General features: G+C 63.8%; 54 protein-coding genes and 1 other RNA gene (2 of these 55 only partly in view). 33 read left to right on the forward strand and 22 right to left on the reverse strand.

The genetic code is table 11. From position 1 onward, the window contains the following. Positions 1-373, forward strand: the end of a protein-coding gene (locus LSQ66_RS01370; RefSeq protein ID WP_231768031.1) for an AI-2E family transporter. 692 nt of this gene lie to the left of the window's left edge; only the last 373 of its 1,065 coding nucleotides appear in the window; its start codon lies beyond the left edge, outside the window; the stop codon is at positions 371-373. A gap of 8 nt (positions 374-381) precedes the next feature. Further along, positions 382-939: a hypothetical protein gene (locus LSQ66_RS01375; protein WP_231768032.1), complete on the forward strand. Its 558-nt coding sequence runs from the start codon at positions 382-384 to the stop codon at positions 937-939. Here the strand turns inward: LSQ66_RS01375 and LSQ66_RS01380 are convergent. From LSQ66_RS01380 to LSQ66_RS01410, 7 genes are all read right to left on the reverse strand, one after another. Next, a complete protein-coding gene (locus LSQ66_RS01380) occupies positions 936-1,685 on the reverse strand; it encodes a DUF3108 domain-containing protein (RefSeq protein WP_231768033.1) in 750 nt (249 codons plus the stop codon). The genes LSQ66_RS01375 and LSQ66_RS01380 overlap by 4 nt on opposite strands. 44 nt (positions 1,686-1,729) lie before the next feature. Beyond that, the gene (locus LSQ66_RS01385) at positions 1,730-3,070 is read right to left on the reverse strand and encodes a hemolysin family protein (RefSeq protein WP_231768034.1); all 1,341 of its coding nucleotides are present in this window, start codon (positions 3,068-3,070) and stop codon (positions 1,730-1,732) included. A 62-nt stretch (positions 3,071-3,132) separates the two neighbouring features. Next, complete coding sequence (locus LSQ66_RS01390; protein WP_231768035.1) at positions 3,133-4,596, reverse strand: efflux transporter outer membrane subunit; 1,464 nt, start codon at positions 4,594-4,596, stop codon at positions 3,133-3,135. A 10-nt stretch (positions 4,597-4,606) separates the two neighbouring features. Next, entirely contained in the window at positions 4,607-5,734 is a 1,128-nt protein-coding gene (locus LSQ66_RS01395; protein ID WP_231768036.1) for an ABC transporter permease, read from the reverse strand. A 7-nt stretch (positions 5,735-5,741) separates the two neighbouring features. Then, a complete protein-coding gene (locus tag LSQ66_RS01400) occupies positions 5,742-6,836 on the reverse strand; it encodes an ABC transporter permease (protein WP_231768037.1) in 1,095 nt (364 codons plus the stop codon). Beyond that, a complete protein-coding gene (locus tag LSQ66_RS01405; RefSeq protein ID WP_231768038.1) occupies positions 6,833-8,551 on the reverse strand; it encodes an ATP-binding cassette domain-containing protein in 1,719 nt (572 codons plus the stop codon). The genes LSQ66_RS01400 and LSQ66_RS01405 overlap by 4 nt, the downstream gene beginning before the upstream one ends. 3 nt (positions 8,552-8,554) lie before the next feature. After that, positions 8,555-9,553, reverse strand: a complete 999-nt coding sequence (locus LSQ66_RS01410; RefSeq protein ID WP_231768039.1) for an HlyD family efflux transporter periplasmic adaptor subunit — start codon at positions 9,551-9,553, stop codon at positions 8,555-8,557. Between the two features lie 116 nt (positions 9,554-9,669). Here LSQ66_RS01410 and LSQ66_RS01415 point away from each other — a divergent pair, with 116 nt between their 5' ends. Then, positions 9,670-10,341, forward strand: a complete 672-nt coding sequence (locus tag LSQ66_RS01415) for a TetR/AcrR family transcriptional regulator (protein WP_231768040.1) — start codon at positions 9,670-9,672, stop codon at positions 10,339-10,341. Here LSQ66_RS01415 and nhaR read toward each other — a convergent pair. Next, positions 10,338-11,237: a transcriptional activator NhaR gene (gene nhaR, locus LSQ66_RS01420; protein ID WP_231768041.1), complete on the reverse strand. Its 900-nt coding sequence runs from the start codon at positions 11,235-11,237 to the stop codon at positions 10,338-10,340. The two genes, LSQ66_RS01415 and nhaR, sit on opposite strands and share 4 nt — an antisense overlap. Positions 11,238-11,338: 101 nt before the next feature. Between nhaR and LSQ66_RS01425 the strand changes: the two genes are divergently transcribed. The 4 genes from LSQ66_RS01425 to LSQ66_RS01440 all read left to right on the forward strand — a co-directional run bounded on the left by LSQ66_RS01425 (position 11,339) and on the right by LSQ66_RS01440 (position 14,343). Continuing rightward, a complete protein-coding gene (locus tag LSQ66_RS01425; protein WP_231768042.1) occupies positions 11,339-12,388 on the forward strand; it encodes a DUF475 domain-containing protein in 1,050 nt (349 codons plus the stop codon). 85 nt (positions 12,389-12,473) lie between these two features. Next, entirely contained in the window at positions 12,474-13,049 is a 576-nt protein-coding gene (locus tag LSQ66_RS01430; protein WP_231768043.1) for a TerD family protein, read from the forward strand. A gap of 3 nt (positions 13,050-13,052) precedes the next feature. Beyond that, a complete protein-coding gene (locus LSQ66_RS01435) occupies positions 13,053-13,748 on the forward strand; it encodes a TIGR00266 family protein (protein WP_231768044.1) in 696 nt (231 codons plus the stop codon). A 13-nt stretch (positions 13,749-13,761) separates the two neighbouring features. Further along, positions 13,762-14,343, forward strand: a complete 582-nt coding sequence (locus LSQ66_RS01440) for a TerD family protein (RefSeq protein ID WP_231768045.1) — start codon at positions 13,762-13,764, stop codon at positions 14,341-14,343. Positions 14,344-14,443: 100 nt separating this feature from the next. On the opposite strand, the gene LSQ66_RS01445 is transcribed toward LSQ66_RS01440, so the two are convergent. Next, entirely contained in the window at positions 14,444-14,974 is a 531-nt protein-coding gene (locus tag LSQ66_RS01445; RefSeq protein WP_231768046.1) for a GNAT family N-acetyltransferase, read from the reverse strand. Positions 14,975-15,018: 44 nt separating this feature from the next. Next, entirely contained in the window at positions 15,019-15,408 is a 390-nt protein-coding gene (locus tag LSQ66_RS01450) for a RidA family protein (RefSeq protein ID WP_231768047.1), read from the reverse strand. Positions 15,409-15,504: 96 nt separating this feature from the next. Here LSQ66_RS01450 and LSQ66_RS01455 point away from each other — a divergent pair, with 96 nt between their 5' ends. Next, positions 15,505-16,389, forward strand: a complete 885-nt coding sequence (locus tag LSQ66_RS01455; RefSeq protein ID WP_231768048.1) for a LysR substrate-binding domain-containing protein — start codon at positions 15,505-15,507, stop codon at positions 16,387-16,389. Positions 16,390-16,393: 4 nt separating this feature from the next. Here the strand turns inward: LSQ66_RS01455 and lepB are convergent, their stop codons facing one another. Then, positions 16,394-17,068 carry a signal peptidase I gene (gene lepB, locus LSQ66_RS01460; protein ID WP_231768049.1) on the reverse strand — a complete coding sequence of 225 codons (675 nt, stop codon included), beginning with the start codon at positions 17,066-17,068 and terminating at the stop codon, positions 16,394-16,396. A 56-nt stretch (positions 17,069-17,124) separates the two neighbouring features. Then, positions 17,125-17,820 (reverse strand): ArsR/SmtB family transcription factor, encoded by a 696-nt coding sequence (locus LSQ66_RS01465; protein WP_231768050.1) that lies wholly within the window; start codon positions 17,818-17,820, stop codon positions 17,125-17,127. Between the two features lie 76 nt (positions 17,821-17,896). Here LSQ66_RS01465 and LSQ66_RS01470 point away from each other — a divergent pair, with 76 nt between their 5' ends. Together LSQ66_RS01470 and LSQ66_RS01475 are read left to right on the forward strand one after the other, a co-directional pair. Further along, complete coding sequence (locus LSQ66_RS01470) at positions 17,897-18,898, forward strand: cytochrome P450 family protein (protein WP_231768051.1); 1,002 nt, start codon at positions 17,897-17,899, stop codon at positions 18,896-18,898. Then, positions 18,895-19,239, forward strand: a complete 345-nt coding sequence (locus tag LSQ66_RS01475; RefSeq protein WP_231768052.1) for an antibiotic biosynthesis monooxygenase family protein — start codon at positions 18,895-18,897, stop codon at positions 19,237-19,239. Before LSQ66_RS01470 ends, LSQ66_RS01475 begins: the two co-directional genes overlap by 4 nt. 51 nt (positions 19,240-19,290) lie before the next feature. On the opposite strand, the gene LSQ66_RS01480 is transcribed toward LSQ66_RS01475, so the two are convergent. From LSQ66_RS01480 to LSQ66_RS01515, 8 genes are all read right to left on the reverse strand, one after another. Next, positions 19,291-20,238, reverse strand: a complete 948-nt coding sequence (locus tag LSQ66_RS01480) for an IS110 family RNA-guided transposase (protein WP_231765801.1) — start codon at positions 20,236-20,238, stop codon at positions 19,291-19,293. Positions 20,239-20,432: 194 nt separating this feature from the next. After that, the gene (ggt, locus tag LSQ66_RS01485) at positions 20,433-22,199 is read right to left on the reverse strand and encodes a gamma-glutamyltransferase (protein WP_231768053.1); all 1,767 of its coding nucleotides are present in this window, start codon (positions 22,197-22,199) and stop codon (positions 20,433-20,435) included. A 4-nt stretch (positions 22,200-22,203) separates the two neighbouring features. Next, positions 22,204-22,647: a hypothetical protein gene (locus LSQ66_RS01490; protein ID WP_231768054.1), complete on the reverse strand. Its 444-nt coding sequence runs from the start codon at positions 22,645-22,647 to the stop codon at positions 22,204-22,206. A gap of 124 nt (positions 22,648-22,771) precedes the next feature. Next, positions 22,772-23,665, reverse strand: coding sequence for an RNA polymerase sigma factor RpoH (gene rpoH / locus LSQ66_RS01495; RefSeq protein WP_407659618.1), 894 nt, complete (start codon positions 23,663-23,665; stop codon positions 22,772-22,774). A 300-nt stretch (positions 23,666-23,965) separates the two neighbouring features. After that, complete coding sequence (gene ftsX, locus LSQ66_RS01500; protein ID WP_231768056.1) at positions 23,966-24,880, reverse strand: permease-like cell division protein FtsX; 915 nt, start codon at positions 24,878-24,880, stop codon at positions 23,966-23,968. Beyond that, on the reverse strand, positions 24,877-25,542 hold the full coding sequence (locus LSQ66_RS01505) for a cell division ATP-binding protein FtsE (protein WP_231768057.1): 666 nt from the start codon (positions 25,540-25,542) through the stop codon (positions 24,877-24,879). The genes ftsX and LSQ66_RS01505 overlap by 4 nt, the downstream gene beginning before the upstream one ends. 5 nt (positions 25,543-25,547) lie before the next feature. Further along, a complete protein-coding gene (gene ftsY, locus LSQ66_RS01510) occupies positions 25,548-26,582 on the reverse strand; it encodes a signal recognition particle-docking protein FtsY (protein WP_231768058.1) in 1,035 nt (344 codons plus the stop codon). Between the two features lie 103 nt (positions 26,583-26,685). Beyond that, positions 26,686-27,660 carry a MerR family transcriptional regulator gene (locus LSQ66_RS01515; RefSeq protein ID WP_231768059.1) on the reverse strand — a complete coding sequence of 325 codons (975 nt, stop codon included), beginning with the start codon at positions 27,658-27,660 and terminating at the stop codon, positions 26,686-26,688. 622 nt (positions 27,661-28,282) lie between these two features. On the opposite strand from LSQ66_RS01515, the gene LSQ66_RS01520 reads away from it, so the two are divergent. Then, positions 28,283-29,362: a porin gene (locus tag LSQ66_RS01520; protein WP_231768060.1), complete on the forward strand. Its 1,080-nt coding sequence runs from the start codon at positions 28,283-28,285 to the stop codon at positions 29,360-29,362. Between the two features lie 73 nt (positions 29,363-29,435). Beyond that, positions 29,436-30,017 carry a hypothetical protein gene (locus tag LSQ66_RS01525; RefSeq protein WP_231768061.1) on the forward strand — a complete coding sequence of 194 codons (582 nt, stop codon included), beginning with the start codon at positions 29,436-29,438 and terminating at the stop codon, positions 30,015-30,017. On the opposite strand, the gene LSQ66_RS01530 is transcribed toward LSQ66_RS01525, so the two are convergent. Beyond that, entirely contained in the window at positions 30,014-31,711 is a 1,698-nt protein-coding gene (locus tag LSQ66_RS01530; protein WP_231768062.1) for a thiamine pyrophosphate-binding protein, read from the reverse strand. The genes LSQ66_RS01525 and LSQ66_RS01530 overlap by 4 nt on opposite strands. Before the next feature lie 132 nt (positions 31,712-31,843). Here LSQ66_RS01530 and rnpB point away from each other — a divergent pair. From rnpB to LSQ66_RS01620, 18 genes are all read left to right on the forward strand, one after another. Then, an RNA gene (rnpB, locus tag LSQ66_RS01535) (RNase P RNA component class A) lies at positions 31,844-32,181 on the forward strand. A gap of 23 nt (positions 32,182-32,204) precedes the next feature. After that, a complete protein-coding gene (gene glpK / locus LSQ66_RS01540) occupies positions 32,205-33,698 on the forward strand; it encodes a glycerol kinase GlpK (RefSeq protein ID WP_231768063.1) in 1,494 nt (497 codons plus the stop codon). 540 nt (positions 33,699-34,238) lie between these two features. Further along, positions 34,239-34,667: a division/cell wall cluster transcriptional repressor MraZ gene (gene mraZ / locus LSQ66_RS01545; protein ID WP_231768064.1), complete on the forward strand. Its 429-nt coding sequence runs from the start codon at positions 34,239-34,241 to the stop codon at positions 34,665-34,667. Positions 34,668-34,676: 9 nt separating this feature from the next. Next, positions 34,677-35,642: a 16S rRNA (cytosine(1402)-N(4))-methyltransferase RsmH gene (gene rsmH / locus LSQ66_RS01550; protein WP_231768065.1), complete on the forward strand. Its 966-nt coding sequence runs from the start codon at positions 34,677-34,679 to the stop codon at positions 35,640-35,642. Next, a complete protein-coding gene (ftsL, locus tag LSQ66_RS01555) occupies positions 35,639-35,911 on the forward strand; it encodes a cell division protein FtsL (protein WP_231768066.1) in 273 nt (90 codons plus the stop codon). Before rsmH ends, ftsL begins: the two co-directional genes overlap by 4 nt. Further along, the gene (locus LSQ66_RS01560) at positions 35,911-37,692 is read left to right on the forward strand and encodes a peptidoglycan D,D-transpeptidase FtsI family protein (RefSeq protein WP_231768067.1); all 1,782 of its coding nucleotides are present in this window, start codon (positions 35,911-35,913) and stop codon (positions 37,690-37,692) included. Before ftsL ends, LSQ66_RS01560 begins: the two co-directional genes overlap by 1 nt. Further along, the gene (locus tag LSQ66_RS01565) at positions 37,692-39,218 is read left to right on the forward strand and encodes a UDP-N-acetylmuramoyl-L-alanyl-D-glutamate--2,6-diaminopimelate ligase (protein ID WP_231768068.1); all 1,527 of its coding nucleotides are present in this window, start codon (positions 37,692-37,694) and stop codon (positions 39,216-39,218) included. The genes LSQ66_RS01560 and LSQ66_RS01565 overlap by 1 nt, the downstream gene beginning before the upstream one ends. Continuing rightward, positions 39,218-40,594 carry a UDP-N-acetylmuramoyl-tripeptide--D-alanyl-D-alanine ligase gene (locus LSQ66_RS01570; protein ID WP_231768069.1) on the forward strand — a complete coding sequence of 459 codons (1,377 nt, stop codon included), beginning with the start codon at positions 39,218-39,220 and terminating at the stop codon, positions 40,592-40,594. Before LSQ66_RS01565 ends, LSQ66_RS01570 begins: the two co-directional genes overlap by 1 nt. Next, complete coding sequence (mraY, locus tag LSQ66_RS01575) at positions 40,594-41,763, forward strand: phospho-N-acetylmuramoyl-pentapeptide-transferase (protein WP_231768070.1); 1,170 nt, start codon at positions 40,594-40,596, stop codon at positions 41,761-41,763. The genes LSQ66_RS01570 and mraY overlap by 1 nt, the downstream gene beginning before the upstream one ends. A 7-nt stretch (positions 41,764-41,770) precedes the next feature. Then, positions 41,771-43,273 (forward strand): UDP-N-acetylmuramoyl-L-alanine--D-glutamate ligase, encoded by a 1,503-nt coding sequence (gene murD / locus LSQ66_RS01580; RefSeq protein WP_231768071.1) that lies wholly within the window; start codon positions 41,771-41,773, stop codon positions 43,271-43,273. Beyond that, positions 43,273-44,478 (forward strand): putative lipid II flippase FtsW, encoded by a 1,206-nt coding sequence (ftsW, locus tag LSQ66_RS01585; RefSeq protein WP_231768072.1) that lies wholly within the window; start codon positions 43,273-43,275, stop codon positions 44,476-44,478. The genes murD and ftsW overlap by 1 nt, the downstream gene beginning before the upstream one ends. Further along, the gene (gene murG / locus LSQ66_RS01590) at positions 44,475-45,542 is read left to right on the forward strand and encodes an undecaprenyldiphospho-muramoylpentapeptide beta-N-acetylglucosaminyltransferase (protein WP_231768073.1); all 1,068 of its coding nucleotides are present in this window, start codon (positions 44,475-44,477) and stop codon (positions 45,540-45,542) included. The genes ftsW and murG overlap by 4 nt, the downstream gene beginning before the upstream one ends. Further along, complete coding sequence (murC, locus tag LSQ66_RS01595) at positions 45,539-46,930, forward strand: UDP-N-acetylmuramate--L-alanine ligase (RefSeq protein WP_231768074.1); 1,392 nt, start codon at positions 45,539-45,541, stop codon at positions 46,928-46,930. The genes murG and murC overlap by 4 nt, the downstream gene beginning before the upstream one ends. A 3-nt stretch (positions 46,931-46,933) precedes the next feature. After that, positions 46,934-47,893, forward strand: a complete 960-nt coding sequence (locus tag LSQ66_RS01600) for a D-alanine--D-alanine ligase (protein WP_231768075.1) — start codon at positions 46,934-46,936, stop codon at positions 47,891-47,893. Between the two features lie 9 nt (positions 47,894-47,902). Further along, entirely contained in the window at positions 47,903-48,667 is a 765-nt protein-coding gene (locus LSQ66_RS01605; protein WP_231768076.1) for a cell division protein FtsQ/DivIB, read from the forward strand. 14 nt (positions 48,668-48,681) lie between these two features. Further along, complete coding sequence (gene ftsA / locus LSQ66_RS01610; RefSeq protein ID WP_231768077.1) at positions 48,682-49,914, forward strand: cell division protein FtsA; 1,233 nt, start codon at positions 48,682-48,684, stop codon at positions 49,912-49,914. Positions 49,915-50,040: 126 nt separating this feature from the next. Beyond that, positions 50,041-51,246 carry a cell division protein FtsZ gene (gene ftsZ, locus LSQ66_RS01615; RefSeq protein WP_231768078.1) on the forward strand — a complete coding sequence of 402 codons (1,206 nt, stop codon included), beginning with the start codon at positions 50,041-50,043 and terminating at the stop codon, positions 51,244-51,246. 124 nt (positions 51,247-51,370) lie between these two features. Continuing rightward, positions 51,371-51,874 carry a peroxiredoxin gene (locus tag LSQ66_RS01620; protein ID WP_231768079.1) on the forward strand — a complete coding sequence of 168 codons (504 nt, stop codon included), beginning with the start codon at positions 51,371-51,373 and terminating at the stop codon, positions 51,872-51,874. Between the two features lie 556 nt (positions 51,875-52,430). Here the strand turns inward: LSQ66_RS01620 and LSQ66_RS01625 are convergent. After that, positions 52,431-53,581, reverse strand: a protein-coding gene (locus LSQ66_RS01625) for an IS3 family transposase (protein WP_231766978.1) whose coding sequence is annotated in 2 segments (ribosomal slippage) — positions 52,431-53,341 and positions 53,341-53,581 — 1,152 coding nt in all. Because the reading frame shifts where the segments join, the coding sequence is not laid out codon by codon here. 39 nt (positions 53,582-53,620) lie between these two features. On the opposite strand from LSQ66_RS01625, the gene LSQ66_RS01630 reads away from it, so the two are divergent. From LSQ66_RS01630 to LSQ66_RS01640, 3 genes are all read left to right on the forward strand, one after another. Then, positions 53,621-54,229 carry a DUF2971 domain-containing protein gene (locus tag LSQ66_RS01630; RefSeq protein WP_231768080.1) on the forward strand — a complete coding sequence of 203 codons (609 nt, stop codon included), beginning with the start codon at positions 53,621-53,623 and terminating at the stop codon, positions 54,227-54,229. 281 nt (positions 54,230-54,510) lie between these two features. Beyond that, positions 54,511-55,002, forward strand: coding sequence for an Hcp family type VI secretion system effector (locus LSQ66_RS01635; protein WP_231768081.1), 492 nt, complete (start codon positions 54,511-54,513; stop codon positions 55,000-55,002). 9 nt (positions 55,003-55,011) lie between these two features. Further along, on the forward strand, positions 55,012-55,382 hold the 5' portion of the coding sequence (locus tag LSQ66_RS01640; RefSeq protein ID WP_231768082.1) for a penicillin-insensitive murein endopeptidase. 118 nt of this gene lie beyond the right edge of the window; the window shows 371 of its 489 coding nt (coding positions 1-371); the start codon lies at positions 55,012-55,014; its stop codon lies beyond the right edge, outside the window.

Here is a 55,382-nt window from a genome sequence, read left to right on the forward strand (position 1 = left end):
GGGCGTGCCTGCCGTGGCCCTGCTCTCGGTGGGCACCTTCCTGTTCTCCCTTATTCCCGTTGGTCCCCCACTGATCTGGGGCGGCGCCGCGATCTGGCTGTTCAACCAGGGTGATACCGCCTGGGGCATTTTCATGATCGTCTGGGGCCTGTTCCTGATCAGCGGCGTCGACAACGTGGTCAAGCCCATGCTGATCAGCCGCGGCTCAAGCCTGCCCTTCCTGCTCGTGCTGCTCGGCGTGATGGGCGGCGTGATCGCCTTCGGCTTCGTCGGCCTGTTCATCGGACCCACGCTGCTTGCCGTTGCACTGGGCCTGCTGCGCAACTGGACCGATATCAATCCCGTCGTGCCCGGCCCCGGCGAGAACTCCTGAAAGAAACCATGACTGTAAAATTTGCCGCCGCCCTATTGTTCTCCCTCGCAGCCTGCGGAGCTGCATACGCTCAGCGCGTCGAAGTCGATCCCGGCTTGATGATTGCGCCGCAGACGAACGTCGTCGTACAGGGCAAGGGCCAGAACGGCCGTCTCAGCGCCCAGATCCTCGTTACGGACGATGCGGAGCAGCTGCGTAAATTGTGGAACAGCCCCGATCCCTCCGTGAAGCTGAACGTGACGAGCGCGGCGACCGCTGGAAAGCCTGTCCATGTCTTCATCATGCTCACGGGATGCTCGACCGACAGCCAGGGCAAGTGCAATGTGCGCGTGGTCTACAAATCGCTCACGCCGGGGCAGAAGACCCACTCGCAATCGGCTCCGGAATATCTCGTGAAAGCGCAGCCCTTCAACCAGGACGCCTTGCTGAGCACTGCGCACACGGTGGCCTTCGCGGCAGAGGATGCGCCCGGCGCCTATACCGTGGTGGCGCAACTGGTGGATGTGAACGACTGGACCGGCCTGGAAATCCAGCAGCCGGTCCATCTCATGCCAGCGAAACGTTAATCGATCAGGGTCTTCACGAGCACCTTCCCATCCAGCATGGGACTGATCTGCCGCACCATCTGCTGTGTGGCCTTGGCGAACCAGAACTTCGATTCATAGCCTGCGCGGTTGTAGTCGGTGGTCACCACCCAGCAATCGACCGCGCCCGACGGACCGCTGATGGTTTCCGAACCCATCACCTTGAAGGTGTAGCGCGCGGGCGCCGACAGCCCGCCGGGGTGATAGAAGTTGATCGCCGCCTCATAACCCGCTTCGAGCGGCAGGGTTTGCAGCATTTCGATATCGGTCTCGAAATTGAAGGTCCCTTCGGGCGAGGCCATGTCGAGGTCCTTCTGCGCGTTGTCCGCCAGGTCCTTCTGGCCAGTGATGCGCTCCGGCGCGAAGTTGAACCCCTCCACCGTGCGCTTGCCGTCGCGCTCCGTGATCCGCACGTGCTGCAGCGGGCGGAAAGTGCCCCTATCGAAAGTGGAATCGAGAATCTTGACCGGCGCGGGTTTGCCGACTCCGTCCCAGCGCTGGTGGATAGCCACGCGCTGGCCGTCGAACTTCACGGTGCGCTGCCAGATGTCCATGGGCGTATTCGTCTCGCCGTCCTTCACGTAGCGCAGGTAGCGATGGCTGCCTTCCTTCAGCAGCGAGAAGCGCGGCATGGGGCTGCCGAGGGCGACATAACTGGGTGCTGCCTGCGCGCAGGCAGCGCAGGCGATCAGGGACAGGGCAAACAGCTTGGATCGTGGTGCAGGCATCGCATTCCTCTTCGGGAGTGGGAAAGCGGCTATTATGCGCCTACTCAGTCCTGCTCATCCGTTTCCGCTTCGCCCTCGCCGCGCGGAATGACCTTCACCAGCAGGATGCGCGGGCCGTTCATTTTCTTCACCACGATGTCGAAGCTGTTGAAGCTTACGCGCTGGCCCTGTTTCGGAATGTCGCCCAGCTTGAGCATGATGAGGCCACCCACTGACTCCACTTCGTCCATGCCCAGTTCTTCGTTCTCGATATCGATGCCCAGGGTGCGTTCGAGCGAGAAGATGGGCAGGCTGGCCTTGCCGATCAGCGAGCCATCCGGCTGCTTGAGCCAGTCGTTCTCGTTGAGGCGGAACTCGTCGTGGATCTCACCCACGACGGCGCCGAGCAGGTTGTCCAGGGTGAGGAAGCCCACGGGCCGCTTGCCCTTTTCGCCAATGAGCGCGAAGTGCGGCGCACCTTCCTTGAAGCGGCGGAACAGCTCCATGGCCGGCGTACGCGCCGAGATGGTCTCCACGGGCCGCAGCAGACTCGCGAGGTTCTTGATCGGCCTGCCTGTCTGCTGGGCGAAGAACAGGTCCTTCAGGTGCACCACGCCAAGCACGTTGTTGCCGCTCTCGTCGAAATAGGGATAGCGGCTGAAGCGGTTGCGCACCACGGTCTGCAGGTTTTCCTCCAGCGGTTTCGAGGCATGCAGCGCAATCACCTCCTGGATGGGGCGCATCAGGTCCGATACCCGCAGCTGCGAGAAATCCAGCGAGTTGGCGAGGATATTGCGCTCTTCCTTGTTGAACTGCTCGCCCGGTTTGCTGGTGCGCAGGATCAGTTTCAATTCGTCCGTGGAATAGTGCGACTCATGGCCGCCTGCCTCGCCCAGGCCCGCGATGCGCAGCACCCAGTTGGCGCTCTGGTTCAGCAGCCAGATGGCGGGATACATCATCCAGTAGAAGCCGTACAGGGGCAGGGCGCTGTACAGGCCAATCACTTCCGGCATGCGGATGGCGAGGGATTTCGGTGCCAGCTCGCCCACCACGATGTGCAGGAAGGAGATGGTGACGAAGGCGAATACGAAGGAAATGCCGTGAACGATTTCCGGTGCGCTGATGCCCACGGCCGTCAGCAGCGGTTCCAGCAGCTGGGCGAAGGCAGGCTCGCCGATCCAGCCCAGTCCCAGGGAGGCCAGCGTGATGCCGAGCTGGCAGGCAGAGAGATACGCGTCCAGTTCACCGTGCACCTTGGCCAGGATGCGTCCCTTGAGACCCTGCGTCTTGGCGATGGCGCGCACGCGGGTGCGGCGCAGCGTGACGATACCGAATTCGGCGGCAACGAAGAAGCCATTCAGGGCGACGAGGAAGAATGCAGCAAGGACCAGCAGGAGGTTGCCCATAAGGAGGACGGGTAGTGGAAAACCACCATCTTATCCGACCCGGGCCACCCTTAGCGCAGTTTTCAATGTTTCAAATCGGAAACATCCGCTGCCGGGGTGACAGCAGCGGCCTTGCAGATGGCGAGCAGCCGCAGCGCCAGTGCGGCCTCGCTGCCTACCCGTTCCCGCTCCGCCTGCAGCGCGCCGCGCCGCGCTTCGAGCACGGGCTGCGCATCGCTCAGGCCCCGTTTATGGCGCACCTCCGCCAGGGCCAGGACAGAGAGCGCGCTTTCCTCGCGCTGCCGCCACTGGGCCAGGCGCTGGCGCTCGGCGGCGTAGGCGGACAGCGCCTCGTCCATCTCGTGCCAGGCCGCGAGCACGGTTTTCTGGAACTGGACTGCGGCCTCCTGCTGCTGCAGTTCGCGCAGCAGCACGGTGGCGCGGCGGCGGCCTCCGTCGAATATCGGCAGGCTGATACTGGGCCCGACCGACCACTGCCTGCTGCCCCAGTCGCCAAAACTGCCCGCCGCCACCGATTCCAGACCGGCCGAGAGTCCAAGGGTGATGCGCGGGTACAGGTCCGCCTTGGCCACGCCGATGCTGGCCGTGGCGGCATGCAGCCGGTCCTCGGCCGCCTGCACGTCGGGACGGCGCCGCAGCAGCTCGCCCGGCAGGCCCGCCGAGAGATCGGGCGCGGGAGGCAGGCTGCGCTCCCCCGGCAAGGCATTCAGGGCGCCGGGCGGCTGGGTGCCCAGCAATGTGAGGCCGTTCAGCGCTGCCGCCTCCTGTTCCAGCAGGGCGGGCAGGGCGGCGCGCTGCTGCGCGAGCTGCGCGTCGAGGCGAAGGGTGTCCGTACCGCTCGCGAGGCCCCGGCGCTGGCGGAGGGACGCCAGTTCGAGCAGTTGTTCCGCCGTTTCGATATCGGCGCGGGCGATGTCCTGCTGTTCCTGGGCCGCGCGCAGCTGGAAGTAGCGGCGGGCCACCTCGACGGCGATGGTGAGCTGCATCTGGCGCAGCTGGGCGCTCGCGGCGGAAGACTCGGCGTCTGCCGCTTCGATGACGCGGCGGGTACGGCCCCAGAGGTCAAGCTCCCAGCTGGCATCGAAGCCCGCCTGGTACACCGTGAAGGGATCGCTGAGGACGGAGATGATGGCGTCCCGGCTGCCCGGCGCAAGCGCGTCCGCCATGCGGGTGGCAGCGCCGGATTCGCTCTGGCGCTGGCGCATGGCGCCCCCGCGCGCGCCCAGCTGCGGCCCGAGCTGGCTTGAGGCCAGCCGGCTCTGCACCCGGCTCTGCGCAAAGCGGAGCAGGGCGGTTTGCAGGTCGGGGTTCGCGCTGGCCTGGGCCAGCAGTGCGGCGAGCACGGGATCGTTGAAGCGGGCAAAGGCCGGTCCTCCCGGCAGGCCCGTATCGGCCAGTTCGGCCGCGCCGCCATGCCATTGGCTCCATTGCGACGGAGCGCTGGCACGCGGCGCCTCGAAGTCCGGACCTGCGGCGGCGCAGGCCGTGAGGGCAGCACAGAGCAGGGAGAGGGGCAGGGATTTCATTGTGCGCTCCTTAAACGAGGCGGTGGCGGAACAGCCACGCCGCCAGCGGCAGCGTCAGCGCCGCAATGATCAGCAGGGGAATGAGGTTCGGCCACACTGTGCCGAGGCCCACGCCTTCGAGATAGATGCGCTGCACCATGTCGATGGCGAAGCGCAGGGGATTGGCCATGGTGAGCAGCTGCAGCAGCTCCGGCATATTGCGGACCGGCGTCGTGAGGCCGGACAGCAGCATCATCGGCATCACGAGCACGAAGGTGTAGAGCATGGCCTGCTGCATGTTCGCGGAAAGGGCGGAGATGGAGAGGCCGATGCCGACGCAGGCTACCGTGAACAGCGTCAGTCCCGCATAGATGTGCAGCACCGAACCGGCCAGCGGCACGCCAAACCAGAAGCGCGTCACCAGGAGGATGATGGTCGATTGCAGCAGACCGATACAGACTGGCGGCAGGGCCTTCCCCACCATGATTTCGGCAGGCGTCATCGGCGTGACGAGCAGCTGGTCGAAGGTGCCATGCTCCCTTTCCCGCGCCACCGAAAGAGCCGTGAGCAGCAGGGTTTGCAGCATGCTGAGCGCGGCGATCAGGCCGGGCATGAGGTTCCAGCGTGTTTCGAGGTTGGGGTTGTACCAGGCACGGCTCGCAATCTGCAGGCGCGGTTCCGGCGCACCTGTCTGCGCGCGCCACTCGCGGTTGTAGTTCATGGCGACTGCGTTCACGTGCGCGGCGGCGGAGCCTGCCGTATTCGAGTTTCGGCCATCGAGAATCAGTTGCAGCGGTGCGGGCTGGCCGGAGTACAGGCTGCGTTCGAAATCGGGCGGGAAGTGCAGTATGAGCAGCGCCTTCTGCGTGTCGATCAGATCCCTGGCCTCCTGCTCGTTCCGCGCGTTCGCCACACGGCGGAAGATGCCGTCCGCCTCCAGCCTTGCCGTGAAGCGCATGGCCGCTGCGCTGTGGCTGTAGTCAAGCACCGCGTAGGGCACCCGGTTCAGCTCATAGGTGGCCGCATAGCCGAACAGCATGCTCTGGACCAGGGCAGGCACGATCAGGATGGCACGGCTCTTCGGGTCCTTGAGCACGGCCAGGAACTCCTTGCGGCACAGGTTGGCGATACGGCGTATCAGCATCATCAGGGTATTCATGTGCGCCTCAGTCGAGTTTCTTGCGGGTGACGAAGCGCGCCAGCCCAAGCAGTACCACCGCATAGGCGGCGAGAATGGCGCAGTTGCGCAGGATGAGCGGCCACACGTTCCCGGCCAGGAAAAGCGTTTTGACCAGTTCCATGAAGTGGGTGGCCGGCAGCACATTGCCCACCACGCGCACCACCACCGGCACGTTGCGCAGGTCGAAGAGGAAACCGGACAGCATCAGCGAAGGCATGAAACTGGTGAGGAGGGCGACCTGGCTGGCGATGAACTGGTTGCGCGTGACCGAGGAAATCAGCAGTCCCATGCCCACGGCGACGAAGAGATAGAGCATAGAGCTGAACAGGAGAATGAGCAGCGACCCCTGCATCGGAACGTGGAAAAGGAAGCGCGCCGCCAGCAGGCACAGAATCAGGCCGCACATGCCAACGCAGAAGTAAGGAATGATCTTCGCCAGCAGGATTTCGGCAGGACGCACGGGCGTGACGAAGAGCGCCTCCAGCGTGCCACGCTCCCATTCACGCGCCATCACGAGCGCCGTGAGGAAGGCGCCGACGAGCGTCATGATCAGCACAATCAGTCCGGGCACCAGATACCAGGTGCTTGTGTTGGCGGCGTTGAACCACATGCGCTGTTCGACGGCGATGCCCGGCCCGGGGCCTGCCTTGCGTCCCAGCGCCGCCGTGGCATAGTTCAGGATGATGGTGGCGCGGTTGGCTTCCGAGCCGTGCACCAGGAGCTGGATTCTGGCCGTGCCCATGCCGAGGTCTCGTGCGAAGCTGGCAGGCACGCGCACGATAGCGTCCACCTTCCGCTCGCGCATCAGCGCTTCCGCGTCGTGCATCGATCCCAGCATGACCGGCGAGAATACCGGCGAGAGCCGCAGCCCGGCCACTGCTTCGAAGGCGGTGGGCGAACCGTCTTCCAGCACGATGGCGACCGGCGCGTTCTTCACGTCCAGCGACAGGCCGTAGCCAAAGATGAGGATCAGCACAATGGGCAGCACAATGCCGATGGCAAGGTTGCTGGAGTCGCGCAGCAGCTGGCGGAACTCCTTGCGCGTGAGCGCCACAAGGCGCTGCATGAAGCCGCGGCTCATGCTGCCACCCCGTTGCGGCTGCGTTCCACGATGCCGATGAAAGCGTCCTCCATGTTTCCGGCGCCGCCGGCCTGTTCGCGCACCTCCCGCGGTGTGCCGAGGGCCAGCATTTTTCCCGCATCCTGGATGGCGATGCGGTCGCAGTACTCCGCTTCCTCCATGAAGTGCGTGGTCACCACCACCGTCACGCCTGCATTGGCGAGGGTGGTGATGCGGCGCCAGAACTCGCGGCGCGCCAGCGGGTCGGCGCCGCTGGTGGGCTCGTCGAGGAAAAGGATGTCCGGTTCGTGCAGCAGTCCGGCGGCCATGGCAAGCCGCTGGCGGAAGCCGCCCGGCAGTTCGCCGCTGGCCTTGTTCTCGGCGCTCGTGAGCTGGAACTGTTCGAGCATGGTGCGGATGCGCTGTTTCAGCTTCGCGCCGTACAGGCCATAGGCCCCGCCGAAGAAGTCCAGATTCTCCGTCACGGTGAGATTACCGTACAGGGCGAACTTCTGGGCCACATAGCCGATGCGTGCGCGCGCGGCCGCGCGCGCCGTGCGCAGGTTCACGCCCGCGACCTGCAGGAAGCCGCTGCTGGCGGGCAGCAGGCCGCAAAGCATGCGGAAAGTGGTGGTCTTGCCCGCACCGTTGGGGCCGAGCAGCCCGAAGATCTCGCCGCGCTGGACGCTGAATGAGGTGCTGGCCACAGCGGTGAAATCGCCGAACTTGCGCACGAGGTCGCGCACCTCGATAACGGGCTTGCCGCCTTCCGCAGGAGATGCTTCGGCTGGCGCTGCGGAGGGTATGGCGGCGTCCTTGCGTCCACCCCGCAGCACGGTCATGAAGCCGTCTTCCAGTCTTGCTTCAACGGGACTGGCATTGGCCTCGCCGAGCAGGGCCTGCAGGGCATCCGGCGCTGCGTCAGGCCGTGCTACATAGCGCACCTGGCCGCCATGGGGCACGGCGTCGATCACGAGTTCCGGCGCGTCGATCAGCCGGGCCTGGAGGATGCGTGCCGGTTCCCCGTTCGCGGGTTCGGCCACGAAGCACAGGCCGTCGGCATTGCTGCGGATGGCGCCGGGCGTTCCGGCCGCGAGCACGCGGCCTTCGTGCATCACGAAAACCTGCGCGCAGCGCTCCGCCTCGTCCATGTAGGAAGTGCTGACGATGACGCTGAGTTCTTCCTTCTCCACGAGTTGCTGCACGATCTCCCACAGTTCGCGGCGGGACAGGGGATCGACACCCACCGTTGGCTCGTCGAGCAGCAGCAGTTCCGGCGAGCGCACCAGGGTGCAGGCAAGGCCGAGCTTCTGCTTCATGCCGCCGGACAGTTTTCCTGCGGGGCGTTCCGTGAAATTCTTCAGGTCCGTCATGTCCAGAAGGCGGGCGAAGCGCTCCGCGCGCGCATCGGCAGACACACCGTGAAGGTCCGCATAGAGATCCAGGTTCTCCTGCACGCTGAGGTCTTCGTACAGCCCGAAGCGCTGGGGCATGTAGCTGATGCGGTCCTGGATCGCCTGCGGGTGGGCGGCGGTATCCATGCCCAGCACCGTCAGCGATCCCGCGCTGGGGCCGAGCAGCCCCGCCGCGAGGCGGAGCAGGGTGGTCTTGCCCGCGCCGTCAGGGCCCACCAGCGCGGTCAGCGCGCCGCGCGGAACGGACAGCGTGACGTCGTGCAGCGCCTCGGCCTCGCCGAAGCGCTTGTGGAGTGCGCGGGCTGTCAGCACATCGGCCATGGTTCACCGCGCTGCGCTATCGATGGTGACGGTCGCGGGCATGCCCATGCGCAGGCGGTCGGCCTTGTCCTCGGCCAGCACACGTACTTCATAGACCAGCGCAGTCCTCAGTTCCTCCGTCTGCACCGTCTTGGGCGTGAACTCCGCCACGGAGGAAATGTAGCCGATGCGGCCGGGGATGGACTGGCCGGGCAGGGAGTCGATGGCGATGCGCGCCGCCATGCCGGAACGGATGCGGCCCAGATCCGGTTCGGACACATAGGCGCGCACCCACTTTGGATCGGTGATGGCGAGCGTGTAGACAGGCCGCTGCGGTGAGGCCATGTCGCCCGGCTCCATCAGGCGCGCCCGCACCGTGGCGTTGATGGGAGCCACGAGCTTCGATTCCGCCAGCTGGTGTTCCAGCAGGGCGATGTCCGCGCTGGCTGCATCGAGCTGCGCCCGGGCCTGGGCCCTGTCTTCGCTGCGCGGCCCCTGCTGCACGAGCTGCAAGGCCTTGCGCGCCTTCTCCAGCTGCGCGTTCGCCGCCTGGTGGCGGGACAGGGCGGCATCCACGTCCTGCTGGCTGACCGCGTCGGCGGCCTCGCGCTGGGTTGCGCTTGCGCGCTCCCACTGCTTGCGCGCCAGGTCGGCTTCCGCCTGCGCCGCCGCTGCCTGGGCCCGCGCCTGGGCGATTTCCTCGGGACGGCTGCCCGCATCGAGCCGCCGCAATGCTTGGCGCTGCGCCTCGGCCTGGGCGCGCGCCTGTTGCAGCCGCAGCGCCAGTGTGCGGGTATCCAGTTCTCCCAGCACCTGGCCCGCGCGCACCTGCTGGCCTTCCTCCACATCCAGGCGCGCGATGCGCTCGCTGCCGCTGAAGGCCAGCGACACTTGGCGCAGGTCCACATTCCCGTAGAGGACGAGCGGACCGCCGGCGCGGGAGGGGGCACGCAGCTGCCATGCGGCCAGCGCGGCGCCAGCGGCGAGCAGCACGCCGATAATGATGATGGGCTTCTTGTTCATGGAAGTCTCCGAACGACGGGAACGAATGGCGACAGTCTAACATCAAATTCAAATTACAATTTGAATTATTTGCGTAGCGTGCTATCTTGTAGTCTCTGGCCTTACAATGTCACGCCATGTCACGCCCACTTCGCAAGTCTACCGCTCCCTCCCGCACCAGCCGCCAGGACGGCGACGCCACCCGCCAGCAACTGCTCGACGTGGCAGGCTGCGTGTTCGCTGAACGCGGCTTTGCGGATGCGACCAGCAAGGAGATCTGCGCGCGCGCAGGCGTGAACCTCGCTGCGGTGAACTATCACTTCGGGAGCAGGGACCAGCTCTACGAGGCGGTGCTGGTGGAAGCCCACCATCACCTGATCAAGCTGGAAGACATGCAGGCGGTGGCGGCAAGCGAGGAGGCGCCGCGCGCCAAGCTGCGCACCATCCTCACCCGCATCGTGCAGCGCGCCGCCGCGCCGGATGCGCACTGGGGCGCCCGTGTGGTGATCCGCGAGCTGCTGGCGCCCACGCCGTTTGCGCCTGCCCTCGTGCACAAGGCGATTGCGCCGAAGGCGAAGGTCATGCTGGGCATCGTGAGCCAGATCCTGGGCCTGCCGCCCGACAGCCCGGGCCTGCAACGCGGGCTGTTCTTCGTGATGTCGCCCTGCCTGGCGCTGCTGATGGCGCCGCCCGCCATGCGCCAGAACGTCTTCCCCTCGCTCAGCGATGCGGATGGCGTAGTCGAGGATATGCTGCGCTACGCGGACGCGGGCCTTGCCGCGCTCGCAGCGCAGTACCGCAAAGGCTAGTCGAACAAGCCGCTCTGCGCTTCCAGAATGGCTTCCACCGCCGGGTGCTTGATGCGCCGCTCGCTCGAAATCGCGTAGAACTGTTCGCTCAGGCCGGAGGCGGCGCCCACCGGCACCGCACCGAATTGCGCCTTGATGTCGTTCTCCAGGCCTGCGGGGGCGAAGAACATGCCCAGGCCATCGCGGCCGAAGGTATTCAGCATGGCGTTGTCCTCGAACTCCCCCACCACGTCCGGCCGCACGTCCTGCTCGAGCAGCCATTTGTCGATGCGGCCGCGCAGGGCGTTGTTCCGCGTCGGCAGCAGCAGCGGCGCTCCGTTCAGGCTTTGCGGGAACTGGCGGCCATGCCTGCGCGCCAGGGCCGGTGAACCGAACAGCATCATCTCGCTCTCGCCCAGCAGGTGGCTGAACACGCGCAGGCTGGCGGAGGCGCGCACGGAGCGATCCGTGAGCACCACGTCCAGCTTGTGCAGGGCAAGGTCCGCCAGCAGTGTTTCGAACTCGCGTTCGACGCACACCAGCTTTACCTTCAGGTCCATGTGCAGGGCCGCCTGCAGCAGGCGGTAGGCAATGAGCTTGGGCAGTGAGTCCGAAATGCCCACCGTCAGCCGCGTTTTGCCCGCATCGGTTTCCGCCAGCGCCTCCTGCATGCGGTCTCCCAGCTCGAAAATCTGCTCCGCATAGGTGAGCGCCACACGGCCTGCCTCCGTCGGCACGAGCCGCCGCCCCTGCTGGGTAAGCAGGGACTTGCCGACCGACTGCTCCAGCGCCGAAAGCTGCGCGCTCACCGTCTGGATGGCGAGGCCAAGGCGCTCCGCGGCGCGTGTGACGCTGCCCTCGGCGGCCACCACGCGGAAGAAGTAAAGGTGCCTGAAATTGATGCCGCTTGTCTTCATGGTTCGGTTTTTGCGAAGTGAAGTTCTGATTATCTTCTATTTTTCCGGGATCGTGTTTTCCTTACACTGCGTGACATAGATCAACAACAAAGAGGTATCTCATGAAGCACTTCCGGATTTCATTCCTGGTGACCTTCATCTGCCTTGCAATTGCAGGCTGGTGGGGCTACGAGAAAGCAGGCGTTGCAGGCTTGCTCTCGGCACTGGGCATTGCCGCCATTCTGGGCGTGATGGAAGTGTCGCTGTCCTTCGACAACGCGGTGGTGAACGCCTCGGTGTTGAAGAACTGGGACGCCTTCTGGCAGAAGCTCTTCCTCGGCGTCGGCATCATCATCGCCGTCTTCGGTATGCGCCTGCTCTTCCCGCTGGTGATTGTGGCAGTGGCGGCGGACATCAGCCTGATGGACGTGTGGACCCTGGCGCTGAATGAGCCCGAACAGTATTCGAAGCATTTGACGGACCACCACGCTGAGGTGGCGGCCTTCGGCGGCATCTTCCTGCTGCTGGTGTTCCTGAACTTCCTGCTCGACCACGAGAAGGAAACGCACTGGCTGGGCAATGTCGAGAAGAAGCTCGGCTCCCTGGGCAAGGTGTCCTCGATCTCCGTGATGGTGGCTCTGGGCGCGCTGATGGCGAGTCTGAGCCTGGTCGAGGAAGGCCAGAAGCTGGTGGTGCTGATTTCCGGCCTGTGGGGTGTGCTGATCTACGTTGGCGTGGACGCGATCTCCAACCTGCTGGAAAAGGAAGACGCAGACGGCAGTAATGTGGGCGAGATGGTGAAGCGCGGCGGTATCGGCGGCTTCCTCTACCTGGAAGTGCTGGATGCATCGTTCAGCTTCGACGGCGTGATTGGCGCCTTCGCCATCACCACCGACGTTGTGATCATCATGCTCGGCCTGGCGATTGGCGCGATGTTCGTGCGTTCGATGACGGTCTACCTGGTGCACAAGGGCACGCTGGACGAATTCGTCTACCTCGAACACGGCGCCCACTACGCAATCGGCATTCTGGCAGTGATCATGCTGGCGAGTATGAAATTCCATATTCCCGAGATCTTCACCGGCCTGGTTGGCGTGGCCTTTATCCTCGCCTCGCTGTGGTCCTCGGTGCAGTACCGGAAAAAACAGGAAGCCCTCGCGCTGAGCGCTTGAGGGCAGTAAGGAAAACGCGGCGCGCTTTAGACACCAGCCTGCCGCGCATGCAAGGTGTCTGACCACACACAAGGAGTAACACACTATGGCAATCAGTCTGCAAAAAGGCGGCAACGTTAACCTGAGCAAGGAAGCACCCGGCCTGTCGAAACTGACGGTGGGCCTGGGCTGGGACGTGCGCGTTACCGATGGCGCGGCGTTCGACATCGACAGCTCGGCCTTCCTGCTCAAGGCGGACGGCAAGGTGCGCAAGGATCAGGACTTCATCTTCTACAACAACCTGAAGTCCGCCGACGGCTCCGTGACGCACAGCGGCGACAACCGCACCGGCGCAGGCGAGGGTGACGACGAGACCGTGAGCATCGACCTCACGAAAGTGCCGTCCGATATCGACCGCATCGCCATCTGCGTCACCATCCACGACGCCGATGCACGCCGCCAGAACTTCGGCCAGGTGCAGAAAGCCTTCGTACGCTGCGTGAACGCGGCGGGCGGCACCGAGATCGCGCGCTTCGACCTCTCGGAAGACGGTTCCACGGAAACCGCGCTGGTGTTCGGCGAGGTATACCGCAACGGCGCCGACTGGAAGTTCAAGGCCGTCGGCCAGGGATACAAGGGCGGCCTGGGCGCGCTCGCCTCGTCCTTCGGCGTGAGCGTATAAGCCATGCCCACCTTTACCGTAACCGGTGACGTGGACCCCTTCCTCCACGTGTCGATGAGGCAGGGAGAGAAGATCTACTGCGAATCGAACGCGATGGTGATGATGGAGTCCACGCTGGAACTGAAGGGGCGCATGCAGGGCGGTATCGGTGCGGCGCTCATGCGCACCTTCGCCAACGGCGAGTCCTTCTTCCAGCAGCACATCGAAGCGGCGCGCGGCGACGGCGACTGCCTGCTGTCGCCCACGCTGCCCGGTGCGATGCAGGTGATCGACGTAGGCCAGCGCCAGTACATGCTGAGCGACGGCGCCTTCGTGGCGGCGACCTTCGGCGTGGACCTGAAGGTGCGCACCCAGAACATCGGCAACGCCCTGTTCGGCCAGAGCGGCGGTTTCTTCATCACGGAGACCCAGGGTACGGGCCAGCTGGTGGTATCGGGCTTTGGTTCGATCTCCCAGCTGGAGGTGGAGCCGGGCAAGGATGTGGTCATCGACAACGCCCACGTCGTCTGCTGGGACAGCGCGCTGCGCTACGACATCTCGGTGACGACCGGCAGCGGCGGCGGCTTCCTCGGGAGCCTGGTGAACAGCGTCACGAGCGGCGAAGGCATGGTGCTGCGCTTCTCGGGCGCGGGAAAAGTTCTGGTGTGCTCGCGCAACCGCGACAACTTCGTCGCCTGGCTGACGCGCGGCCGCCAATGAAAGGAGTAATGCAATGTCAGTGAATTTGACGAAGGGTCAGAAGATCTCGCTGGAGAAGGAAGCCGGCGGCTCCCTGAACCGCGTGGTAATGGGTCTGGGCTGGGATGCGGTGAAGAGCAAAGGCTTCCTCGGCTTCGGCGCGAAGAGCGCGGACATCGACCTGGACGCATCCTGCGTGCTGTTCGACGACGCCAACAAGCCGGTGGACGTAGTCTGGTTCCGCCAGCTCAAGAGCCGCGACGGCAGCATCTTCCACAGCGGCGACAATCGCACCGGCGCGGGCGATGGCGACGATGAACAGATCAATGTGGCGCTGCAATCCGTGCCAGCGAACGTGCGCAGCATCGTATTCACGGTGAACAGCTTCACCGGCCAGAGCTTCGCGCAGGTGGAGAACGCCTACTGCCGCCTGGTGAGCGCGGAAAACGGGAAGGAAGTGGCGCGCTTCAACCTGTCCGTGCAGGGGCAGCACAACGCCCAGATCATGGCCAAGCTGTACCGCCACAACGGCGAATGGAAGATGCACGCCATCGGCGAGAACGGTGCGGGCCGCACCTTCGACGACCTGCTGCCGCAGATTGCGGCGCATCTGTAAGGAATGAGTAGTACGTAAGGAGTTTCACAGGCGCCTGCCCCATGGCGCGCTTCCCTTTGCGGTGGTCCTGGCAACAGGCCACCGCTTTTTTTTTGCAAGCTCAAGCAGGTGAGCCAACCCGCTCACGCGTATAAACTCCCACCGCCTTCCCGTATAACTCGGTTTCCGCTTCATGCGTCATGCCAAGACGCTTCGCAACGCGCAACGACGATTCATTGGCTGAAGCGATGAGAGCCCGGACTTTTGGTTCGCGCCGGGTCTCAAGCGCATAGCTCAATACTATCGCCGCTGCTTCGTTCGCGAATCCCCGTCCCCAGAAGGTACGGTAGGTATTCCAGCCAAGCTCCATCTCATTGGATCCCTCGCGGAAGAACGCGCCAACACTCCCGACGAGCCGGCCAGTCGCCTTTTCCTCGACAGACCACCATCCGGCTCCATGTATGAGCCATAGTCCTGCGTGTGAACAGAAGATCCGCCATGCGGCCTGCCGGTCGGCCGGGACCAGGTGGGCCGCGCTTACAGGGTCGGCGAGATGCGCCGCGAACGCATCAAAGTCTTCACGCCGATATTCACGAAGCGTGAGCCGTTCCGTGTGAAGGTATGGGACAGAAGCAGTGAACTTGCTATTCATGAGCTAGATTCCAGGGAAGACGTCCAGATCGATAAGGTAGCATTTTATTCGGCCACCGCGGCAATGGCTTCGATCTCGATCATCGCGTCTGGCGAATATAGGCCTGAGACTTCAACGATGGTATCGGCGGGGTAGGGGGCGCGGAACCATTTGCGGCGCAGCTCCACAATCTTGGGGAAGTGGCTCATGGAGGTCAGGAAGATCGTGACCTTGATGACGCGGGAGAGGCTGGACCCGCCCGCTTTGAGGGCGCGCTCGAGGTTCCGGAAGGCCTGGTCGGCCTGTGCGTCGAAGTCGTCTTTGCCGACAATGGCGCCGTCGTCGCCGACACCGGCTTGGCCCGAGACATAAACCAGGCCGCCTGCGCGGATGGCTTGGGACAGCAGGTAGGGGGCGTAAGGATCGGGCTGCGTATGGACCTGTTCGAGTTGCATGATGTGCTCCTTTCAAATGAGATAAGATCATTATCGGCACCGTGCGTACAGCATACAAACGGTCATTTTTCATTTGTTAGGTGAGAAAAACTAATCTTGAGAAAACTTCCTGCATTGAGCGCCCTGCGTGTCTTTGAAGCGGCGGCGCGCCGCCTCAGTTTCAAGGACGCGGCGGACGAATTGAATGTGACGCCCACCGCGGTGAGCCATCAGATCCGCCATCTGGAAGAGTCGGTGGACCTCAAGCTGTTCGAGCGTTCGGCGCGCAAGGTGACGCTCACGCCCGCCGGGCTGCAGCTCTTTCCGGTGCTGCGCGATGGCTTCGACAGCTTCGAACGCGCCCTGGAGGCCTTGCGCCATGCCCAAGGGACGAAGCGCGCGACGCTGTCGTCCACCTTCGCGTTCACGGCGCGTCAGCTTGCGCCAAGGGCTTCTTCGTTCACGGAGGGCTGGCCCGACTGGTCGCTTCGCCTCGATTCGAGCAACAAGCCTGTGGACCTGGATACGGAGGCGGACGCCGCCATCCGCTATGGCAGCGGGCGTTATCCGGGCATGCTTGTCGAGCCCCTGTTCCGCGACCGCTTTGCACCGGTGTGCAGCCCGCATCTCGGCATCAGGACTTTGGCGGACCTGAAGAAGGCAACGTTGATTCACTTTGCCTGGGGGCCGCTTCGCAACGACGACCGCGCCGTGGTCTGGCGCCAGTGGCTGGATGCCGCGAAGGCCAAGGGGGTGGACCCTGAGGCCGGGCTTTCGTTCACGGAGGAACTGGGCGCCGTGCAGGCCACCGTGGCGGGGCAGGGTGTTGGGCTGCTAAGTCTGACGCTCGTTCAGGAGGAGCTCGCGGCGGGCGTTCTTGTGCAGCCTTTTGCGCTCGAACTGGAAAGCTTCCGCTATGACTTTGTGTACAGCCCCCGCGCGGCGGAGCGGCCATCCACGCGGGTGTTGAAGGACTGGGTAATCCAGCAGTTCAGGAACTAGGCGCTTATTCCAGCCGCAGCGTGTGGCCGAAGCGGTCGACGCGCGGCATCCAGTTGCCCGTGATGTCGGCGGATACGAGGATGCGCTCGGCGCGGCCGATCAGCAGGGAGCGCGGCACGGTGCCGAAGACGCGCGAGTCGCCGCTGTTGTCGCGGTTATCGCCCAGCATGAGGTAGTTGTCCGCAGGGACGGTGACTGGGCCGAAATCGCGCATGGCCTTGATCTGCGGGAGCACCTGGATCGGATAGCTGGCCTTGCCGCGCGTTTCCTGCAGATGCAGCGCCTGGAGCTCGCCCAGCGGCGCGATGGTTTCGACAGCGTTGCCGAGAACCGTGTAGTCCGCAAGCTCGCCGTTGATCAGAAGGCGCTCGCCGCGCATTTCGACGGTGTCGCCGGGCAGCGCCGCGATGCGCTTGATGAGGCGCGTACCGTCCGTGGGCGAGGAGAAGGTGACGATGTCGCCGCGCTGCGGCTCGCCCGTGCGGCCGATGGAGATATCGGTGAGTGGAATCTTCACATCGTAAGCGAGGCGATTGACGAAGACCACGTCGCCTTCCAGCAGGTTGGGGCGCATCGAACCGGAAGGGATGGGGTTCCAGTCCGCGACGGCCGTGCGGAACAGGCCGAACATCATGAGGAAGGCGATGAAGCCCTTGTTGTTGCGGAGCCAGCTCTTCATGGTTGTATCTCCTTGAGCAATTGCCGAAATGGTCAGGCTATATTGCTCAAGCATTCTTAAGGCGGGCTTATTCCAAAGGCCTTCAGCATCTGGCGCTCGCCTTTGGGCGGCACGCTGAGGGCGCGGCTGTCCAGGTCCTGTTCCACCCAGCCGCGCTTGAGCGCCAGCTGCAGGAGCGCCGCGCCAAGCGCTCCGCCGAGATGCGGCCGGCGCTCGCTCCAGTCCAGGCAGGGACAGGCGAAGCGGCGGCGCTGCTTGCGCATTGCACCGACGTCCAGGCCCAGCTCCGCGAAGTGATCTTCGCCCTCGCCGGAGAGGGCGTAGTCGCCGCGTTCACCTTCCGGCGCGAGCCATCCTTGCGCAGCGAAGTGGTCATGCAGGCTGACGGCGACCGCGCCCGCCATGTGGTCGTAGCAGGTGCGGGCGTGGCGCAGGCGGTTCGGTGTGTTCGGCTTGAACTCGGGGCGGGGCAGGCCCGCCACCACCAGCAGGGCCTCCAGCGCCGTTGCGACATCGTGGCCCGCAAGCTGGTAGTAGCGATGCTTGCCCTGCGCCAGCTGGATTACGAGATGCTCGTCCTTCAGCCGCGCGAGATGGGCGCTGGCGGTGGAGGGGCTGACTTCGGCCACCACGGAAAGCTCGGTGCTGGTACGCGCGTGACCGTCCAGCAGGCAGCACAGCATGCGCGCCCGCGCGGGTTCGGCAATGGCGCCTGCGATGCGGGCGAGGTAGTTGTCGGCATTTGCATCCATAGTTCGATCCCGGACGAATTGTTGATGTGTCTTTTTCAGGATACTGCACAAATCCGATCAAGCAAAGGGCAGAAAAATGCAATACATCCCACCGGCAGATGCTCTCGCAGCACCGACACATCCCGATCCCTATCCCTGGTACGCAGAGCTGGCAAAGCAGGAGCGGCTTGTTCGCGACGAGCGCCTCGGGCTTTGGCTCGCCGCGGCGCCCGCATTGGTGCGCGAAGTGATGTCGCATGCCGCCTGCCGCGTGCGGCCGGTGAAGGAGCCTGTGCCCGCGGCTATCGCGGGCAGCGCGGGGGAGCTGTTCGGCAGGCTGGCGCGCATGAACGACGGAGAAAAGCATGCCTCGGCAAGGCAGGCGGTCCAGGCGCGTATCGCGGCATTGGGCGCGGACGGAGTAGCGCAGCGTGCCCGCGCCATCGCCGCACGTATGCAGCCGGGAGCTGGCGACGTGGCGGCGCTGAACCGCTATATGGATGAAGTGCCGGTGCGGGTCATTGCGTCGCTGCTGGGCTTTGGCGACGAGGAACTGGAGCAGGTGGCGGCGCAGGTACGCTCTTTCGTCGCCTGCCTTTCGCCACTGAGCTCGGCCGAACAGATCGAGGGCTCCCACGGGGCGGCGCGGATGCTGATGTCGGCCATGGAGCGGATGGAGGACGGCAGCGCGGAGATGCTGGCCAATCTCGTGGGGCTCATGTCGCAGACCTATGAGGCTACGGCGGGGCTGCTGGGGAACAGCATCATCGCTCGGTGGCGCCAGCCGGATGGCGAGCCTGCGCAGCTGGTGCGCGATACTGTTCGCCTTGATCCATCGATTCATAACACGCGGCGCTTCGTGGCTGAGGATGCGGAGCTGGGCGGCGTGCGCGTGGCTGCGGGAGAGGCGATACTTGTGGTGCTGGGAGCAGCCGGGATGACCTTCGGCCACGGCGTGCATCGATGCCCTGGCCGCGAGCTTGCGGAGACCATTACTGTGGCAGCGCTGGAGGAGCTGGGCCTTGCGCCTGCGCATCTGGCCTGGCATTACCGGCGTTCGCTGAACGCGCGTATTCCTGTTTTTACGGAGGTGGCATGATTGCGGTGATTTTTGAGGTGCTTCCACATGCGGAAGGCAAACAGCAGTATCTGGATATTGCGGCGGGGCTGCGGCCTTTGCTGGAGGAGATCGATGGATTCATTTCAATTGAGCGTTTCCAGAGCCTGAGCGACCCGTCCAAGGTGCTGTCGCTGTCGTTCTTCAGAGATGAGGAGGCGATTGCGCAGTGGCGGCAGCTTGAGGCGCATCGCGGGGCGCAGAAGGCGGGGAGGGGGGAGTTGTTCAGGGATTACCGGCTCAGGATCGCGCACGTGGTGCGGGATTATGGGATGACGGAGCGGGAGCAGGCGCCACGCGACAGCAGGGTGGTGAATGGCTGACTGTGTTCGGTGACGGACTGTGACACCGGGGACAGCAACTGTCTTGATTAATTAATCGAGGGTTGCTGCCCACCTCTCGTTGTTATGCAACATGGCGTTCATGGTGACGAGCAGCTTGCGCATGCAAGCCACGATGGCTACTTTCTTGAGTTTTCCTGCCGCGAGCAGCCGGGCGTAGGCGCTTTTGAGGACGGGATTGTGTCGGATGGCGACCAAGGTGGCCATGTAGAGGACCGCCCGTACCGATGCCCTGCCACCCCAAATTCTTCGCTTCCCCCGCATCTTGCCGCTGTCACGGCTGTATGGGCAGACGCCAACCAGCGCACCGATTTCGCGCCGATTGAGCGTGCCAAGCTCGGGTAACTGCGCCAGCAGGGTTGCGACGGTGATGGAGCCTACGCCGGGGATGGATGAGAGCAGGTCGGCTTTAGCGTGCCATAGCGGACTTTCCTTGATAGCCCGCCCCAGATCACCATTGGTGCCCTTGATACGCTGCTCGAGCCATTCAATATGCTCATTGATCTCTTTTGCAATGAGAGCGGTCGCCTGCAGCTTTCGGTTCTTCTCAGCTGTGAGCATATCGACCAACTGGCGTCTTCGAGTCAGAACGTCCTCCAGATGGCGTAGCTCACCGTCTTTAATTGGACGCAGTGCCGGTTTGACCGCTTGCCCGAAGCGGGCCAGAACAATGGCATCGACCTGGTCAGTTTTCGCAAGCACGCCAATGGCCTTGGCGAAATCCCTGGCCTGTTTGGGATTGATGACCGCCACTGGCAACCCCGCAGTTGCCAGTACGCTGACCAATTCCATTTCGAGACCGCCGCTCGCCTCCACCACGATCCATCGCGGCTGTAGCTGCAACAACCTGGCTTTCAGGTTCTGATGACCACCCGCGTCATTGGGGAACTGCGCCCGATGTGACAGCGGAAGACTATCGACGTCCAGACTCTTCTTGCTGACATCGATCCCGACGTACAACCCATCGTCTGCGTTCTGCATGATTCTTTCTCCCATTCTTACTGATCCGGGGTTCGCCCCCTGACAACTGTTCGGGCTACAAAGAATCGAGCATGCCGTCATTGGCTGTCCCACGGGATTTGCTCCCACAGACCTATCAGACTGGCATGCCCGCAGACATAATTTAGCGTATGTTGAAGATATAAGACCCCGTATGGGGTCTGTCCCCTCTGCTGTCAATGCGCCGACTTCTGCACCATGGCGCTGCCGATGCCGTGGCGCTTGCCTTCGCTGACGGCGGTTACGGTGCCGTCGGGGTTGAAGACGAGCGCATTCGCGGCGCCGATTTCCTGCTGCTCGCCCCAGCGATGGCCCATGCGTTCCAGCGTGCCGCCCTGGCCTGAACCTGCGAAGCCCGGCTCCACGTCCGTCGCGGCGCCGTTGCGCTCGGAGATGCGGGGCGCATCCACTGCCTGGTCCATGCGCATGCCAAGGTCCACGTAGTTGACGATGGTCTGCAGCACCGTGGTGATGATGGTGGAGCCGCCAGGGCTGCCGATGGTGAACGCAGGCTTGCCGTTCTTGAAGGCGATGGTCGGCGACATGCTGCTGCGCGGACGCTTGCCCGCTTCCGGCACGTTCGGATGTGGACCGCTGAAGTCGAAGTCAGTCATCTCGTTATTCAGGATGAAACCATAGCCCGGCACCGTAATGCCGCTGCCGCCCCAGGACTCGATGGTGAAGGTGTAGGACACCACATTGCCTTCCTTGTCCGATACCGTCAGGTGCGTGGTATGCGCTCCTTCAGCCAGCAGCTTCGCGGTCGCTGGACGCAGGGGATAGCTCATGTCCTTCTGGAATGGATAAGGGTCGCCGGCTGCCGCATGTGCCGCACCGGCGCGGTTCGGGTCGATGAGTTCACGGCGGCGGGCCGCATACTCCTTGCTCATCAAGCCCGCCACGGGCGCTTCCACGAATTCGGGATCGGCCAGGTAGGCGTTGCGGTCCGCGAAGGCGAGGCGGCTCGCTTCAATGTAAAGATGCTCGGCCTTCTCGCGCGGCATGGATTTGAGGTCGTAGCCTTCCAGGATGTTCAGCGCCTCGGCCACGGCCACGCCGCCGCTGCTCGGCAGCGGCATGCCGTAGATCTCGTAGCCGCGATAGGTGCTCTTCAGCGGCTGGCGCAGGCGCGCTTCATAGTTCGCCAGGTCGGCCATGCTCATGTTGCCCGCGCGGGCCTGGGCGCCGCCCGCCGTTTGCGGCTTGTTCACCGCATCCACGATGGCGCGCGCAATTTTCCCTTCATAGAAAACCTTCACGCCGCCGGACGCGATTTCGCGGTAGGCCTTCGCCATGTCCGGATTGCGCAGCAGCGTGCCTGCCGGGAGGGCTTTGCCGTCCTTCATATAGAGCGCGGCCGTGGCGGGGAAGAGCTGGAACTTGCCCGCGTTGACGTCGATCAGGTGGGAGAAGTTCGCGTTGATGCGGAAGCCGTCGCTGGCCACCTTGATGGCGGGCGCCAGCACCTGCTTGAAGTTCATGCTGCCGTAGCGGTCCAGCGCTTCATGCCAGCCGCGCACCGTGCCGGGCACGCCCACCGACATGCCGCTGGCCACCACCTTTTCGAAATCCATCTCCTTGCCGTTTTCCGTGAACACGGTGGGCGAGAAGCCCGCAGGCGCGGTCTCCCGGTGGTCGATGGTGATCACGCGCTTGTCCTTGGCCAGGTAGATCACCATGAAGCCGCCGCCGCCGATGCCGCAGCTGAACGGATCGGTCACGCCGAGTGTCGCCGCTGCCGCCACGGCCGCATCCACGGCGTTGCCGCCCTTGTTCAGGATGGTGATCGCCGACTGCGTGGCCTGCTCCGAAATGGTGGCTGCTGCGCCGCCGGTGCCTGTGGCAACCGGCGTCTTGGAAAACGCGGGCCCGCTGAGGGCCAGCGAAATGACGATGGTGGAAACGAGAAGGGTAGGAGGGACGAGGCGTGGTCGTGGGCTCATGGGCTCAGGAAGGTCGGGTTATATTGACCCTCAAGCTTACCCGATAATCCGGCGCGGCCGCGTTGAGCTCAGCCGGTTCGGGCGGATCGAGGCCCTCCAGCGTGAACGTGAGGCCGTTCTCCGTGGCGGTGCGGCTGATGTTCGGCATTTTCTCGGCCAGCACAAAGCTCTTCCTGCCCTTGCGGTCTTCCAAGGTGAACTTGTAGCTGATATAGCCTTCCCAGACGCACACCTGCCCCTTGCGGCAGCGGCTGTCGTTCACGCGGTCCAGCTTCAGCGTGGTGCCCGGCGCCAGCGTGACGACCTCGCCCTGGTGCAGCGCGTAGGTGGCGCTGGTGCGGGGCGCAGGCTTGCTGGCTTCGGCCGCAGGCGTGACAGGCACGCTGCAGGCGGCAATGATGCCAAGGGCAAGCACGAAGGCGATAAAACTGAGGAACCGGGTGTGCATACATCCTCCCTGACCAGATCGGCAGTGGGAGGAATGTTATCGAAATTGCATTATTGCTGGCGCACGATTGAAATGAAAAAGGCCCGGCTGGGGGAACCCGCCGGGCCTGTCGGAAGGGGCTTGATCAGACGTAAGCCTGCAGTGCGCCCTTCATTTTTTTCAGCGCCGCCGCCTCGATCTGGCGGATGCGCTCGGCCGACACGCCGAACTCGTCCGCCAGCGTGTGCAGGGTGGCGCCGGAGCCGTCGTCGTTCGCCAGCCAGCGGGCTTCCACGATGCGGCGGGAACGCGGGTCGAGCTTGCTCAGCGCCGTTTCCAGGCCCTCGGACTGCAGGCGCGTCACCTGCTCCGCTTCCAGCACGCGCGTGGGCTCGTTCTGGTCGGAGGACAGGTAGGCGATGGGCGCGAACTTGTCGTCTTCATCGTCGGTCGGCGATTCCAGCGCGATGTCGCGGCCGCTCAGGCGCGTTTCCATCTCGATCACTTCCTCGCGCTTCACGTCCAGCATCTTGGCCAGCTGGTCGATCTGGGTCGGCGTCATCGCGTCCAGGCCCTGCTTGTGGCTGCGCAGGTTGAAGAACAGCTTGCGCTGCGCCTTCGTGGTCGCCACCTTCACCAGGCGCCAGTTCTTCAGGATGTACTCGTGCATCTCGGCCTTGATCCAGTGCATGGCGTAAGACACCAGGCGCACGCCCTGGTCCGGATCGAAGCGCTTCACGGCCTTCATCAGGCCGATATTGCCTTCCTGGATCAGGTCGGCGTGCGGCAGGCCGTAGCCCAGGTAGCCGCGCGCGATGGAAACCACCAGGCGCAGGTGCGACAGCACCAGCTTCTCGGCGGCTTTCAGGTCGTTCTTTTCCTTGAGCTGACGGCCGAGCTTCACTTCGTCCTCGTGGGACAGCATCGGCAGGCGGTTGACGGCGGAAATGTAGGCGTCCAGGTTGCCCAGGTTGCCACTGAACCCGAGTCCTAAGGCACTACTGCCGGCCGGAACCAGTGCGGAAGGTGCGGACATCATAGTCATGTTCATTTCCTCGTTTAGCTTGCGTCCCTGCGGAATTGCCGGGATCGCTCATTGCCTACAGCATGCTCTATGGAACTTAGACAGTTCTTAATCTTGCTCTAAAGAACTGTTTTGCATTACTCTGGACATATATTAGCACTCTCCCTCGTTGAGTGCCAATCGTCCAAATTAATGAAGTTGATAGGGAAAACACTATCGGCTAACGGTGGCCGATTGGGGACGCGCGGGATAGGAAACAGCTTATCGCCGGGGCCGCGGCGCTCTCTGTGCGAGAACGCACGCTGCCAGGGACGATTAATTGAGGCGGGCGAGGTGGCGCTGCACGGAGAGCACTGCTCCTACAAGCCCCAGGCTGGCGGACAGGGCCAGGAGCAGGGCCATGGCCAGCGGTTCGAGCGGGGCGAGCTGGAACTCGGAAGCATAGAGGCGTGCAAATTCGGCAATGGCCGTGTTCAGCGGGCGCAGGGCAAGCGCCACGGCGCCGAGCGCAACCGCGCCTGCGCACAGCCCGAGCAGGGCGCCCGTGTAATAGAAGGGGCGATGGATGAAGGTGTCCGTGGCGCCGATCAGCTTGGACACCAGAATTTCTTCGCGCTGGGTCAGCACCTGCAGGCGGATAGTGTTGAAGACCACGGCCACCACCACTGTGCCCAGGGTGACGGCCAGCAGCAGCAGGGCCAGGCGCAGCACGCCCAGCAGGGCGGCCAGGCGCTTCACCCAGGCCGAATCCACCTGCACCGTTTCCACACCGGGCAGGGCGCGCATGCGTTCGGCGATGCCGTCGATGGCCGCGCCCTCGGCAGCCGTGCGGAAGGCGTTGAGCTTGATGACATAGCTGTCCGGCAGGGGATTGTCGCCCAGGGTTTCCAGCACGTCGGAGAGGCCGCTCTTGTCCTTCAGCGCATCCAGCGCCTTCTCGCGCGGCACGAAGACGATGCGCGCGTCCGGCACGATGCCGCGCAGCGAGGACGCCAGGCCGGAAGCCTGCTCGCGCGGCGTGTCGTGGGCCATGAAGACGCTGAGCTCCGGATCGACCGAGAGCTGCTCGGACATGGGCCGCACATTGTCCAGCACCGTCAGCCCGGCGAAGGGCAGGGCGAGGGCGATGGCCACCACCAGGATATTGAAGAGGAAGCTGCCCGGCGCGCGGCGCAGGTGGACCAGGGCGGCGCCCAGGGCAAAGACATGCTGACGCAGCCAGACGCTCATGCCGCCACCCCCGCATCTTCCAGCTGGCCCTGCTTGAGGTAGATGACGCGGCCCGCCGCATCCAGCACCTGCTCGTCGTGGGTGGAGATCACGCAGGTCACGCCCACGGAATGAAAGGCGCGCAGGGCATCGAAGACGCGGCTGGCGCTGGCGCGGTCCAGGTTGGCGGTCGGCTCGTCCGCCAGGATGATCTGGGGCCGGTTGACGATGGCGCGCGCGATGGACACGCGCTGCTGCTCGCCGCCTGACAGGGCCATGGGCTGCGCCTGGGCGCGCTCGCCGAGCCCGACCTTTTCGAGGGCGGCGCGGGCGCGCTGCTCGGCCTGGGCGCGCGGGGCGCCCGTCACGAGCAGGGGCATCATCACATTGGCCAGCACGGAGCGGTCGTTCAGCAGACGCTGCTGCTGAAAGATCAGGCCGAGATTGCGGCGCAGGAAGGGCACGCCTGCAGGCTTGAGCTTGCCGATATCCGTGCCGTTCACCACCACGCTGCCCGAACTGGGGCGTTCCATGGCGGCGATCATTTTCAACAGCGTGGACTTGCCGGCGCCGGAAGGGCCGGCCAGGTAGACCAGCTCGCCCTTGCCTATGGTGAGAGTGATGTCGCGCAGCGCCATCACGTCGGAACTATATTGCTTGGAAACGTGCTGGAATTCGATCATGGTCCTTAACCGAGCAGGGCTTCGACAAACTCAGCCGCATTGAAGGGCTGCAGGTCTTCGATCTTCTCGCCGATGCCGATGAAATAGACGGGCACGGGGCGCACGCGGGCAATGGCGGCCAGCACGCCGCCCTTGGCGGTGCCGTCCAGCTTGGTGATGATGAGGCCGGAAAGCTGGAGCGCGTCGTCGAAAGCCTTCACCTGGGCCAGCGCGTTCTGGCCCGTGTTGCCGTCGATGACGAGCAGCGTCTCGTGCGGCGCGCCTTCCATGCCCTTGCCGATCACGCGCTTGATCTTCTTCAGCTCCTCCATGAGGTGCAGCTGGGTGGGCAGGCGGCCGGCGGTATCGATCATGACCACATTCGTGCCGCGCGCCTTGCCAGACTGCACGGCATCGAAGGACACGGCGGCAGGGTCGCCCGATTCCTGGGCGATTACCGTCACATTGTTGCGCTGGCCCCAGACCATGAGCTGCTCGCGGGCGGCGGCGCGGAAGGTGTCGCCCGCAGCCAGCAGCACGGACTGGTGGTGGGCCTGCATGTGCTTGGCCAACTTGCCGATGGTGGTGGTCTTGCCCGCGCCGTTCACGCCGGAAATCATCATCACGAGGGGCTGGTGGCGGCCCAGCTCGAAAGGCTTCTGCAGCGGCAGCAGCAGTTCGGTCATCAGCTCCTTGAGGGCGGCCTTCACGGCGGCGGCGTCCAGCAGCTTGTCTTCCTTCACCTTGCGCTTGAGCGCGTCGAGCAGGTACTGGGTGGCATCGATACCCGCGTCCGCCATGAGCAGGGCCGCTTCCAGCTCTTCGTACAGCGCCTCGTCGATCTTGGCGCCCACGAAGAGGATGGAGAGATTGGCGGAGGTTTTCGACAGCCCCGCCTTCAGGCGGCCCATCCAGGACTGCTTCGTTTCCGGCCGGGGCGCCGTTTCCATGTCGAAGGCGAGCGGAGCGGCGGACTCGGCAGGCCCAGGCGCCGGAGCTTCCGCAGGAGCGGGCGCCGGCACTTCAGAGGCGGCAGTTTTTTTCTTGAAGAAGCTGAACATGTTTGGATGCAGAGAGCGCGGCAGGCCGCCAGCACGGGAAAAATAGCCCGTATTCTACCAGAGGCAAAAATGGGGTCTGACGGGGGCGCCGAACCCCTATTTTTTAGGAGGCGCGGCTGCGGCGCCAGTCTTCCAGGTGGGCGCCGATCTCGTGCAGGTCGAGGATGCGCACCTGGGGCGGCGGACGGCGGCGCAGCGCGGCGTTGCCGCCGCCCACCCAGAGTTCCACCGTCTCGGGCAGGCGGGCATGCAGCTGCTTGAGGGAATCGGTGACCTGGCGCGTATTCATGGCCGAGGAGAAGGAGAGGGCCACCACGTCCACCTGCTGGGAACGCGCCGCCTCCACAATGTCGGGGAGGGGCGTCTGCACGCCCAGGGAAATGCATTGCGCGCCTTCCGCGGCGAACAGCGCCTCGGCCATCAGCAGGCCCAGGCTGTGCCGCTCCTGGGGGAGGGTGGTGAGCAGGATGCGCGGACGCGGCGAGGGATGCAGGTGGTTGGCCTGGGGCAGGGCGAACACGGCACTGTGCATCACGGCCTGCAGCGATTCGCTGACCAGGTGCTCCTCATAGACGGCGAACTGGCCGCAGGCCCAGGCGTCGCCCACGGCGGCGGTCAGGGGCGCCATGAGGTCGATGACGAAATTCTTTACGCCCATCACCATCAGGGCCTGGGACAGGCGGCGGCGCAGGGCGTGGGCGTCCAGGCTGCGGCACAGTTCCATATAGGTGTGGAGCTCGGGGTGCTGGGGGCGCGCCGGTCCGCGCCGGTCCGCCGCCTTCTCGGCCAGCGCCTGCAGGGTGGCCATGTCGAACTGGATGACCTTGCCCGGACGATAGCCGAGATCGATCAGGCGCTTGATCATTCGCAACTTCTGCACCTGCTCGAAGGGGTAGACTCGCTCGCCGAAACTGTCCCGTTTTGGCTGCGGGAAATCATAGCGCCGCTCCCATACGCGCAGGGTTTCCTTGGCCACGCCGGTATCGCGCTCGACGTCGCTGATGGTCGCGGCTGCGGGTAGTTGGATGGGGTTGCTGTTCATCGGGTATAGGGTGCGCGCCAGGACGGCGAACCGCATTCTACCTGCGTTTTTAGCAGGAAAGTTGCGCATTATCTACAGCCGTGCGCAGGGTTCAAAGGGCCTTTGGAGGCTTGTCCAATACACGGCTTTCAGTTTGCGGAGTTTCCCTTTGATTCCTTTCATTGTAGTTCCTGTGTCGTGGACAAGAACCGAAACAATTTTTTTTCGCCGGGGTTCCTGGTGCGGCGCACCAATAGGGGGCACGGCTTAGGCGGGGGATGAGTTTGCTTATGTGATTAAATTCGCACGGTCAACCACGGAAAACCCGTATAGTGTGGCGAATTTGCTGCTTCGCGGCAGGATGCGGTGATCAGGTATACAATACTGGCGCGGTGGCCATCCTTGTCAAGGCTGGTTCCGTTAGCAGCTTGATACTTGATGTAAAGCAAGATCATCAGTATAGTGCCGCCTCCCGGTGCATGTCTGCACCGTTATGAAGCCGGCGCGCAATACAGCCGCATCGACATAAGTGAACGCCGTCCGATCCGGATGGCAAACGTGGCAACGGAGACATTGCCCTCACACATAAGAATCGGCGCCTGGGATGAGGGCGCCAGCAAGAGCGACTCAGCCCTGCTTTAACAAAAATTTTAAATGCAACACAACTGAAGGAAAAGTAATGAAAAAAACGCTAATCTCCCTCGCAGTGTTAGGCGCAATGAGCGGCGCCGCCTTCGCACAGACCAACGTCACCATCTACGGTATCGTTGATGCAGGCATCGTTTCCGAGCACGGCGGCAAAGCCGGCAGCGTCACCAAGGTCACCAGCGGCGTGGCCAACGCTTCCCGCATCGGCTTCCGCGGCGTTGAAGATCTGGGCGGCGGTCTGTCGGCCATCTTCACCCTGGAAACCGGCTTCAAGGCTGACGACGGCGCCCTGGATAACACCAGCAACGTGCTGTTCAACCGCCAAGCCTTCGTGGGCCTGCGTTCGAAAACCGCCGGCACCCTGACCCTGGGCCGCCAGTACACCCCGTGGTACAACGCCTTCGCGCAAGTGGGCGACCCCTTCGCCGCCGGCCTGGCCGGTTCGGCCAAGAACCTGTTCCCGACCACCGGCGCCAACGTGCGCAACAGCAATGCCGTCGTGTACCAGACTCCTGTGTACAACGGCCTGAGCGGTGAAGTCTTCTACGGTTTCGGCGAGCAAGCTGAAGCGTCGGCTGGCCGCCAGCTGGGCGCAGCCGTGGCCTACGCCAACGGCCCGCTGAACGTGCGTCTGGCCTACAACAACCGCAACAACGACACCGCGACCGGCCTGGCTCCAGTGGTGAACCGCGGCATCGGCCACAACAGCCTGCTGGCTGTGAACTACGACTTCCAGGTTGCCAAAGCCTTCTTCATGTACGGCAGCAACAAGGGCCTGAACAGCGTCGCTTACCCGAACGCCACCGCCTACACCGCCACCGCCGTGGCGCCGTCGACCGACACCCGCAACGCCCTGATCGGCGCGACCGTGCCGGTGGGCGCAGCAGGCAACTTCATCGCCTCCTACGCTACCGTGGACGACAAGCAGTTCAACCGCGACGCGCACCAGTGGGCACTGGGCTACACCCACGGCCTGTCCAAGCGCACCACCGCGTATCTGTCGTACGGCAAGATCAACAACAAGAACGGCGCCAGCTACACCGTTGGTAACAACGCTGAAGCCGGTTCCGGCGACTCCGCTTTCAACGTCGGCGTACGCCACACGTTCTAAGCTTCATCGCTGCCTGAAACCGGCTGCCTCGTGCAGCCGGTTTTTTTTTGTCCCGCCGCGTTAGAATGGGCGCATGAAAACAAGAACCCGCCTGAGTCTCGCGCTGCTGATCGCCTCCTGCGCCGCCATCGCCGCGGCCGTGGCCGGCCCGCGCAGCAAGCCCGCGTCCGCGCCTGCCGCAAAAGGCATTCCCCGCTACGGCATGATGGTCTATTCGGACCTGTGCGTGAACCCGGCCACGGGCGATTTCGGCGGCCAGCGCATCACGCTGCAGCGGTTCTCGGAAGTGGATACGGTGATCTACGAGTTCACGGCTGGCGCTCTGAGCTGGCCTCTGGTGGCGAACGACGTCAACATCGACCCGCGCGGCAAGATGATGTACTTCACGGTGGAGGTGCCGGAGGAAGGCGAGCGCACCATCAGCGGCAAGTTCTCGGCCGATGGCGAAACCCTCACGCTGGAAGGCGGCTACTGCGCAGACCAGCAGCAGCCCATGACGCTGACGCGGGTGCAGGACTTCGGCGCCAAGCCCAAGGCCTGCAAGGCCTGTCCGCCCGCAAAGCCGGGCAAGAGCAAGCCTGCCGACGAAGAAACGCCCGCTCCCGAGAAAACGCCCGCACCCAAGTGGGAGCCGGCGCCGCCGATGCAGGGCTAGTGTTTCTGCGCTTCCGCGTTCTTGCGGATGGTTTCGAGCGTGGCGCCCGGCGTGATCAGGTTGCCGTCGTAGCGCAGCTCGATCAGCGCGGGCAGGCTCTGTTCGCGCGTGTGCTTCAGGGCGCGCTCCAGCGCGGGCGCGAAGTCCGCGGTCTTCTCCACCACTTCACCATGCGCGCCGCAGGCCTGTGCCAGTTGCGCGAAGTCCGGATTCGCCAGTGTGGTGCCGGATACGCGGCCCGGGTACTCGCGCTCCTGGTGCATGCGGATGGTGCCGAACATCTGGTTGTTGAAGACGATGATGATCACGCCTGCCTTGTACTGCACGGCGGTGGCCAGCTCCTGGCCGTTCATCATGTACTCGCCGTCGCCCGCGAACGTGATCACGGTGCGCTGCGGATCGATGATCTTGGCCGCGACGCCGGACGGCACGCTATAGCCCATGGCGCCGCTGGTGGGCGCGAGCTGCGTGCGCATGGCGCCGTAGCGGTGGAAGCGGTGCGCCCAGGTGGCGTAATTGCCCGCGCCGTTGGTGATGATGGTGTCGTGCGGCGCGAGGCGGTCGATCTCCTGCACCACCTGCCACAGGTCCAGCGGCGCCTTCCCGTCCTGGAAGATGGCAGGCTTCTGCTGCCAGGCCGCCAGTTCCGCACGCGCCTCCTCCACGGTATGGCGCCAGGCCGAGGCATCCACCGGCTCCATCGCCGCCAGCATCGACGCCGCCTGCGGCATGCCGCTCACGATCATCATCTCGGCCTGATACACGCTGCCCAGTTCCTCGGCATCCGCATGGAAGTGCACCAGGCGCTGGCGCGGCACGGGCGATTCGATGATGGAATAGCCGCTGGTGGTCATCTCGCCCAGGCGCGGGCCGATCGCAATCAGCAGGTCCGCATCGCGCACGCGGGCGGCCAGCTTGGGATTGATGCCGATGCCCACGTCGCCAACATAGTGCGGATGATCGTTGTCCATCAGGTCCTGGAAGCGGAAAGCGCAGGACACGGGCAGGGAGTTCGCCTCGGCGAAACGCTGCAGGTCGGCGCAGGCCTGCGCATTCCAGCCGCTGCCGCCGAGCAGCAGCAGCGGGCGCCTGGCTTCGGCCAGCATCGTGCGCAGCTGCGCGATTTGGGCGGCCGATGGGGAGGCCTGCACCGGCTGGTAGCGGCGCGTATCGGCCACTTCGGCCTTGCGCACCAGCATATCCTCGGGCAGGGCAAGAACGACGGGGCCCTGGCGGCCGCTGGTGGCAATCTGGAAAGCGCGGGCGATGTATTCAGGCACGCGGTCGGCGCGGTCGATCTGCGCGACCCACTTTGCCATCTGGCCGAACATGCGGCGGTAGTCCACCTCCTGGAAGGCCTCGCGGTCCATGAAATCGCCGCCCACCTGGCCGATGAAGAGGATCATGGGCGTCGAATCCTGAAAGGCCGTATGCACACCGATGGAGGCGTTGGTCGCGCCGGGGCCGCGGGTGACGAAGCAGATGCCCGGCTTGCCGGTCATCTTGCCGTAGGCGTCGGCCATGAAAGCGGCGCCGCCCTCCTGGCGGTTGATGACGAAGCGGATGCCCGAATCGTGCAGCGCATCGAGCACGTCCAGATAGCTCTCGCCCGGCACGCCGAAAGCGGTATCGACGCCGTGGACTTTCAGTGCATCGACCAGGATCTGGCCGCCGGAACGGGAAGGATGCGTCATGGAACTCGCCTCGCGATAAAAAGTTGATCCCGGCATTCTAGACCTCCCCCCGCCGCCCGGCTTTCCAAATGGCGACACCATTTTCCGTTTTCCCCACAGGGTGAGCCATGCGCTTGCGGTACAATAACGCCTGATGCAAGCCAGACAGCCGCTGGCTGCCGCAGCAATGCGGTGGCGGGAGGAAGGTCCGGACTCCATAGAGCGGGGTGACGGTTAACGGCCGTCCGCTGAAAGCCCTCGGGTATAAGGCGAGGAATAGGGCCACAGAGACGAGCGTATTAAGTTACGGTGAAACGCGGTAACCTCCACCTGGTGCAATTTCAAATAGGCACGCGATGATGCTGCTCGCGGAGCGTGCGGGTAGAAAGCTTGAGCGCCGGAGTAATCCGGCGCCTAGAGGAATGGCTGTCATAGCGACGTCCGCAAGGACTGCGCCGTAACAGAATCCGGCCTATCGGCTTGCTTCAACTTATTCCTTTCTTCGGATTCGCCGATGAAAAAATACATCCTGGCGCTAGATCAGGGCACCACCAGCTCCCGCGCTATCCTCTTCGACCAGCGCGGCCAGCTCTGCGGCAGTGCCGCCCAGGAGTATCCCCAGCATTTCCCCCAGCCCGGCTGGGTGGAGCACGATCCCGCCGATATCTGGAACAGCCAGCTGGCCGTCGCCCGCAGGGTGCTGGCCGATGCTGGCCTTTCGGCCCGGGATATCGCAGGCATCGGCATCGCCAACCAGCGCGAAACCACCGTGCTGTGGGAGCGCGCCAGCGGCCGCCCCGTGGCGCCGGCCATCGTGTGGCAGGACCGCCGTACCGCGGACTATTGCGAGCAGCTGCGCAGCGAGGGCAGGGCGCAGCAGATCTGCGAGTCCACTGGCCTGGTGCTCGATGCCTATTTTTCCGCCACCAAGCTGAAATGGCTGCTCGATCATGTGCCGGGCGCGCGCGAACGCGCCGAGCGCGGCGAGCTTTGTTTCGGTACCGTGGACAGCTGGCTGGCCTTCAAGCTGTGCGGCGCGCACGTCACGGACGTGAGCAACGCTTCCCGCACCATGCTGTTCAACATCCACCTGATGCGCTGGGATGCGGATCTGCTGGCCCTGTTCGGCATTCCCGTGTCCCTGCTGCCGCAGGTGGTGTCGTCCAGCGAGGAGGTGGGCATGACCCATGCCGATCTTTTCGGCGCGCCCATTCCGCTGGCTGGTATCGCGGGCGACCAGCAGGCTGCCACATTCGGCCAGGCCTGCCACCAGCCGGGAATGGTGAAGAATACCTATGGCACCGGATGCTTCATGCTGATGCACGCGGGCTCCCAGCCGCGCGTATCGCACAACCGCCTGCTGTCCACCGTGGGCTGGCGTATTGGCGGCGCTACGGACTATCTGCTGGAGGGCAGTGTGTTCATGGGCGGCGCCACCGTGCAGTGGCTGCGCGATGGCCTGGGCATCATCCGCCAGTCCTCGGACGTGGAGGCGCTGGCCGCAAGTGTGCCGGACAGCGGCGGCGTGCTGCTCGTTCCCGCTTTCGTCGGCCTCGGCGCGCCGCATTGGGACCCGTATGCGCGCGGCGCCATCGTCGGCCTTACGCGCGGGAGCACTCAGGCGCATATCGCGCGCGCCGCCGTCGAATCCATCGCTTTCCAGAGCGCCGAGCTTCTCTCCGCCATGCAGAAGGACGCTTCCATTCCAGTGGCCGAAGTGCGCGCCGACGGCGGCGCGGCCCGCAACGACATGCTGATGCAGTTCCAGGCCGACCTGCTTGGCGTGCCCGTCCTGCGTCCGCGCGTCACCGAGACCACGGCGCTTGGCGCGGCCTATCTGGCCGGCCTGGCGCTGGGATTCTGGTCCTCGCGGGAGGAAATCGCGGCGCAGTGGCAGTGCGAGCGCCGCTTCGAACCGTCCATGAATGCGGACCGCCGCGGGGTGCTGATGCAGCGCTGGTCGCGCGCCGTGGAGAGGGCGCGCGCCTGGGAAGAGCCCCTCGATTGAGCCCACTCGCGGCTGCGTATAATGGCGCTTGTGCACCGCGCCAGGGCCTTGAATTTGTCTATACAACTTGTTTCCTCAGAGCATGCTCGCTGCTGAATTTCTGGGCAGTCCAGAGCTGGTTTCACCAGTGAAACCCTTCCGATGCCCGCCTGTTTCGGGCGATCCCGGCGATTCTTCCCCTTGTTGTGGCCGCACGACGCCGTTGTTGTCAACTGGCAACCTTATGTATTTGTTCTAATTTTGTTTGTACCAATTTTGTCTCGCCTGACACCATTGCGCAGATGAGATTGCACTTTCAGTATCCCGCCTAAGTATCTAATTTCTCGACAGATTTTCACTTGAGGACGCTTCAACGAAGCGCGCTAAGTCCTTAATTTCATTAGCAAAAACCGGATTTTTCCAATTGGAAATCGCTTGACCGCCCGTTTTGCTTACTCTAAAGTGGGTATCTGTGTGAAAAAGTGTAGTTTTGTGGGATTTTTTGGCGAGCAACGCGCTGCACAAAATGACGGACAAATTTAAGGACTAGAGAGAAAAGCCGTGTTCCAGGGCGCTTCCGCGATCACTCTCGATGCGAAAGGCAGGATGTCGATTCCCGCCAAGCATCGTGACGCACTGATGATTCAGTGCGAGGGACGCCTTACGCTCACGAAACATCCGGACGGCTGCCTCCTCATGTATCCCCGCCACGTCTGGGAAGCCAAGCGCGACCAGATCGCCGCCTGGCCCATGTCCGCCCGCGGCTGGCAGCGCATCCTGCTGGGCAATGCGAGCGACGTCGAAATGGATTCGGCAGGCCGCATCCTGGTCGCGCCCGAGCTGCGCGATGCGGTGGGCCTGGGCCGCGAGGTCGTCCTCTCCGGCATGCTGACCCACTTCGAAATCTGGGATCCGGCCAAGCGCGCCGAAAACGAGCAAGCCACCATCGACGTCGGCATGCCCGACACCCTGTCCGATTTCTCCTTCTGAGGCCCGCCGATGACAACGACAGCGGTGCCCGAATATCAGCATCAAACGGTGCTGCTAGATGAAGCGGTGAATGCGCTCGACCTGCAGGGCGAGCGCGCCCATGGCATCTACGTGGACGGCACTTTCGGCCGGGGCGGCCATAGCCGCCTGATTCTCTCGAAGCTCGGCGCCAACGCGCGCCTGATCGCCTTCGACAAGGACCCCCAGGCCATCGCCACCGCGGAACAGATCAAGGACCAGCGCTTCACGATCGTGCATGACAGCTTCGCCACGATGGCGTCCGCCCTCGCCGAACGCGGTATCGGCGCGGTGGACGGCATCCTGCTGGACCTTGGCATCTCCTCGCCGCAGGTGGACGATGCGGCGCGCGGCTTCAGTTTCCGTAACGATGGTCCGCTCGACATGCGCATGGATACCACGCGCGGCATTTCGGCGGCGGAATGGCTCGCCACAGAAACCGAACAGACACTGGAAAAGGTGATAAAGGAATATGGGGAAGAACGGTTTGCTTTTCAGATTGCAAAGGCGATTGTTGCTCGCAGGGCAGTCGAGCCAATTTCAAGCACACGACAGCTTGCCGGCATCGTGGCAGGCGCGGTCAAAACCCGGGAGAAGGGCAAGGACCCGGCCACTCGGACCTTTCAGGCTATCCGGATTTTCGTCAATAAAGAGCTTGAAGATCTCGAAGCAGGTCTGAAGCAGGCGTTCGACGCGCTGGCGCCGGGCGGCATCATGGCCGTTATCAGCTTCCATTCGCTGGAAGACCGCATGGTGAAGCGCTTCTTCGCCGAGCGCGCGAACGTGAAGCAGCCGGACCGCCGCCTGCCTATCCGCGCCGTTGACCTGCCGCAGCCGGAAATGAAGCTGCTGGCCAAGATCAAGCCTTCGGACGCCGAAGTGAACGCCAATCCCCGCGCCCGCTCCGCCGTCATGCGCGTGGCGCAGCGCCTTGCTCCGAAAGGGGCGCTGCAATGAGCGGCAAGCTGAATATCGTGCTGGCCGCGCTGCTGGTGCTGTGCGCGCTCTCGCTGGTGAAGTCGCAGTACCAGGCGCGCCACCTCTTTATTGAACTGGAGCGCACCCAGAGCCAGGCCCGCCAGCTGGATATCGAATGGGCCCAGCTGCAGCTGGACCAGTCCACCCTCGGCAAGCACGCGCGCATCGAGGAGATCGCGCGCCGCGACCTGAACATGACGCAGCTCACCCCTGCGCGTACGCAGTACCTGACGGAAGGCGAGAAATAATGCGCGCCACCAGTGCATCGAGCAGCTCCCGCGTTGCGGCTTCGAAGGGCGTGTCCTTCTCGAAGAGCCCCGTGCTGGCCGTTCGCCTGCCGACCTGGCGCTCGCGCGTGGTGCTCTTCGTGCTGTTCGCCGCCTTCGCCGCGCTCGCGGGCCGCGCCTTGTGGCTGCAAGGGCTGTCCACCCAGTTCCTGCAGAAGCAGGGCGAAATCCGCTACGCGCGCACCATCGAGCTGCCCGCAACGCGCGGCAAGATCACGGACCGCAACGGCCAGGTGCTCGCGTCCTCCATTCCCGTGAAGGCCATCTGGGCGATTCCGGACGACGTGCTGCAGGCGCCCGCGGAGAAGATCCGCGCGCTGGCGCGCCTGCTGGAGATGAGCGAGGCCGAGCTGCGCAAGAAGCTCGACTCGGACCGCAACTTCGTCTACCTGAAACGCCAGGTGGAGCAGGATGTGGCCGACAAGATCCTGGCGCTGAAGATCGACGGCATCGACACCCGCAAGGAATACAAGCGCTTCTATCCGCAAGGCGAAGTGATGACCCACGTGGTGGGCTTCACCAATGTGGAAGACGTTGGCCAGGAAAGCATGGAGCTGGCGCAGCAGAAAACCCTGGTCGGCACGCCGGGCTCGCGCCGCGTCATCAAGGACCGCCTGGGCCGCATCGTGGAAGACATCGGCGCCAAGCACGAGCCGCACGACGGCAAGGACCTGGTGCTCTCCGTCGATTCCAAGATCCAGTACATCGCCTTCACCCAGCTGAAGGGCGCCGTCGAGAAGTTCAAGGCCAAGGCGGGAGCCGCCGTGGTGCTGGACGTGCACACGGGGGAAGTGCTGGCGCTGGCCAACTATCCCAGCTACGACCCGAACGACCGCCGCGCGCTCACCGGCGCCCAGCTGCGTAACCGCGTCATGACGGACTCCTTCGAGCCCGGCTCCACGCTCAAGCCGATTACCGTGGCGCTGGCGCTGGATACCGGCCGCGTCAAGCCGTCCACCCTGATCGACACGGGGAACGGCAAGCTCACCATCTTCGACCGCACCATCAGCGATACCAAGCCGCACGGCGTGATCGACGTGCACCACATTATCGAAACCTCGTCCAATATCGGCACCTCGAAGATCGCGCTCAGCATGCCGTCGCAGGAAATGTGGGAGATGTTCACGAAGGTCGGCTTTGGCCAGCAGCCCAAGTGGGGCTTCCCCGGCGCCGTGGCGGGCCGCGTGCGTCCCTACAAGTCCTGGCGTCCGGTGGAACAGGCGACCATGAGCTACGGTAACGGCATCTCGGTTTCGCTGATCCAGCTCGCCCGTTCCTACATGATGTTCGCCCGTAACGGCGACACGATTCCGCTCAGCTTCCAGAAAGTGAACGAGCTGCCCGCTGGCCAGCAGATCATCAAGCCCCAGACGGCGCGCGACATGCGCGAAATGCTGGAGTCCGTGGTGTCCGGCAAGGATGGCACGGCCAAGCAGGCGCAGATTCCGGGCTACCGCGTGGGCGGCAAGACGGGCACCGCGTATAAGGTCGAGAATGGCCGCTACGCCATTCCCCGCAAGTACATCGGTTCCTTCGTCGGCATGGTGCCGATGTCGAACCCGCGCTTCATCATCGCCGTCATGATCGACGAGCCGACCCAGGGCGGCCACTTCGGCGGCCAGGTCGCCGCGCCCACTTTTGCCAAGGTCGCAGAGAACGCTCTGCGCGCCATGAACGTGCCTCCCGATTCGTCCGTGACCGAAATCGTGATTCCGACCGATACCGGACCGGAGGCCATGTAATGAATACGATGACCGAAATCAGCAACTGGATCAAACAGGCCGCGCCCAAGGGGCAGCTGGCTTCCGACTCGCGCCGCATCAAGCCCGGCGATGTGTTCTTTGCCTATCCCGGCGACGCCGGCGATGGGCGCAAATTCATCGACACGGCGATCGAGCAGGGCGCCGCCGCCGTGCTGTACGACCCGGCGGGCTTCGAATGGAAGGCCGAGTGGAAGGTGGCCTCGCTGGCCGTGGAATCGCTCAAGCAGAAGGCAGGCCCCATTGCCCACGCCTTCTACGGCATGCCGGACAGCGGCATGTTCACCGTGGCGGTAACGGGCACCAACGGCAAGACCTCGACGGCAGTATGGCTGGGCCATGCCCTGTCGCGCTCCGGCGATACCACGGCCGTCATCGGCACGCTGGGCGTCGGCCTCTTCAGCGGCCGGGGCGAACCCGAATTCAATTCCACCGGCTACACCACGCCGGACCAGGTGCTGCTGGCCCGCACGCTGGACGAATGCCGCGCGGCGGGCGCCAGGGCGCTGGCCATCGAAGCGTCTTCCATCGGCCTGGAACAGGGCCGCGTGGCGGGCATGCATTTCGACGTGGCACTGTTCACCAATCTCACGCGCGACCATCTGGACTTCCACGGCACCATGGAAGCGTACGAGGCGGCCAAGACGAAGCTCTTCGACTGGCCCGGCCTGAAAACGGCTGTGCTGAACCTGGACGATCCGATGGGCCGGCGCCTCGCGGCCCATGTGCAGGGTAAGCTCGGTGGCAAGACGCCCGTCATCGGCTACACCTTGGGCGATGTGCCCGATCTGGAAGGCGTGGCCATGCTGCGCGCGAGCCAGGTGCGCAGCCGTGGCCTGGGCACCGAGTTCCACCTGGATTCGCCCTTCGGCAGCGCCAATGTGAAGACGCAGCTCGTCGGTTCCTTCAACGTCAGCAACGCCCTGGGCGTGCTGGGCGCGCTGCTCGCGAAGGGCATGAAGCTGCGCGCCGCCGTGGATGCTGTCGAGCAGCTCACGCCGCCGCCCGGCCGCATGCAGCTCGTCGGCGGCAACGACGCGCCCATGATCGTGATCGACTACGCCCATACCCCCGATGCGCTCGACAAGACGCTGGCCGTATTGCGCGACGTGGCCAGCGACCGTGGTGGCAAACTGTGGTGCGTGTTCGGCTGCGGCGGCGACCGCGATCCGGGCAAGCGCCCACAGATGGGCAGGATCTCCCAGGCGGCGGACCATGTGCTGGTCACCAGCGACAATCCGCGCAGCGAAGACCCGCACGCCATCATCGAACAGATCGTGGCAGGCATGGATGCGCAGCATCCGTCCTCCGAGTTCGAAACCGTGGAAGACCGCGCGACCGCCATCCTTTCCGCCGTCCGGCACGCCGGCAAGCAGGACGTGATCCTGCTGGCAGGGAAGGGCCATGAGCCCTACCAGGAAATCAAGGGCAAGAAGCTGCCGTTCTCGGACGCGGACCATGCCCAGCTGGCGCTGTCCGCCCGCCTGACGATGATGAGGCCTAACTGATGCGCGCTACCCTCGACCAGATCCTCGGAGCCCTGCCGGGCGCGCGGCTCGTCAATGGCGGCGCGGCCTTCGAGGGCGTGTCCACCGACAGCCGCACGGTCGCGCAGGGTGCGCTCTTCGTCGCGCTGCGCGGGGAAGTCTTCGATGCCCACAATTTCCTGACCCAGGTAGCGGAGAAGGGCGCGGCCGCTGTCGTTGCCGAGCAGTTGCCCGACGGCTGGACCCTGCCCGCCATCGTCGTTCCCAACACCCTCACGGCTCTGGGCCAGATCGCCAACTGGTGGCGCAGGCAGTTCCAGCTGCCGCTGATCGGCGTCACCGGCTCGAACGGCAAGACCACGGTCAAGGAAATGATCTCGGCCATTCTCGCGGAAGCCCATGGCGAGGAGGGCCGTCTGGCCACGCGCGGCAACCTGAATAACGAGATCGGCGTGCCGCTTACCCTGTTCCGCCTTGGCGCCCAGCACAAGTCGGGTGTGGTGGAACTGGGCATGAACCATCCCGGCGAAATTGGCCGCCTGAGCGCCATCGCCGCGCCCACCATCGGCATGGTCAACAACGCACAGCGCGAGCACCAGGAATTCATGCACACGGTGGAAGCCGTGGCGCGCGAGAACGGCAGCGTGCTGGCGGGCCTGCCTGCGGACGGCGTGGCCGTGTTCCCGCATGCGGACGAGTTCACGCCCATCTGGCGCGAGCTCTCCGCGGGCCGCCGCGTGCTGACCTTCGGCCTGAGCAAGGATGCGGATGTGAGCTGCAGCTACCGCCCGGGCGATTTCGGCAACCAGATGTTCGTCACCATCCGCCAGGACAAGGAGCCGCTGCAGTTCTTCGTGGGCCTGCAGGCTGCGGGCGAGCACAATGTGCTGAACGCGCTGGCCGCCGTGGCCTGTACCCATGCGGCGGGCATTCCGGCCGCGCAGATCAAGCTGGGCCTCGACCACTTCGCGCCCGTGAGCGGGCGCCTGCAGAAGAAGCGCGCCGCCAACGGCGCCACCGTCATCGACGACAGCTACAACGCCAACCCCGATTCCGTGCGTGCCGCCATCGACGTGCTGGCCAAGGCCGACGCCCCGCGCGTGCTGGTGCTGGGCGACATGGGCGAAGTCGGTACCCAGGGCCGCGAGTTCCACGAGGAGATCGCCGCCTACGCCGCCAGCAAAGGCATCGAGCAGGTGCTGGTCACGGGCGAACTCGCACGCCACATGGCGGGCCACGCCCGGCATTTCGAACAGTTCGACGCGCTCCTGGCCGCAGTGGATGCAGCCATGGCGCCGCAAGCCACCGTGTTGATCAAGGGCTCCCGCTTCATGAAGATGGAACGGGTCGTGCAGCATCTGACGGGAACGCAACAGGATAACAAGGACAACCACTAATGCTGCTCTGGCTCGCACAATTCCTGCAGGACGATATCGGCGCCTTCCGCGTCTTCAACTTCATCACCTTCCGCGCGGTGTTCGCCACCATCACGGCGCTGATCATCGGCCTGGTCGCAGGCCCCGCCGTGATCCGCAAGCTCACCGCCATGAAATACGGCCAGGCCGTGCGTACCGACGGTCCGCAGACCCACCTGAAGAAGCACGGCACCCCCACCATGGGCGGCGTGCTGCTTCTGATCGCCATCGGTGTATCCACCGTTCTCTGGTGCGACTGGTCCAACCGCCTGATCTGGCCCGTGATGGTGGTGACCATTGGCTTCGGCCTGGTGGGCTGGGTGGACGACTACCGCAAGGTGGTGCGCCAGGACCCGGAGGGCATGCGCTCGGCCGAAAAATACTTCTGGCAGTCGCTGGTGGGCATCGGGGCCGCGCTGTACCTGGCCTTCTCCGTTTCGGCGCCCACGCCGGTGGAAGTGCTCAACTTGTTCTGGGCATGGGTGCAGTCCGGCTTCTCCATGGACCTGCCGCCGAAGGCCGACCTGATCGTCCCCTTCTTCAAGACCATCAGCTATCCGCTGGGCGTCTGGGGCTTCATCGCACTGACCTACTGCGTGATCGTGGGCGCTTCGAACGCCGTGAACTTTACCGACGGCCTGGATGGCCTGGCCATCATGCCGACCGTGATGGTGGGTTCGGCCCTGGGCCTGTTCGCCTACCTCACCGGCAGCGCCACCTACTCGAAATACCTGTTCATTCCGCATATTCCGGGCGCGGGCGAGTTGATCATCTTCTGCGGCGCCATGGCGGGCGCGGGCCTGGCCTTCCTCTGGTATAACACCCACCCCGCGCAGGTCTTCATGGGCGACGTGGGCGCGCTGGCACTGGGCGGCGCGCTCGGCACCATCGCCGTCATTGTGCGCCAGGAGATCGTGCTCTTCATCATGGGCGGCATCTTCGTTGCCGAAACCCTGTCCGTGATCATCCAGGTTGGCTGGTTCAAATACACGAAGAAGCGTTATGGGGCGGGCCGCCGCGTCTTCCTCATGGCGCCGCTGCACCACCATTTCGAACAGAAGGGATGGAAGGAAACGCAGGTCGTCGTGCGTTTCTGGATCATCACCATGATGCTGGTCCTGATCGGCCTCTCTACCCTGAAGCTGCGTTGAACGACAGATGATCTATAACGGCAAAATCGCGCTGGTACTCGGGCTGGGTGAATCCGGCCTGGCGATGGCACAGTGGCTCGCCCGCTGTGGCGCGCTGCTGCGCGTTGCCGATACGCGTCCCGTGCCGGACCGCCTGCCTGCGTTGCGCGAGGCGCTGCCGGGTACGCAGTTCGTGTCCGGACCGTTCACTGCCGCCCTGCTGGACGGCGTGGACTTTGTTGCCGTGAGCCCCGGCCTGGCGCCGCAGCGCGAGCTGGCAGAGATTATTCCTGCAGCGGCTGAAAAGAATATTCCCGTGTGGGGCGAGATCGAGCTGTTCGCCCAGGCACTGACGTGGCTGAAGGAAGACCGCACTTACGAGCCGAAAGTCATCGCCATCACGGGCACGAACGGCAAGACCACCGTCACCACCCTCACCGGGCAGCTGTGCGAGCGCGCCGGGAAAACGGTTCGCGTGGCAGGCAATATCAGCCCCGCAGCGCTGGACGTGCTGCGCGAGGCCATGGACGAAGAGACCCTGCCGCAGGTCTGGGTGCTCGAACTCTCCAGCTTCCAGCTGCACACCACCTACAGCCTGCAGCCCGACGCGGCCACCGTGCTGAACGTGACCCAGGACCACCTGGACTGGCACGGCGACATGCAGGCATACGCCAACGACAAGGCGCGCATCTTCGGCGAAGAGACCGTTCGTGTGCTGAACCGCGACGACGCCTGGGTGATGCGCATGTCCAACCCCACAGGCGAAAACATCAGCTTCGGCACGGACGAACCGGTGCTGGCGGACAGCTTCGGCCTGGTGAACGAGCGCGGCATCTTCTGGCTGTCCACCGCCGAGCCCACCGAGGAAGTGGAAAAGAAGAAGCGCCGCAAAAACGATCCGCCGCCACCGCCGGTCGAATGCCATGTGAAGAAGCTGATGCCTGCGGACGCATTGCAGATCCGCGGCACGCACAACGCATCCAACGCGCTGGCCGCGCTGGCGCTGTGCCGCGCCATCGGCCTGCCGTTCGCTCCACTGCTGCACGGCCTGCGCGAGTACAAGGGCCAGCCCCACCGCGTGGAGCTGGTGGCCTCGATCAATGCCGTGGACTACTACGACGACAGTAAAGGCACCAACGTGGGCGCAACCGTCGCCGCGCTGAATGGCCTGGGCAAGAGCTTCGGCAGCCCGGACCAGCGCCTTGTGCTGATCGCGGGTGGCGACGGCAAGGGCCAGGAGTTCGATCCCCTGGCCGACCCCGTGTCGCGCTATGTGCGCGCGGTGATGCTGATCGGCCGCGATGCGCCTGCCATCCGCGCGGCGCTGGCCGATACCGGCGTGCCGATGGAAGATTTCCCCACGCTGGAGGAAGCCGTGAGGCGCGCGGCCTCGCTCGCGCAGGGCGGCGACGGCGTGTTGCTGTCGCCCGCGTGCGCCAGCCTGGACATGTTCAAGAACTACGCGCACCGCGCGCAGGTGTTCATCGACACCGTGCGTGAACTGGCGCGGGACGCGGGGCAGGAGATCTGATGGCCTTCCAGATCCCCTTCAAGTTCGGCGGCTCCGAGGCCCCAGCGCCCATCGACAGCCGCGCGCGCCAGTCGAAGATGATGGAATACGACCAGCCCCTGGTCTGGGTGGTGCTGCTGCTTATGCTGCTCGGTATGGTGATGGTGTATTCGGCCTCCATCGCGCTGCCGGATTCACCGAAATTCGCCGCCTACACCAGCACCTACTTCCTGAACCGCCAGGCCATCTTCATCGCCATTTCGGCGCTGGTGGCGGCCTTCGTCTTCCGCGTTCCGGTAGCGACGCTGCAGAAGGCCTCGCCCTATCTTTTCATCGCCACCCTGGTGCTGCTGGTGCTGGTGCTGATCCCCGGTATCGGCATCGTGGTGAACGGCGGCCGCCGCTGGCTGCCTTTCCGCCTTGGCCAGCCCTCCGAAGTCATGAAGCTGGTGATGGTGCTGTACGCAGCCGACTACACGGTGCGCAAGCAGGAATACATGCACAAGCTGACCAAGGGCTTCCTGCCCATGGCGCTGGCGGTGAGCTTCGTGGGCCTGCTGCTGTTGCTGGAGCCGGACCTGGGCGCTTTCGGCGTGATCGTCTGCATCGCCATGGGCATTCTTTTCCTGGGCGGCGTGAACGCCATCTGGTTCGGCGGCATTGGCGCCATGCTGGTGACGATCTTCGTTTCCATCATCGCGCTCTCCAAGTTCCGCCGCGACCGTTTCTTCGCCTACCTGAATCCGTGGGACGAAGACAATGCCCTGAACAAGGCCTACCAGCTGACGCACTCCCTCATCGCCTTCGGACGTGGAGAGCTGACGGGCGTCGGCCTGGGCGGCAGCGTCGAGAAGCTGCACTACCTGCCGGAAGCGCATACCGACTTCCTGCTCGCCGTCATCGGCGAAGAGCTGGGCCTCGCGGGTGTGCTGGTGGTGATCGCGCTGTTCTACTGGATCGTGAAGCGCGCCTTCGACATCGGCCGCCAGGCCATTGCCATCGACCAGACCTTCGCGGGCCTGGTGGCGAAAGGCATCGGCATCTGGATCGGCGTGCAGACCTTCATCAATATGGGCGTGAACCTCGGCCTGCTGCCGACCAAGGGCCTGACCCTGCCTCTGATGAGCTATGGCGGTTCCGGTGTGCTGATCAACTGCGTCGGCCTCGCCATCCTGCTGCGCATCGACTACGAGAACCGTGTGCTGATGCGGGGAGGGCGGATATGAAGCGCCTGATGATCATGGCGGCGGGCACCGGCGGCCACATCTTCCCCGGCCTGGCGATTGCGCAGACCATGCGCGAGCGCGGCTGGGAGGTAAGCTGGCTGGGCACCTCGCACGGCATGGAAAAGGACCTGGTTCCGAAGAGCGGCATCGCCATGGACACCATCAACTTCAGCGGCATGCGCGGCAAGGGCCTGGCGCATACGGTGTCCGGCATGTTCAAGATGCTGGGCGCCTTCGCCGACTGCTACGGCTTCCTCGGCCGCCGCAAGCCGGATGTGGTGCTGGGCATGGGCGGCTACGTGACCGTGCCGGGCGGCGTGGTGGCCAAGCTGCGCGGAACGCCGCTCGTGCTGGTGAATGCGGATGCGGCCTTGCTCCTGTCGAACAAGACGCTGACGCCGGTGGCCTCGCGCGTGTGCTTCGGCTTCCCGGCCGATTTCGGCGCGGCAGCGGGCAAGGCGGTCGTCACGGGCAACCCGGTGCGCGCCGAGATCCTTGCGCTGCCCGAGCCGCAGCACCGCTTCGCGGGCCGCGAGGGCGTGCTGCGCATCCTGGTTGTTGGCGGCAGCCTCGGCGCCAAGGCGCTGAACGACGCGCTGCCCGCGGCGCTGGCACTGATTCCGGAAGCGGAACGCCCCGTGGTCACTCACCAGTCGGGCAAGAAGAATATCGACGCCCTGCGCGCCGCCTACGAGCAGGCGGGCGTGAAGGCGAACGTGGTGGACTTCATCGACGACATGGCGGGAGCCTACGCGTCGGCGGATCTCGTGATCTGCCGTGCGGGCGCCATTACCGTATCCGAGCTGACGGCGACAGGCGTTGCAAGCGTGCTGGTGCCGCTGGTCGCATCCACCACCAGCCACCAGCGCGACAACGCGCAGTGGATGGCGAAGCAGAATGCATCGATTCACATGCCGCAAACGGAACTGAATCCACAGGCCGTCGCGACCATGCTGCAAACGCTGACGCGCGGCGCCTGCCTGAATATGGCGGTGGCAGCGCGCACGGTCGGCAAGCGCGATTCGAACGAGGCCATCGCAAAAGTACTGGAAGAACTGGCATGAAACACAAGGTCAAGAACATTCACTTCGTCGGCATTGGCGGCAGCGGCATGAGCGGCATCGCCGAGGTGCTGCTGACGCTCGGCTACAGCATCAGCGGCTCCGACCTGGGCAGCAATGCCGTGACGCAGCGCCTGGCCGACATGGGCGCCAGGGTGTTCCAGGGCCATGCGGCGGAGAATATCGGCGACGCCGACGCCGTGGTGACTTCCACCGCCGTGAAGGACGACAATCCCGAAGTGCTGGCAGCCCGCAGCCGCAAGGTTCCCATCGTGCCCCGCGCCGTGATGCTGGGTGAGCTGATGCGCCTGAAGCGCGGCATTGCCATCGCTGGCACCCATGGCAAGACGACCACCACCAGCCTGGTGGCCTCGGTACTGGCGGCCGGCGGCCTCGATCCCACCTTCGTGATCGGCGGCCGCCTGACGGCTGCAGGCGCGAACGCGAAACTGGGCTCGGGCGAATACCTGGTGGCCGAGGCGGACGAATCGGATGCTTCCTTCCTCAACCTCGCCCCCATGATCGAAGTCATCACGAACATCGATGCCGATCACATGGAAACCTACGAGCACGATTTCGAGAAGCTGAAGCAGGCCTTCGTCCACTTCACGCACCGTCTGCCGTTCTACGGCCGGGCCATGCTGTGCATCGACGATCCGCACGTGCGCAGCATCATCCCGCAGGTGACCAAGCCGGTGACGACCTACGGCTTCAGCGAAGAGGCTGAAGTGCGCGCCGTGAATGCGCGCGCCGTCGGCACGCAGATGCACTTCACCGTGCTGCAGGAGGGCTATCCGGACCTGGACGTGGTGCTGAACCAGCCCGGCATGCACAACGTGCAGAACGCCTGCTCGGCCGTCGCCATCGCCCGCGAAATCGGCGTACCGGACGAAGCCACCCAGGAAGGCCTGGCGGGCTTCGCAGGCGTTGGCCGCCGCTTCACCAAATACGGCGACATCGATATTCCATCCGGCGGCAAGTTCACGCTGGTGGACGATTTCGGCCACCACCCGATTGAAACGGAAGTGACGCTGGCAGCGGCCCGCGCGGCCTATCCCGGCCGCCGCCTGGTGCTGGCTTTCCAGCCGCACCGCTACACCCGTACGCGCGACCTGTTCGAGGACTTTGCAAAAGTGCTCAGCTCTGTCGACGTGCTGGTGCTGGCCGACGTTTATGCAGCGGGCGAGCAGCCGATTGTGGCTGCGGACGGCCGCTCCCTGGCGCACGCGATCCGCGCGCGCGGCAAGACCGAACCGGTATTCGTCGAAAACATCGCGGATATGCCGGAAACGATTATGAACGTGGTGCGCGACGGCGACGTGGTGCTCACGATGGGCGCAGGCTCGATCAGCGGCGTCCCGGCGAAACTGACTGCATACAAGAAGGCTTGAATCGTGAACCAGATCTCTCAACAGGAAGCGAAGGCATTCGGCAAGGTGGGCGTGCTGTTCGGCGGCCGCTCCGCCGAGCGCGACGTGTCCATCATGTCCGGCACCGGCGTGCTGAAAGCCCTGCAAAGCCAGGGTATCGACGCACACGCCTTCGATCCGGCCGAACGCTCGCTGGCCGAACTGGCGGCGGAAAAATTCGACCGCGTGTTTATCGCGCTGCACGGCCGCTTCGGCGAAGACGGCAGCATCCAGGGCGCGCTGGAGCTGCTGGGCATTCCCTATACCGGCAGCGGCGTCATGGCCAGCTCTGTGGGCATGGACAAGATCACCACCAAGATCCTGTGGCTGAGCGAAGGCCTGCCCACGCCGCGCTACGCCGTGCTGGATGCGAAGTCGGACCTGGACAAGATTGCCTCCGACCTGGGCCTGCCCCTGATCGTGAAGCCGCCGCACGAAGGTTCGACCATCGGCATCACCAAGGTGAACGCGGCCGCCGAATTCCGTAAGGCCTACGACACCGCCGCCGCCCTGGACGATGCCGTTCTGGCCGAGGAGTTCGTGACGGGCCGCGAGTTCACCGTCGCCGTGCTGGGTTCGGGCGCCGATGCGCGTGCGCTGCCGGTGGTGGAGATCGTGGCGCCGGAAGGCAATTACGACTACCAGAACAAGTACTTCACGGACGACACCAAGTATTTCTGCCCGCCGCAGCTGGACGAAGCGATTCAGGCCGAGATGCGCCGTATCGCCGTGGCGGCCTACCGCTCCGTGGGCTGCGAAGGCTGGGGGCGCGTCGACGTGCTGCTGCGCGTGGCGGATAACAAGCCTTTCCTGCTGGAGGTGAATACCTCGCCCGGCATGACCAGCCATTCGCTGGTGCCGATGGCGGGCCGCGCCGCGGGAATGAGCTATGAAGAGCTGTGCGTGGAAATCCTGCGCACCGCGCGTTTGAAGATGAAGGCCTAACGGGAAAACATGTGGCAGGACGCAAAGGCCCTCAACGCAACCGCCAACGGCATCTTCGCCCTGGCGCTGCTGGCCTGCGTCGCCGGTGGGGTGTGGTGGCTGGCGCAGCGTCCCGTATTCGACCTGCGCACCATCAAGGTGGAGGCGATCGGCAAGGAAGACCTGAAGCACGTGAACCTGCTCACGCTGCGCAACGGCACGCAGGGACGGATTCGCGGGAACTTCTTCACCGCGAACCTGGACAGTGTGCGCCAGGTGTTCGAGTCCGTGCCCTGGGTGCGGCGCGCCACGGTGCGGCGGGAATGGCCGGACCAGCTGATCGTGGAGGTGGAGGAACACGAGGCGCTGGGCACCTGGGGTGAGGATGGAAGGCTGCTGTCGGTGAAGGGCGATGTGTTTACCGCCAACCTGGCAGAAGCGGAAGAGGATCACGAGCTGCCGGAGTTTTCCGGGCCGGACGGCAGCGAGAAGGAAGTGCTGGCGCGATACGGCGAACTGCGCAAGTGGTTTGCGGCCATCGACCTGGCGCCCGAAGGCCTGTCGCTGTCCAGCCGCTATGCCTGGACGGTGAAGCTGGACAACGGCATGAGCGTGGCGCTGGGCCGCGAGCAGACGCCGAGCATGCTGAAGGAAAGGGTGGACCGGCTGGTGGGGATCTGGCCCCAGCTGGCGAGCCGGGTGCCGAATATCGAGACCGTCGATATGCGGTACCAGAACGGATTGGCACTGAGCGCAACGGGATTGAAGATACCGGCTGAAAAGCCGCATAAATAAAAGCAGGCAAACAGATGACAAAAGACGCTAAAAACCTGATCGTCGGACTCGACATCGGCACCTCCAAAGTGGTGGCCGTTGTGGCCGAAGTGATGGGCGATGGCCGCCACGAAGTGATTGGCCTGGGCCAGCACGAATCCAAAGGCCTGAAGAAGGGCGTGGTGGTCAACATCGAAGCGACGGTCGAATCGATCCAGCGCGCGCTCGAAGAAGCGGAACTCATGGCCGACTGCAAGATCCGCAACGTGTATGCGGGCATTGCGGGCAGCCATATCCGCAGCTTCAATTCCAGCGGCATGGTGGCGATCAAGGACAAGGAAGTCACGGCGACCGACGTGGCGCGCGTCATCGAAACGGCGAAGGCGGTGAACATCCCCACCGACCAGCAGCTGCTGCACACCGTGCCGCAGGAGTTCATCGTGGACAGCCAGGAAGATGTGCGCGAGCCGATCGGCATGAGCGGCATCCGCCTGGAAGTGAAGGTGCACATTGTCACCGGCGCCGTGAGCGCCGTGCAGAACATCGTCAAGTGCGTGCGCCGCTGCGGCCTGGAAGTGTCGGACCTGATCCTGCAGCCCATGGCATCGGCCGACGCCGTGCTCACGCCGGACGAGAAGGAACTGGGCGTGGTGCTGATCGACATCGGCGGCGGCACCACCGACGTTGCCGTGTTCTCGGATGGCGCCATCCGCCACACGGCCGTGATCCCGATTGCGGGCGACCAGATCACCAACGACATCGCCATGGCGCTGCGCACGCCGACGTCGGAGGCCGAAGAGATCAAGATCCGCTACGGCGTGGCCAAGCAGGTGCTGGCCGACCCGGGCGAACACCTGGAAGTGCCGGGCCTGGGCGACCGCGGTCCGCGCAACCTTTCGCGCCAGGCGCTGGCGGCGGTGATCGAGCCGCGCGTGGAGGAGCTGTTCGCCATGGTGCACCAGGTGGTGCGCGAGTCCGGCTACGAGGGCGTGCTGTCCTCGGGCATCGTGCTCACTGGCGGCACGGCCATCATGCCGGGCATGGTGGAAATGGCGGAAGACATTTTCCTGAAACCGGCGCGCCTCGGCACGCCGGACTATCGCGGCCAGCTCGCGGACGTGGTGCGCAGCCCGCGCTACGCCACCGTGCTTGGCCTGCTGCTGGAAGCGAAGAAGCAATACCTGCGCGGGCACATCGTCACGCGCCAGGACGGGTCCGTGAAAGCGGTGTGGCAGCGCATGAAGGAATGGTTCCTCGGGAATTTCTGATTTTTTGCAGGTTCAGGGCAGCAGCACTTTTAACTTTTAATTATTAAAACCGCAGTTTTCAATCTCCAGTTCTCCTACCCATATGAGGACTGGCGCTTGAAAACCGCATTCTGATAGGAGCACATCATGGAGTTTGATATGGTCGATAACGCATCGCTGGGTACGGTCATCAAGGTGGTCGGAGTCGGTGGAGCAGGCGGCAACGCAGTGCAGCACATGATCAACAAAGGCATGAGCGGCGTGGAGTTCATCGCCGCCAACACCGACGCCCAGGCGCTGTCGACTTCCAAGGCCAACAACATCATCCAGATCGGCGAGACCGGCCTGGGTGCTGGCATGAAGCCTGACGTGGGCCGCCAGCTGGCGGAAGAATCCCGCGCCCGTATCGAAGACGCGCTGCGCGGCGCCCACATGGTATTCATCGCCGCAGGCATGGGCGGCGGCACCGGCACCGGCGCTGCGCCTATCGTGGCCGAAGTGGCCAAGGCGCAGGGCGCGCTGACCGTGGCCGTGGTGTCCAAGCCTTTCTCTCACGAAGGCCAGAAGTGCATGGACATCGCCGATGAAGGCCTGGAGAAGCTGGCCGCCAACGTGGACTCCCTGATCGTGATCCTGAACGAGAAGCTGGAAGAGATCTACGAAGACGAGTCGCTGATCGAGTGGCTGCAGCATGCGGACGATGTGCTGAACAACGCCGTTGCCGGTATCGCCGAGATCATCAACGTGCCGGGCCACATCAACGTCGACTTCAACGACGTGAAGACCATCATGGGCGAGCAGGGCAAGGCCATGATGGGCACGGCGACCGCCTCGGGCGTGGACCGCGCACGCATCGCCGCCGAGCAGGCCGTGGCCTCCCCGCTGCTGGACGGCGTGGACCTCTCCGGCGCGCGCGGCGTGCTGGTGAACGTGACCGCATCGCGCGGCCTGAAGGGCAAGGAGATCAAGGAAGTCATGGCCGCCGTACGCGCCTTCGCCGCACCGGATGCGTCGATCGCACAGGGCATCGCCTACGACGACACCATGGGCGACGAGATCCGCGTCACCGTGGTGGCCACCGGCCTGGGCAAGGGCAAGAAGCACGTGCAGCTGGTGCCCCAGCCGATGCTGCGCACCGGCACCCACAACGCGCCGATGATGCCATCGGCAGCCATGGGCGGCGCGGCAGTTGGCGGCGGCAGCGTCACCATGGGCAGCGCCCAGGGCTTCGAAGGCATGAAGGCGCCGGCCGTATGGCGCCGCGAGTCCGCCTCCGAGCAGGTTCGTGCGATGGAAAAGAACGGCATGGAGACCTACGACATTCCAGCCTTCCTGCGCAAGCAGGCTGACTGATGCCGTTTGGCCGGGGCGTGGCAAAATAAGCAAACTTGCCGCGCCTCTGGCATACTCCCGTTCCAGGGCTGGCCGCGCGCTGCGCGGCCATTTTCATTTGCGCACAACAGAAGAGGAGTCAACAATGACCATCAAGATCGGCGACAAGCTGCCGGAAGGCACCCTGTCCGAATACATCGAAGTCGAAACCGAAGGCTGCTCGCTGGGCCCGAACACCTTCAACGTGCAGGAACTGGCCAAGGGCAAGAAGATCGCCATCTTCGGCCTGCCGGGCGCCTACACCCCAACCTGCTCCGCACAGCACGTGCCGGGCTACGTGAAGAACGCCGAGGCGCTGAAAGCCAAGGGCGTGGACGAGATCTGGTGCATCTCCGTGAACGACGCCTTCGTGATGGGCGCCTGGGGCCGCGACCAGAAGTCGACCGGCATCGTCCGCATGATGGCTGACGGTAACGCCGCCTTCACCAAGGCCCTGGGCCTGGACGCCGACTTCAGCAAGTTTGGCATGGGCACCCGCTCCCAGCGCTACTCCATGCTGGTGGAAGACGGCGTGGTCAAGCAGCTCAACGTGGAAGAAGGCGGCAAGTTCGAAGTCTCGAACGCCGAAACCATGCTGGGCCAGCTGTAAGCTTCCCTTTGGTCTTATTCAAAAGAGCGCCAGCAGCAATGCTGGCGCTTTTTTTTTTCGCGTTGAGGGCAGAACGTTCGAGATCGTCACGATTTGGGGAAAAATTCAGGCCAACTCAAAACCAAGCGTTTTGATGCGCAAGCCTTCTCGTCGCCCAGTCGCTCGCGTTCGATCTCAATCTTGTACACCTACCTTCACCGAGACGCTTTGGGCCACGTAAGCCTCATTCACGTGTGCATTAGAATTTGGTAACTGATGAGGTAAAACATGTACGCACGACAATCACTGGACAGTTACTTCGACGACACTCCACAATCCAGCTTGTTCCACTACACGGGTCTTTCCGCGCTACTGGGAATCGCCGACAAGCGTGAGTTTTGGGCAAGCCACATAAGCTACCTAAACGATTCTCAGGAGCTTTTGCACGCGACTGGCTTTCTGCGTAATGTCCTCAGCAACTTCATGGTGCACGCTGTTGAAGAAGAGAAGGCTGAGTTCTCGCACCAGCTCAATGAGTGGCTCAAGGATTTACATAATCTGAATCGCCATCATTTCTCTAGACACTCTGCAGCCGTAGAGAATGCCGCTTTTCGAATTCGATCGGCGAAAGCCTTTCGCTGAATCCATGGCGACGCTTTGGATTGTAGAACATCTCAATGTAGTCGAAGACATCCTGCCTGGCCTCGTCGCGGGTCGAATAGGTCTTGCGCCGTATTCGCTCGCGCTTTAGCAACTGGAAAAAGCTCTCAGCCACGGCATTGTCGTGACAATTGCCTCGTCGGCTCATGCTTTGCACGAGGCCATGTGCCGCCAGGAAGTCGCGCCAATCGTAGCTGCTAAATTGGCTCCCCTGATCTGAGTGGACCATAACCTCTTCAGTCGGTTGTCGGCGCCATACAGCCATCAGCAAAGCGCTCATCGCCAGCTCGCGGTCGATCCGTGAACTCATCGACCATCCGATTACCTGACGAGAGAACAGGTCCAAGACAACTGCCAGGTAGAGCCATCCCTCACAGGTTCGCAGGTAGGTGATATCGGTGACCCACACCTTGTTTGGTTCAGTAACATCGAACTCCCGTTGCAGGTGGTTGGGTGCGACGACCGATGGTGGGCCGCCGCGCTTCGACTTCCGCTTGGCGTAGCCCGTTTGAGAACGTATGCCCTCAGATCGCATCAGGCGATGAACTCGGTTGATCCCGCATTGCTCACCAAGCTCCTGCAAGTCATCGTAGACCTTGCGGTAACCGTAGACCGCGCCGCTCTCCAGCCAAGACTGCTTGATATGGCCAAGCAGCCGTCGGTTCTCTTTCTCACGCGGACTTTCGGCAGTGATGCACCAAGCGTAATAGCCGCTGGGGTGAACCTTGACCATCTTGCACAGCCGCCGGACTGAATGCACGGCCTGGTGCTCGCGAATGAAGGCGTACCTTACCCGGACGTCTTGGCAAAGTACGCCGCGGCCTTTCGCAAAATATCGCGCTCCTCGGTGACGCGTTTCAGTTCGGCCTTCAGGCGCCGCATTTCCTCTGTCTGGGCGTCGTTGGCCTTGCGCTCGGCCTCGGGAACGCCGTAGCGCTTGATCCAAGCGTAGATGCTGTGAATGCTCACGCCGAGGCGCTCAGCCACCTGCGCTGCTGGATGCCCGCGATCCAGCACCTGCTTGACCGCCGCAACCTTGAATTCTTCCGTGTACCGCTTTCCGCTCATGATGACTCCTTTGCCTAAATTATGGCTCAGGAGTGTCTAGTGGTATGGTGGCGATTCAATCAATACTTCAACATTTTTGTCTTCTCTTTATCTGAAGAAGACAACCTGCTTAGCCAATGGCGAAGCTACACACCCCACGGTAAGGGTGTAAGCATCGAGATCGCACCGCATGTACTGAAGCTGATTGTCGCTGCTAATCGGCTCAAGCTTGGCAAATGTCTTTACACCGACGAAGACCACTCCCAAGTGCTACTTAGTCTATTCGAACATCTTTGGGGCTGTTACGCCCAGGTCGAAGTGAAGCCGGTGACAACCCATGCCTTCCGAGACTTCTTTCAGTCTAAACGGGGCACGATTCTAGAGGCCCTCTCATTGGTTAAACACGGCGCATTCTCTGAGGAAAGGGAATGGAGACTGATTCAATGCCACGACGATCAATCGGAGAAGATTTCGTTCCGCGAGGGGCCCACAATGCTGATCCCCTATACGAAAATTCTGATTGGCGAAGAGCGTAGGCCGTTCAAATCCATACGCATGGGGCCATCCGAAAATCCCGACCTCGCTCTCGCTTCACTTCTTCGGTTCGTTGGCCAAAATCAGTTAGCGCAGTCCGTGATCCGCTCGCACATCCCATACCGAAAGTTGTGACAACCACGTGCCGACCCACCAAGTGCTCCATCACGGTAGCATTTATTCATCGGTAGGTATGGGGGCACCCCTGCCGATTGGTTGTAGCTGAATGGTAGCTGCGCTTCTCGAACGGAGCAAAAGGCTTCTTAGGCTCTGCTCCGACTTCGCCACGAACAAACGTACATACCTGCCGCGCACTCAGCGCAGCTGTCACCAGATCATCTCGTCTTGAGATTTGGCAAACGGAGTATTTGACCCGAAGAGCAAAATCGCTACTCCTATCTTTATACGGAGGCGACATGGCCATCGACGTCTATTTGCAGATCGACGGTATCAAGGGGGAGTCAGCCGATTCAGCGCATCAGGGCTGGATCGAAATCAGTTCAGCACAGTGGGGCGTTACCCAGCCCAGAAGTGCAACCGCTTCAACCGGAGGAGGACTGACCGCCGAACGGTGTGAACACCGAACCCTCTCGTTCAGCAAGCTTGCAGACTTGTCGTCGCCAATCCTGATGCAGACCTGTTCTACCGGTAGAACGATCCCCAAAGCCAAACTCGAACTTATGCGCGCCGACGGCAACGGGAAGCCTGTGAAGTACTACGAGGTCGAGCTGGAGAACGTGATGATCGCCAGCATAGAACAGGTCGTAAGCGAGGGCAGCATTTTGCATGATTCTGTCGGTCTCCGGTTCTCCAAAGTCAAGTGGAAGTACACCCAGCAGAAAATCGGCGGCGGTGTGGGCGGGAATACCGCTGGCGGCTGGTGCCTCTCGTCGAACAAGTGCGTATAGGGGGCGGTGATGGCCGAAGACGATCCGCTGCGTCCAACCCAGGATTCACGCCGCTTCTTCATGCTTCCACAAGCACCAATGGATTCGGGCTACTACGTCTACGGGAATCTATATGGAAAACCAGCCAAGGGCGCATACCAATATGCGCATCCGCAGATGATGACCACGATTCTTCGTGTGGCGTTCGAATGGCAGGCTGTCGACAGGCGCCGTTTTGGAGTTGGCGATATAAGTCTCGCAGGCGGCCCGAAACCTCCAGATCACGACTCGCACATGAGTGGCCTTGAGGTTGATATCAGACCATTGCGTAAAGACGGCCGCGAAGAATCGGTAAGGTGGTGGGACGCCGAGTATGACCGGGCCGGAACGGCGAAACTGAT

Source organism: Massilia endophytica (assembly GCF_021165955.1).
GTDB classification, from domain to species: Bacteria; Pseudomonadota; Gammaproteobacteria; order Burkholderiales; family Burkholderiaceae_D; genus Rugamonas; species Rugamonas endophytica.

Excerpts from the sequence above, each read along its gene's own strand:
- LSQ66_RS01375 (WP_231768032.1), top strand. The coding sequence starts at position 382 with ATGACTGTAAAATTTGCCGCCGCCCTATTGTTCTCCCTCGCAGCCTGC.
- LSQ66_RS01380 (WP_231768033.1), bottom strand. The coding sequence starts at position 1,685 with ATGCCTGCACCACGATCCAAGCTGTTTGCCCTGTCCCTGATCGCCTGC.
- LSQ66_RS01385 (WP_231768034.1), bottom strand. The coding sequence starts at position 3,070 with ATGGGCAACCTCCTGCTGGTCCTTGCTGCATTCTTCCTCGTCGCCCTG.
- LSQ66_RS01390 (WP_231768035.1), bottom strand. The coding sequence starts at position 4,596 with ATGAAATCCCTGCCCCTCTCCCTGCTCTGTGCTGCCCTCACGGCCTGC.
- LSQ66_RS01395 (WP_231768036.1), bottom strand. The coding sequence starts at position 5,734 with ATGAATACCCTGATGATGCTGATACGCCGTATCGCCAACCTGTGCCGC.
- LSQ66_RS01400 (WP_231768037.1), bottom strand. The coding sequence starts at position 6,836 with ATGAGCCGCGGCTTCATGCAGCGCCTTGTGGCGCTCACGCGCAAGGAG.
- LSQ66_RS01405 (WP_231768038.1), bottom strand. The coding sequence starts at position 8,551 with ATGGCCGATGTGCTGACAGCCCGCGCACTCCACAAGCGCTTCGGCGAG.
- LSQ66_RS01410 (WP_231768039.1), bottom strand. The coding sequence starts at position 9,553 with ATGAACAAGAAGCCCATCATCATTATCGGCGTGCTGCTCGCCGCTGGC.
- LSQ66_RS01415 (WP_231768040.1), top strand. The coding sequence starts at position 9,670 with ATGTCACGCCCACTTCGCAAGTCTACCGCTCCCTCCCGCACCAGCCGC.
- nhaR (WP_231768041.1), bottom strand. The coding sequence starts at position 11,237 with ATGAAGACAAGCGGCATCAATTTCAGGCACCTTTACTTCTTCCGCGTG.
- LSQ66_RS01425 (WP_231768042.1), top strand. The coding sequence starts at position 11,339 with ATGAAGCACTTCCGGATTTCATTCCTGGTGACCTTCATCTGCCTTGCA.
- LSQ66_RS01430 (WP_231768043.1), top strand. The coding sequence starts at position 12,474 with ATGGCAATCAGTCTGCAAAAAGGCGGCAACGTTAACCTGAGCAAGGAA.
- LSQ66_RS01435 (WP_231768044.1), top strand. The coding sequence starts at position 13,053 with ATGCCCACCTTTACCGTAACCGGTGACGTGGACCCCTTCCTCCACGTG.
- LSQ66_RS01440 (WP_231768045.1), top strand. The coding sequence starts at position 13,762 with ATGTCAGTGAATTTGACGAAGGGTCAGAAGATCTCGCTGGAGAAGGAA.
- LSQ66_RS01445 (WP_231768046.1), bottom strand. The coding sequence starts at position 14,974 with ATGAATAGCAAGTTCACTGCTTCTGTCCCATACCTTCACACGGAACGG.
- LSQ66_RS01450 (WP_231768047.1), bottom strand. The coding sequence starts at position 15,408 with ATGCAACTCGAACAGGTCCATACGCAGCCCGATCCTTACGCCCCCTAC.
- lepB (WP_231768049.1), bottom strand. The coding sequence starts at position 17,068 with ATGAAGAGCTGGCTCCGCAACAACAAGGGCTTCATCGCCTTCCTCATG.
- LSQ66_RS01465 (WP_231768050.1), bottom strand. The coding sequence starts at position 17,820 with ATGGATGCAAATGCCGACAACTACCTCGCCCGCATCGCAGGCGCCATT.
- LSQ66_RS01470 (WP_231768051.1), top strand. The coding sequence starts at position 17,897 with ATGCAATACATCCCACCGGCAGATGCTCTCGCAGCACCGACACATCCC.
- LSQ66_RS01475 (WP_231768052.1), top strand. The coding sequence starts at position 18,895 with ATGATTGCGGTGATTTTTGAGGTGCTTCCACATGCGGAAGGCAAACAG.
- LSQ66_RS01480 (WP_231765801.1), bottom strand. The coding sequence starts at position 20,238 with ATGCAGAACGCAGACGATGGGTTGTACGTCGGGATCGATGTCAGCAAG.
- ggt (WP_231768053.1), bottom strand. The coding sequence starts at position 22,199 with ATGAGCCCACGACCACGCCTCGTCCCTCCTACCCTTCTCGTTTCCACC.
- LSQ66_RS01490 (WP_231768054.1), bottom strand. The coding sequence starts at position 22,647 with ATGCACACCCGGTTCCTCAGTTTTATCGCCTTCGTGCTTGCCCTTGGC.
- rpoH (WP_407659618.1), bottom strand. The coding sequence starts at position 23,665 with ATGATGTCCGCACCTTCCGCACTGGTTCCGGCCGGCAGTAGTGCCTTA.
- ftsX (WP_231768056.1), bottom strand. The coding sequence starts at position 24,880 with ATGAGCGTCTGGCTGCGTCAGCATGTCTTTGCCCTGGGCGCCGCCCTG.
- LSQ66_RS01505 (WP_231768057.1), bottom strand. The coding sequence starts at position 25,542 with ATGATCGAATTCCAGCACGTTTCCAAGCAATATAGTTCCGACGTGATG.
- ftsY (WP_231768058.1), bottom strand. The coding sequence starts at position 26,582 with ATGTTCAGCTTCTTCAAGAAAAAAACTGCCGCCTCTGAAGTGCCGGCG.
- LSQ66_RS01515 (WP_231768059.1), bottom strand. The coding sequence starts at position 27,660 with ATGCGGTTCGCCGTCCTGGCGCGCACCCTATACCCGATGAACAGCAAC.
- LSQ66_RS01520 (WP_231768060.1), top strand. The coding sequence starts at position 28,283 with ATGAAAAAAACGCTAATCTCCCTCGCAGTGTTAGGCGCAATGAGCGGC.
- LSQ66_RS01525 (WP_231768061.1), top strand. The coding sequence starts at position 29,436 with ATGAAAACAAGAACCCGCCTGAGTCTCGCGCTGCTGATCGCCTCCTGC.
- LSQ66_RS01530 (WP_231768062.1), bottom strand. The coding sequence starts at position 31,711 with ATGACGCATCCTTCCCGTTCCGGCGGCCAGATCCTGGTCGATGCACTG.
- glpK (WP_231768063.1), top strand. The coding sequence starts at position 32,205 with ATGAAAAAATACATCCTGGCGCTAGATCAGGGCACCACCAGCTCCCGC.
- rsmH (WP_231768065.1), top strand. The coding sequence starts at position 34,677 with ATGACAACGACAGCGGTGCCCGAATATCAGCATCAAACGGTGCTGCTA.
- ftsL (WP_231768066.1), top strand. The coding sequence starts at position 35,639 with ATGAGCGGCAAGCTGAATATCGTGCTGGCCGCGCTGCTGGTGCTGTGC.
- LSQ66_RS01560 (WP_231768067.1), top strand. The coding sequence starts at position 35,911 with ATGCGCGCCACCAGTGCATCGAGCAGCTCCCGCGTTGCGGCTTCGAAG.
- LSQ66_RS01565 (WP_231768068.1), top strand. The coding sequence starts at position 37,692 with ATGAATACGATGACCGAAATCAGCAACTGGATCAAACAGGCCGCGCCC.
- LSQ66_RS01570 (WP_231768069.1), top strand. The coding sequence starts at position 39,218 with ATGCGCGCTACCCTCGACCAGATCCTCGGAGCCCTGCCGGGCGCGCGG.
- mraY (WP_231768070.1), top strand. The coding sequence starts at position 40,594 with ATGCTGCTCTGGCTCGCACAATTCCTGCAGGACGATATCGGCGCCTTC.
- murD (WP_231768071.1), top strand. The coding sequence starts at position 41,771 with ATGATCTATAACGGCAAAATCGCGCTGGTACTCGGGCTGGGTGAATCC.
- ftsW (WP_231768072.1), top strand. The coding sequence starts at position 43,273 with ATGGCCTTCCAGATCCCCTTCAAGTTCGGCGGCTCCGAGGCCCCAGCG.
- murG (WP_231768073.1), top strand. The coding sequence starts at position 44,475 with ATGAAGCGCCTGATGATCATGGCGGCGGGCACCGGCGGCCACATCTTC.
- murC (WP_231768074.1), top strand. The coding sequence starts at position 45,539 with ATGAAACACAAGGTCAAGAACATTCACTTCGTCGGCATTGGCGGCAGC.
- LSQ66_RS01605 (WP_231768076.1), top strand. The coding sequence starts at position 47,903 with ATGTGGCAGGACGCAAAGGCCCTCAACGCAACCGCCAACGGCATCTTC.
- ftsA (WP_231768077.1), top strand. The coding sequence starts at position 48,682 with ATGACAAAAGACGCTAAAAACCTGATCGTCGGACTCGACATCGGCACC.
- ftsZ (WP_231768078.1), top strand. The coding sequence starts at position 50,041 with ATGGAGTTTGATATGGTCGATAACGCATCGCTGGGTACGGTCATCAAG.
- LSQ66_RS01620 (WP_231768079.1), top strand. The coding sequence starts at position 51,371 with ATGACCATCAAGATCGGCGACAAGCTGCCGGAAGGCACCCTGTCCGAA.
- LSQ66_RS01635 (WP_231768081.1), top strand. The coding sequence starts at position 54,511 with ATGGCCATCGACGTCTATTTGCAGATCGACGGTATCAAGGGGGAGTCA.